This window comes from Helicobacter pylori, from assembly GCF_011140715.1.
Classification (GTDB): domain Bacteria; phylum Campylobacterota; class Campylobacteria; order Campylobacterales; family Helicobacteraceae; genus Helicobacter; species Helicobacter pylori_DA.
Genome location: NZ_SFZZ01000060.1, coordinates 1 through 57,671, shown reverse-complemented (window position 1 = coordinate 57,671; position 57,671 = coordinate 1). Strand labels below are relative to the sequence as shown.

Genomic DNA, 57,671 nt, shown 5'->3' with positions numbered 1-57,671 from the left:
TCTTTGCTAATGACGGGTATGGGGGGTATTATCTTTTGAATACGGCTAGTGATGTGGTGCTGTTTTTAGACACTGATGATGGCTCAAAACATGCGCTGTTGCACCTTAAAATGTTTTTAAAAAAATTAGAATCAAGGGGTTAAAATGTTTTCTCATAAAGTTTATTTGGAGGGTTGCACCCTTGAATTAAGAAAGATTTGCGATGATTTTATAGAAAATGCCATGCAAGATGATTTAGGGCAGAAAATCAGAGATGAGGTGTTAGAGGACATGCTAAAAATCGCGCATGATTTAGAAAATTTAGAGCAAGACACGCAATACCAAAGAAGAAGAATTGACGAGCAAATTGAAGAAGCCAAGAGCTTGATGAAGAAAATTGATAGGAATTTCCATTCACAGAGCGAAATTGATAAGCTTGTGCGTGAAGCTAAAGATCATGAAAAAGAAGCCAATAGACACTATGATGAATACTTGAAATCTAAGGATAAAGAATGATTGGAATCAATACCTTGTTGCAAAAACTGGATGATGCCCTAGATAAAGTTGTCCATCAAAAAGAGAGTTTTCTCAAGCCGATCGTTTCAGAAATAGAGGAATATCAAAAGAATATCAGGCAAATCCAAGCGCAATTCACAGACGCGCCGCAATTCAATGAAACGAAAGCTTACCCCCAATTTTTAAGCTGTGGTTTATTGGAAATTAAAGGCAAAAATGGCACTAATACAGATTTTTGCTTGCCTAAAGTTTATCCTTTCCCCCCTAAAAGCTTGTATATCGAGCATGAAAAAGACGGGCAGTTTTTAAGAGAAATGCTCATGCGCTTGCTATCTAGCGCGCCTTTAGTGCAATTAGAAGTGATCTTAGTTGATGCACTGAGCCTAGGGGGCATTTTCAATTTGGCGCGACGGCTTTTGGACAAGGGCAATGATTTTATTTACCAACAAAGGATTTTAACCGAAAGCAACGAAATAGAAGAAGCCCTAAAGCATTTGTATGAATATTTAAAGGTTAATTTGCAAGAAAAATTGGCCGGCTTTAGAGATTTTGCGCATTATAATGAAAACGCCAAAGACCGCTTGCCTTTAAAAGCACTTTTTTTAAGCGGGGTAGATGCTTTGAGTAAAGACGCGCTTTATTATTTGGAAAAAATCATGCGTTTTGGCTCTAAAAATGGGGTTTTGAGTTTTGTCAATTTGGAGAGCGAAAAAAACAATCAATCCGCAGAAGATTTGAAACGCTATGCGGAGTTTTTTAAAGATACGACAAGTTTTGAACGCTTTAAATACCTTAATGTAGAAATCATCAATGATCATGGTATCCAATCCCAACACATGAAAGACTTCGCTGATAAAATTAAAGCGTATTACGAGAAAAAGAAAGTAGTCAAAAGCGAGTTGAAAGCCTTACAAAAAGACGAAGAATTTTGGACTAAAAGTTCTCAGTCTAAAGTGTCTGTGCCGGTGGGGTGGGATATTAACCATAAGGAAGTGTGTTTTGAAATCGGTAACGAACAAAACCACACGCTCATTTGCGGGCGCAGCGGGAGCGGGAAATCCAATTTCTTGCATGTGTTGATCCAAAATCTAGCCTTCTACTACGCGCCCAATGAAGTCCAACTTTTTTTGTTAGACTATAAAGAGGGGGTGGAATTTAACGCGTATGTAGCAGATCCCGCTTTAGAGCATGCAAGGTTGGTGAGCGTGGCGAGTTCGGTCCCTTATGGCATCACTTTCTTGAAATGGCTTTGCGATGAAATGGAAAAAAGAGCCGATCGGTTCAAGCAGTTTAAGGTGAAAGATTTAAGCGATTACCGAAAGCATGAAAAAATGCCCAGACTGATTGTAGTGATTGATGAATTTCAGGTGCTTTTTAGCGATAATAAATCCACTAAAGCGGTGGAGGGGCATTTAAACACCCTGCTTAAAAAGGGCTGCAGCTATGGGGTGCATTTAGTTTTAGCCACTCAAACCATGCGCGGTTCTGACATTGATTCAAGCTTTAAGGCTCAAATCGCTAACCGCATCGCTTTGCCTATGGATGCAGAAGACAGCAGTAGTGTTTTGGGCGATGATGCGGCTTGTGATCTTGTCAGGCCAGAAGGCATTTTCAACAACAACGGAGGGCATAGAAAATACCACACCAAGATGAGTATCCCTAAAGCCCCCGATGATTTCAAATCTTTTCTCACAAAAATACACGCTGAATTTAACCAAAGAAACCTAGCACCCATAGATCGTAAAATCTATAATGGCGAGACGGCTTTAAAAATGCCCAACATCCTTAAGGCTAATGAAATGCGTTTGCATCTGGGCAAAGAAGTGGATTATGAGCAAAAGGATCTGATAGTGGAGTTTGAAAACAACGAATCGCATTTGTTGGTGGTGAGCCAAGATTTAAACGCTCGCATCGCTTTAATGAAACTCTTGTTCCAAAACATTAAGAGCACGAACAAAGAATTGGTTTTTTGCAATAAAGAAAAACGCTTGATAAGGTCTTTTGATGCACAAAAAGAATACGGCATCACGCCTGTAGAAAATATTTTAAGCGTTTTAGACACCGCTATGAATCCTAATAGCGCACTTGTGATAGACAATCTCAACGAAGCGAAAGAATTGCACGACAAAGTAGGGGCGGAAAAGTTAAAATCGTTTTTAGAAAAAGCCACAGACAACGAGCAGTATTGCGTCATTTTTGTGCATGACTTTAGGCAAATTAAAACTAATTACCATTTTGACAAGTTAAAAGATTTGTTAAACCACCACTTCAAGCAATGCCTAGCCTTTAAGTGCAATGGGGAAAACTTAAACGCTCTCAAAATCGGTTTACCTTCACAAAGCGAACTCAACGCGCTCTTCAGAGAGCTTTCTAAAGACAGCGTTACTGAGTTCAGGCCCTTCAGCTTATAGGGTCAAAAAAGGGGGGGTTAAAAAAAGGGGGGTTAAAAAGACTAAAGGGATTTAATCTTTTTGAAGCGCTTTTAAACCTTTGGCGTAATCGTTTGCGTGATAAAGCGAGCGATTTTTTCTCTTAAATGCAACAAGGGTTCTGAGCCTTTCGCTAAAGCTTTCAAGCATAAATGAGAACTAGCAATCTCGCTCACGGCTCCATCCACTCCTTCGCTCTCTTCAATCAATGCTCGCGCGCCAGACAGCTCTATGGGGCAATTGACAAGCACCAGATTCAAATAATGCGTGTAGCCATCAAACATGCACATGTTTGTCATGTCGGCGGTTTTGGGATCTAAAATCGTATTATCATAATAGATCGGTTGGTTATCTTTTAAAATAGAGATTTTAGTGTGCAAGCGGTTGAATTGGAACAATTCGTTTCGTGCCACTCGCCCAGCGACAATGATTTCACTATAAAGCAATTGGGAGCCAGAGTGTAGAGAAATCGTGGTATTGCCCTTAAAGTGCGCGTTTTCAAAGGGGATTAACGGGAAGGGCGCGAAGTCCAAAAAGGCGTTTTCCCCCACAACGATATGCATGTCTCTGCTAGCAAACCCGTCTTCAGTGTTATGGATTTTTTCAAAGGATTGCGAAGTGATCCTTAGCTTGCAATTTTGACCGATGCTTAATTGCATGTCTTGTGCATCGCCTTTCATTAAGCCAGGGCTTACCGCTAAAAGCATGATTTCAGCTAAATCGTCTTTAGGGTAAAAGGGTGCCATGAGCTTAAAGGGGGGCGTGAAAAAATTGTCTTCAATCACGCACCGCCCGTCAGCCCCTATTTTGGTTTTTAACCTGAGCTTGGATTCTTGAGCGTAAGTGTTCATCAATCTTCCAATAAAGCGTTGCGCTTAATCCAAGCGATCACATCATCTAGGCCTTCTTTGGCGCGGATATTCGTAAAAATAAAGGGCTTTTCGCCGCGCATTTTTTTAGAATCCCTTTCCATGACTTTCAGGTCCGCTCCCACATAGGGGGCTAAGTCAATTTTATTGATGACAAGCAAGTCTGAGCGCGTGATTCCTGGGCCGCCTTTTCGGGGGATTTTATCGCCCTCAGCCACATCAATCACAAAAATCGTAAAGTCCGCTAGCTCTGGGTTGAAAGTCGCTGAAAGGTTGTCGCCTCCGCTTTCAATCAAAAGCAATTCCAAATTAGGGAAACGGCCATGCATTTCTTCTACGGCTTCTAAATTCATGGAAGCGTCTTCTCTAATAGCGGTATGAGGACAGCCTCCTGTTTCTACGCCAATAATCCTCTCTCGTGGCATCACCGAATTTTTACACATAAACTCTGCGTCTTCTTTCGTGTAAATATCATTAGTGATAACCGCCATGTCGTAATCCTTTGACATGTGGCGCGTTAAAGCTTCAATCAAGGCGGTTTTACCGCTTCCTACAGGACCACAAACTCCAATTTTTACCATAAAATTCCTTTCAATTTGAGATTAAAATTCAAGACATATAAAGGCGCGAGTATAAACTCTCATGCTGCATCGCCTTAATGTCGTTTTGAACGCTTGCCGCACACAGGTGGCTTTCGTCTAATTCTAGGGTTTTTTCTATGAGCTGGTTAAAAGGGCTTTGCAAGCTCAATAAGATTTTTTGCCCATCGTTTTGAGATAGTGGGACGCTTTTAACGCAGTTGATCACCATGTTAGAAGTTTGCGCATAAAGATAATGCCTTAAAGCCTTTTTCAATTCAATGTTCAAACTCGCCGCAAAAACGCCATAGCTAGTGGCATGGGTGGGATCTTTGGTTTGTTGAGCGTAAGCGTTAAAAAATGCACCCATGTCTAATTCGTTCATGGCTTGTAAGGTTTTAATGAAACGATTGCCTAGCTTTTGATTGGCTAATCGCAATTCCATGGGGCTTGTGGATAGCCTAATGACTTCTTCAACCCCTAAGATTTTTTTTAAATCCTGTTGGAGAGCGCTTTCATAGGTTAATTTCAAACTCAGCATTTCCGTATAAAGGAACTGGCTAGAGAGATTGGCTTTTAAATATTCTAAAGCGCTTTCTTTATTGGTAACCTTTTTTTGCTGGATGTAAGTTTCTAGCCCAAAAGAATGCGTGTAAGATCCAATAGGGAATACCGCATCATTGACTTGCAAGATCAGAAATTCATTATCCACATGAGCATTGTTGTCTGTCTTTGGAGTTTTTGGGGGCATACCCACGCTTTTTTTAGTGCTTTTCACGCTCTTTCCTTTATCCATTCTGTTATTTTTCTATTTCTTTTTTATTTCATGACCACTTTAAAATCGCTCGCTAGTGAGACCTTAAAATTAGGCTCACTATGGGGCATGCTCACGGTTAAGCGTTCTTTGGAATCCAATTTTGAACTTAAAACACGATTTTGAACCCCTAGCTTTTCTAATAACGCTAGCGTGGGCTTTTCAAATGGTGTTTTAAATTCAAATTGAGACTCGCCATAGTATAAAGCCGCATGGCGGTTTCCTATTTCGTAGCATATTTTTGCTACTTCTGCCACGCTCTTAGCTTGGATGTGAATGACTTCAGAATCCAAGATATTAACGGCGATAATTTCCTTCTCTTCTTTAAATAAAATATCCCCTTGAGAGAGACCCAACTTGGGAGCGTCTTTAAGGCGTATGGCTATGTCTTTGCCTTGCCTGGTTTTAAAACGAGCGATTTTTTTCCTCGTTTCAAACCATTCCAAATCCACATAATCCACGCTGAAATCCAAGGGGTTTAAATCCCTTAGATTGCCCATTAAACGCTCTATGATCATCTCACACCCAGTGTTGGATAAAGAGTAACCAAGCAGGGATCCAAGCGGTTAAAATACCCTCAATGATAGCAAGCCATGGAGTGAATTTCCCTAAAGGGATTTTCAAGATGTTTTCAATGAAAGCGGTAAGCCACAAAACACCCCAAGCCAACCAAATGATCGCCCACCAATCGCCTTCAGTGATGCCTAACACTTTGTGGTCATCAAGCATATCGCTATAGTGGGATAAAATCGCAGCAGGAACAGTGTTGATCGCTACGAATAAGCTATACCAAGAATACGGCCTCCAATCCAAACCAAAAGTGTGGTTGATGGCCGCATACAAGTAAGTAAAACCAAACAATAACCCAGTCGCTGGCCCATAGAAACTAGTCAAATGGTGCGATACTTGAGCAATATCTTCGGCACCTTCTACAGGGGCTGTAGGGTGGAGCGCGGAATAAGTGATGACAACCACATTACAAACAATGGAAAGTCCGCCCACAAAAAAGTTCATCACCGCAGTGCTTTTAGGATCGACTTTGGTTAATCCGCAAATCCCGTTGCTGATTAAAACAATCCCAACATATAACAATACAAGTCCTAGCATTGCCTTTTCCTTCCAAACAAAAATTTTTACAACAAACGCACCTTACGAATAACTTTTGTTGCTTGAGCTAATCATAAAGAAAAATAGTAAATTGACAAAAAATAAAACAAAAAAATAAGCCCCTAACTTTTAATAAATAATAAAAGTCAGAGAGCTTAAAAACTAAGATTTAAGGAGAAACGCTCCTTAAAATCCTAGAAAATTAAAAATCCTAGAAAAATCCTAGAAAATGCTAAAGAGTTGCGCCAAGCTCACTTTATTGGCTGGTTTAGAAGTTACTTCTTTGCCATCCACGAACACATGGTAAGTTTCAGGATTGACTTCAATGTGAGCGGTAGTGTCGTTGAATTGCATGTCTTTTTTAGTGATATTTCTGCAATTTTTAACCGGCAACACTTGTCTTTCAAGCCCTAATTCTTCTTTAATGCCTTTGTCATAAGCCGCTTGAGACACAAAAGTGATGTTTGCATCGTATTTAGCTTTACCATGATGAGCGAACATTTCTCTGTAATAAACCGGTTGTGGGGTAGGGATAGAAGCGTTCGCATCACCCATTTGACTCAATGCAATGAATCCGCCTTTGATGATCATGTTGGGTTTCACACCAAAGAATGCTGGACTCCACAATACCAAGTCAGCCACTTTACCCACTTCTACAGAACCCACATACTCGCTAATCCCATGAGCGATCGCTGGGTTAATGGTGTATTTAGACAAGTAGCGTTTGATTCTGAAGTTGTCGTTATCGCCTTTTTCTTCTTTCAAGCGGCCAAATTCTTTTTTGTTTTTGTCAGCTGTTTGCCAAGTTCTGGTGATAACTTCACCCACACGACCCATAGCTTGAGAGTCAGAACTGGTGATTGAGAAAATCCCCATGTCATGCAAAGTGTCTTCAGCCGCAATGGTTTGAGGGCGGATCCTTGAATCAGCGAACTGGACATCTTCTTTAATGCTTTTATCCAAGTGGTGGCACACCATAAGCATGTCCATGTGTTCGGCTTCTGTATTCACAGTGAAAGGGATAGTGGGGTTAGTGGAAGCGGGAAGAATGTTGTGTTCACCGGCTACTTTAATAATATCAGGAGCGTGTCCGCCGCCAGCGCCTTCAGTGTGGAAAGTGTGCATAGTGCGCCCAGCAATAGCAGCCATAGTGTCTTCTACGCAACCAGCTTCATTCAAAGTGTCTGTGTGGATAGCGACTTGCACATCGTATTTGTCCGCAACATCTAACGCATGATTGATTGCAGAAGGAGTGGTGCCCCAGTCTTCGTGGATTTTAAAGCCAATCGCACCGGCTTCAATTTGATCAGCTAAGCTTGCATCGTTAGAAGCGTTACCTTTAGCCAAGAAACCCAAGTTCATAGAATATTCTTCAGCCGCTCTGAGCATCCATTTTAAATTTCTTCTACCTGGAGTGATAGTGGTTGCGTTAGTGCCATCAGCAGGGCCAGTTCCGCCACCAATCATGGTTGTTACACCGCTTGCAAAAGCTGTAGGGATTTGTTGGGGTGAAATGAAGTGGATGTGTGTGTCAATACCACCAGCCGTTACGATCAAGCCTTCACCAGCTAGCGCTTCAGTAGCAGGACCTACGCTAAGATTGTTTTTAACGCCATCTTGCATGTCTTTGTTACCGCCTTTACCAATGCCAGCGATTTTGCCGTCTTTAATACCAATATCCGCTTTATAAATACCGGTGTAATCCACGATTAAAGCGTTAGTGATGATTAAATCCAATTCTTCTTTGCTAGGGTTGTTAGATTGGCTCATGCCTTCTCTTAGGGTTTTACCGCCACCGAATTTAAGCTCTTCGCCATAAATGGTGTAGTCATGTTCTACTTCAGCGATCAAGTCTGTATCGCCCAATCTCACTTTATCGCCTGTGGTAGGGCCATACATAGAAACATATTCTTTTCTGCTAATCTTTTTCATTTCTTACTCCTTAATTGTTTTTACATAGTTGTCATCGCTTTTAGCGCCATGAAAACCACGCTCTTTAGCTCTGTGTAAAGCAATTTTTTTGCTTTCGTTATCGGCTTGCCTATCAACCAACGCATTAAATCCAAAGATTCTTCTGTTACCGCCAATGTCAATCAACTCTACGGATTTTTCTTCGCCAGGTTCAAACCTTACCGCTGTCCCGCTCGCAATGTCTAAGCGTTTGCCGAAAGTTTTTTCTCTGTCAAAGTCTAGGCATCTATTCACTTCAAAGAAATGGAAGTGTGAACCGATTTGAACGGGTCTGTCGCCCACATTTTTAACTTTCACGCTAACGGCTTTTTTGCCTTCGTTGATAGTGATGTCTTCATTTTTTAAGAACAACTCACCAGGAACCAATTTACCATTGGCCTCAATAGGGGTATGCACGGTTACGAGTTTGGTCCCATCAGGAAACATCGCTTCAATACCCACTTCATGGATCATGCTTGCCACGCCATCCATCACATCATCCGGTTTTAAAAGAGTGCGCCCTTCTTGCATCAATTCAGCCGCAGTCTTTTTACCAGCTCTCGCTTCTTCCATAATATGGGCACTAATCAAAGCTACTGCTTCTACATAGTTAAGCTTAATGCCTTTTTCTTTGCGTTTTTTAGCCAATTCTCCAGCGTAGTGGAGCATCAACTTATCTAACTCTTTTGGGGTGAGTTTCATCTCATTCTCCTATTCTTAAAGTGTTTTTTCCTTGAAGACATAACGCAATCAAGGTTGGATGTAATTGTAGCAATGTTTTGATTTACTAAGATTAACAGAAGCGTTCATTAACTAATTATTATTTAAAATAAATTAGTGTTATAGTTCTGAAGCGCTATAAAAGCGTTATTGGGAGCGCATTTAATACCCCTTTAGAATTTATAAAGATCAAAAACTCGCAAAAAAATGAGAATTAAAATTGGAGTGATAATGGTGGCCACGACTGGACTTGAACCAGCGGCCACTACCATGTCAAGGTAGTGCTCTACCAACTGAGCTACGCGACCTTTTATTAAAAAGGGTAATTATGCCTTAATTTTGTTTTGTTTTTGCTTAAAAAAGAATTGTCTTAACAATAAAACGCCCACACCCACATCTATCATGACATCAGCGAAGTTAAAAATAGCAAAATCAAAGCCATAATGATAATACACATAATCCACCACGCCCCCATGCACAAACCGATCCAAAACATTAGAAACCCCAGCGCCAAACACCATGCCAAACTCTATGGCATGGCTTTTAAAAAGCTCCTTTTGGCGCATTAAAAAGATAAAAAGCCCCAAAATCAAAAGGATTTGCAAGTATTTCAAACCCCCCTCTAAAAAACTGAGTAAGGAAAACGCCACGCCTTTATTGAATACTAAAACAATATCTATAACCAAGCTCTCATAGCGAAACCCCTCTAAAATAGCGTATTTAATCGCTTGATCCACGCCAAAAATAAGAAAAAAAACCCCTATAAAAACCAATAGGCTTTTTTTAGTGGTTTTTAGCACAAATGCCCTTCAAAAAACTCTTTTAATTTTTGCATTTTCAATTCGAGCAATTTTTCGTCTTTAGCTTCTAAAAGGATTCGTAATTTGTTTTCAGTGCCGCTATAACGGATCAAATGGCGGATCTCTAGCTGGTCTAATTCTTTTAAAAGAGCGCTATAACCTTTCAGGCTTTCTAAAGGAGGCTTTTTTTGGACATTCAAATTCACTAGGCTTTGGGGGTATAATTCAAAGGGGTTTAACGCAACAGAGCTCACAAGCTTACTTTCTAGCACTAACGCGCTCACTTGCAAAGCGCACACCAAACCATCGCCCGTTTTAGCGTAATCGCTAAAAATGATATGCCCGCTTTGTTCGCCTCCAAAATTGGCTTTGTTCAATCGCATGCATTCGCTCACAAACTTATCCCCAATCGCGCAATGCTTCAATTCTAAATCTTGGGATTTTAAGTATTCTTTAAGGGCTAAATTGCTCATGCTCGTGGCGACAATTGCTTGAGAAGAAAGGGCGTTTTTAGATTTTTGATAAACCCCTAACACCCCTAAAAGCTTATCCCCATGCACGATATTCCCTAAATTATCCACCACCACTAGCCTGTCAGCATCGCCATCAAAAGCAAAGCCTAGATCCGCGCGGTATTTTTTCACTTCCTGGCTCAATTGGTTAGGGTGTAAAGCCCCGCATTGCTCATTAATATTACACCCGTTAGGCTCATCATTAATCACTAAAACATCAGCCCCAAGCTCGCTAAAAACGACCGGAGCCACCTTATAAGCCGCGCCATTAGCGGTATCTAGAACGATCCTTAAATTTTGTAAATTCAAATGTTTGGGGAAAGAGTGCTTTAAATGCACGATATAGCGCCCTATCACATCATCTATCCTTTTAGCGCTACCGACGCTCTCGCCCACTTTATAACTGGAATGCAGTAATCCTTCATCATGAAAGATTTCTTCAATCGCTCTTTCTTCTTCTTCTTTGAGTTTATAACCATAAGAATTGAAAAACTTAATGCCATTGTCTTCAAAAGGGTTGTGGCTCGCGCTTATCATAATGCCCGCATCGCAGCGCATGTCTTCGGTTAAAAAAGCGATCGCAGGGGTAGGCATAGGCCCTATTTGAATCACATTATAGCCTATGGAAGTGAGAGCGCTCACTAAAGCGTTTTCTACCATATAGCCGCTTTTTCTGGTGTCTTTACCGATTAGAATTTTATTCGTTTGAGAATGTTTTTTAAAATACAACCCGGCAGCAATGCCTAAACGCATCACAAACATGGGGGTGAGTTTCACCCCTGCTTTACCCCTCACGCCATCAGTCCCAAAAATTTTCATCGTTATAAAATACCTTTTAAACTATTTTTAATCAATTTTTAGATAGAATTATGCCAAATTTTACATTACAAAGGGATTAAAACAAGGCTATGGCAAATCATAAGTCCGCAGAAAAGCGAATCAGACAGACCATTAAAAGAACCGAACGAAACAAGTTCTATAAAACTAAAATTAAAAATATCATTAAGGCCGTGCGTGAAGCCGTCGCTGTCAATGATGTAGCAAGAGCTCAAGAGCGTTTGAATATCGCTAACAAAGAATTGCATAAATTTGTCAGCAAAGGGATTTTAAAGAAAAACACCGCTTCTAGGAAAGTCTCAAGGCTTAACGCTTCAGTGAAAAAAATCGCTCTCGCTTAGTTTTGGGGCGTTTTTAACTTCTTTAAGCTCAGTAGTGGGTTTTTATTATTGGGCTTCTTTTTAAGTTTTGCGTTTTTTAGATTGTTGTATTTTTTATTCACATCTTTTTATAGGTAGTCTCGCATGTCCATTCTAGCCGAAAAGCTTTCTTCCATTCTCAAACGATACGACGAACTCACAGCCTTGCTTTCCAGCGTTGAAGTGGTTAGCGACATTAAAAAACTCACCGAATTGAGCAAAGAGCAAAGCTCCATTGAAGAAATCTCCATAGCGAGCAAAGAGTATTTGAGCGTTTTAGAGGGCATTAAAGAAAATAAAGAGCTTTTAGAAGACAAGGAATTGAGCGAATTGGCTAAAGAAGAGCTAAAAATTTTAGAAATCCAAAAAAGCGAGCTAGAAACTGCCATTAAACAACTCCTTATCCCCAAAGATCCTAATGACGATAAAAACATCTATTTAGAGTTAAGGGCCGGCACAGGGGGCGATGAAGCGGGCATTTTTGTAGGGGATTTGTTTAAGGCGTATTGCCGTTATGCGGATTTGAAAAAATGGAAAGTAGAAATAGTAAGCTCTAGCGAGAACAGCGTAGGGGGCTATAAAGAAATCATCGTTTTGATTAAGGGTAAGGGCGTGTATTCAAGGCTCAAATTTGAAGCAGGCACGCATCGAGTCCAAAGAGTCCCTGAGACAGAATCTCAAGGGCGCATCCACACTTCCGCTATCACGGTAGCGATCATGCCTGAAGTGGATGATGTGGAAGTTACCCTCAACCCTAGCGATTTAAAGATTGAAGTGTTTCGCGCTGGCGGGCATGGGGGACAATGCGTCAATACCACAGACTCCGCCGTCCGCATCACACACCTCCCCACCAATATCAGCGTGAGCATGCAAGATGAAAAATCCCAACATAAAAACAAGGATAAAGCCCTAAAAATCTTAAAAGCGCGTCTTTATGAAAAACAAATTGAAGAGCAACAACTCGCTAACGCCAAAGACCGAAAGGAGCAAGTGGGTAGTGGGGACAGGAGCGAAAGGATTCGCACCTACAATTACCCGCAAAACCGCTTGAGCGAACATAGAATCAATTTAACTCTGTATAGTTTAGAAGAAATCATGCTTTCAGGGAATTTAGATGAAGTGATCAACCCTTTAATCGCTCATGCTCAAAGCCAGTTTGAATAAGACCATTACTAAAACGATACGACAAAAGCGATAAAACACCCAAGTATTTTTTAAGATAGCCACCCGCTACTACCAAAAACCCTAAAAGCTCTAAATTTTCGCCCCACACAAAAATAGCGTAAAAGCTTCCATAAAATATAGTTAAATATAATTTTAAATTCTTTATATATATAAATACATTTTTAAAAAATAAAACGATTTATTTAACCCATTCTTAACGAAAAATTCACTTTTTTGTGATATAACTCAAAAGCTTAATATTTGTAAGAGCGAATTGTATTCTGTAGAAGCGAATGTATTCAAGGACAACTCTCAAATTTTGATGATCCCCTATATTTTTGCGCCATAGCATGAATGCAATAAAAAAAGAAATCCTTAGGATTTCTCACATTAAGGAGTTTTAAATGAAAAAAGTTTTTTTAGGTATGGCATTAGCCTTTAGTGTGTCTATGGCAGAAAAAAGCGGCGCGTTTTTAGGAGGGGGGTTTCAATATTCTAATTTAGAAAACCAAAACACCACCCGCACCTCAGGCGCTAACAATAACACCCCGATAAACACTTCAATGTTTAGCAGCAATCAAGTAGCTCTAACCCAAGAAACGCCAAGCGTGATCAACACCAATAATTACGGGCAAATGTATGGGGTAGATGCGATGGCAGGGTATAAGTGGTTCTTTGGTAAAAAGAAACGCTTTGGCTTTAGATCTTATGGATACTACAGCTATAACCATGCAAATTTAAGCTTTGTGGGGAGCCAGCTTGGAATCATGGAGGGCGCGTCTCAAGTGAATGACTTCACTTATGGCGTGGGCTTTGATGCGCTCTATAACTTCTATGAAAGTAAAGAGGGCTATAACACAGCAGGGTTGTTCGTGGGCTTTGGATTAGGAGGGGATTCGTTTATCGTTCAAGGAGAGAGCTACTTAAAATCTCAAATGCAAATTTGCAACAACACCGCCGGCTGTTCAGCGAGCATGAACACAAGCTACTTCCAAATGCCTGTTGAATTTGGTTTTAGGAGCAATTTTTCTAAACACAGCGGGATTGAAGTGGGCTTTAAATTGCCTTTATTCACTAACCAATTCTATAAGGAAAGGGGCGTAGATGGATCAGTAGATGTGTTCTATAAAAGGAACTTCTCTATCTATTTCAACTATATGATCAACTTCTAAGCCTTTTTCTTCTTTTCAATGGAGAGTTTTCTCTCTGTTGGTTTCTTTTTTCTTTTTTTTTGCGATATTTGTTTTGTTGGGGGTTAGGTTTTTGTTTAAGAAAGTTTTTTAAAAACTAAAGAAGCGTTTAAAACAGAACCTTTTGTTTTGGGATTTGATTTTTTACTTTGGCTTGTTTTCAAAAGTCATTTTGATTTCTAAAAATAGTCTATAATGCTCGCAAGAGATATTTTTTAAGGTTATCAATGAAAGCTATAAAAATACTTTTTATAATGACACTCAGTTTAAACGCTATCAGCGTGAATAGGGCGTTGTTTGATTTAAAAGATTCGCAATTAAAAGGGGAATTAACGCCAAAAATAGTGAATTTTGGAGGTTATAGAAGCAGCACCAAAGAGTGGGGAGCTACTGCTTTAAACTATATTAATGCGGCTAATGGCGATGCGAAAAAATTCAGCGCGTTAGTGGAAAAAATGCGTTTTAACTCTGGCATCTTGGGGAATTTTAGAGCGCATGTGCGTTTGAGGCAAGCCCTAAAATTGCAAAAGAATTTGAAATATTGCCTTAAAATCATCGCTAGGGATTCTTTTTATAGTTACCGCACCGGTATTTATATCCCCTTAGGCATTTCTTTAAAAGATCAAAAAACGGCCCAAAAAATGCTCGCTGATTTGAGCGTGGTAGGGGCGTATCTTAAAAAACAACAAGAGAATGAAAAGGCTCAAAGCCCTTATTACAGGAGCAACAACTATTACAACTCCTACTATAGCCCTTATTATGGTATGTATGGCATGTATGGAATGTATGGCATGGGCATGTATGATTTTTATGACTTTTATGATGGCATGTATGGCTTCTACCCTAACATGTTTTTCATGATGCAAGTTCAAGACTACTTGATGTTAGAAAATTACATGTATGCGATCGATCAAGAAGAGATTTTAGACCATGACGCTTCCATTAACCAACTTGATACGCCTACTGATGATGACAGAGACGATAAAGACGATAAATCCTCGCAACAAGCAAATCTCATGAGCTTTTATCGTGATCCTAAATTCAGCAAGGATATTCAAACCAACCGCTTGAATAGCGCTTTAGTCAATTTAGACAACAGCCGCATGCTCAAAGAAAATTCGCTTTTCCACACCAAAGCCATGCCCACTAAAAGCGTGGATGCGATAACTTCTCAAGCCAAAGAGCTTAACCATTTAGTGGGGCAAATCAAAGAAATGAAGCAAGATGGGGCGAGTCCTAATAAGATTGATTCGGTGGTCAATAAAGCTATGGAAGTGAGAGACAAATTAGACAACAATCTCAACCAACTAGACAATGACTTAAAAGATCAAAAAGGGCTTTCAAGCGAGCAACAAGCCCAAGTGGATAAAGCCCTAGACAGCGTGCAACAATTAAGCCATAGCAGCGATGTGGTGGGGAATTATTTAGACGGGAGTTTAAAAATTGATGGCGATGACAGAGACGATTTGAATGATGCGATGAATAACCCTATGCAACAACCTGCGCAACAAACGCCTACTAGCAACATGGACAACACCCATGCAAATGACAGCAAAGATCAAGGGGGTAACGCACTCATAAACCCTAACAGCGCCACTAACGATGATCACAACGATGATCACATGGACACTAACACCACTGACACCGGCAACGCAAACGACACCCCCTCTGATGATAAAGATGCTAGCGGCAACAATACCGGCGATATGAATAACACCGATACCGGCAACACCGACACTGGCAATACTGATACCGGTAACACTGATGATATGAGCAACATGAACAACGGCAACGATGATACGGGTAACGCTAATGACGACATGAGCAACGGCAACGACATGGGCGATGACATGAGCAACGCGAACGACATGAACGACGATATGGGTAACAGCAACGATGACATGGGCGATATGGGGGATATGAACGATGATATGGGTGGCGATATGGGAGACATGGGGGATATGGGCGATATGGGGAATTGAGATTAAACCCAATATCAAAAAGTGATAGCCAAAACTTTTAAGGAATATTTTTATCCCACTAGCACGAAAAAACTCCGTCTTTTAGGGTACAAGATGCAAGCACATAGCCGTTAGGCTATATTCAAGCTAAAAGATGACAAAATACCTCTAGTCTTTTTGGGGTAGGAAATATCCATGCAGACTTTAAAGAACAAAGCCTTTCGTGTTAGCATTCAATGGAATGTTTTAGTTAGAAAGCCCCTTGCTTTAGAAAGGGGCGGTTTCACAGTAAAAACGATTCTTTTAAGGTAATAGGGGGATATTTTGCGATGAATACCCCTTTTAAAGAGCCTTTTATATTAGCGTTCGTTAGGGCGAAAGCCCCTTACTTGAGAAAAAGGGGGCGGTTCCACCTTTCAGACGCTCAAAATTAAAGGCAGAAATTAAAATTTCTTCTTGCTCACGTCTTCTAAAATGTCTTGGGAGATCCCATCAATTTTAGCACTCACTTGTAAAGAATGATTAGCGATAGTCAAATTATCCTGCACATCTTGTTGCAAGGCGTTAATGGAACTGTGGATATTTTCTACGCCCTTGTTTTGCATTTTGATAGACTCAGCGTTATCGGCAATGCTTTGAACTAAAATATTGATATTGGCTTCAATCTCGCTGAGCGATTTTTGCGTCCTTTCAGCGAGCTTTCTCACCTCATCAGCCACCACCGCAAAGCCTCTGCCATGCTCGCCGGCTCTTGCGGCTTCAATAGCGGCGTTTAGGGCTAATAGATTCGTTTGATCGGCAATATCTCTAATCATATCCACCACGCTTTTAATGTCTTCGCCTTGAGAGATCATCTCTTGGCTTTTAGAATCAATTGTTGTGATAATATTAGTGATTTCTTCTAAGGATTGAGTGGTGTTTTTCAGGCTTCTTTCTTGTTTGTGAGCGGTTTTGGTTAAGTTATCCACGCAAGTTTTTAAATCCTTGGATTCATGATTGAGCGCGTTCGCAAACCCTAAAGAAGCTTTAAGCATGCTAGAAATTTCTTGCCCTAAAGTGTTGAGCGCTTTTTCCATGTTGGCTTTGGGGTTTTGGATGTGGTGGGTGAAATCCAGGTTTTTATAATGCTCTAGGGCGTTATTTAGGGCTTCAATATTGGCGCCAATTTGGTTACGAAAATACTGGATAATGCTATTAATCGTATTTCTTAAAGCTTGCAAATCTTTATTTTTAGGCACGCATGCGATTTCTTGCGTGAAATCCCCATTTTCCACATAATTTGTTACTTCAATGCTGTTTTGAATGGCTTTATTATCGGCTTGAATGTTTTCTTGGGTTTTAAGGATGTTCTCATTGATAGAAGCTTGCATTTGCCCGATTTCATCATAAGCGCTTGGGGGCGTTAGGCTTATGGCATGGTTATTTTTGGGGTTATTGAGCAAGTTGAAAAAATCATTTAGGGTGTTATTGACCCTACTGATGCGTTTGGTTATGAGATTGGAAACGATGATAAAGACTAAAAAGGCTAACACCAACACGCCTAAAATCAAAGTGGTGATAATAATGAATTTGGTGTTTGTGGCTTCTTTAAAGACTAAAGATTTATTGACATATTTCCCGATTGCCCAACGCCAATGATTGCCGTTATTCCCTTTTTCTTCAAAAAAATCAAAGGGCTGTATGGCTAAAAAGGTTTCTGTATTCCCGCTCAATGAATGGTAGCTCAAAGTGCCCGCTTCGTTTTTGTCATAATACTCCACAGCTTTAGCGACTCGCTTATCCGGATTGATAGCGCTTAAAATTTTATCTTGAATCTCACGATTAGGGTTGATTAAAAGCCTGCCGTCTTTCCCCATTAAAAAGGTGTTGCTCTTTTTCTTGCCTACCACATCGGTATAAAAAGCGTCAATGTTTAAAAAGAAATTCAGCGCGCCTATAATATTTTGATTCTTACCCATTAAGGGGAGGGTAATATCCATGCCATAGATTTTATCGCCATTAACCTCCTTATAATAGGGATCTGAACGGGTTATACTTTTGAGCGAACGGATTTGATTGATCATGTTTTCATTGAGCGTGGTATTAGGGTAGGCGATTTTTGAATCCATGCTCATGGCAGTGATAACTCGTTCGTTATTATTCGTATAAATCGCACTAACCAATAACACATGAGGGTTTGCCAGCAAAAACTCAGAGAGCATGCGCCTTTTTAGGGTGTCGTTGATAGCGCTATTTTCATCGCTTAAAAATTTTTCAAGGGTGTTAGCGCCAATAAAAATACGCTTCATAATACCTTGAATTTTAAAACTGACTAACTGAGCCTTTTTTTGCAACAATTCTGTGGCTTGGCTTTGCAACACGCTTTCAACCTTGTAGCTGATAATAACGCCCATAACAGCGCTAATGACAATAACAACCGCACACACCATCATGACGATTTTAGAACCAATTCTTGTAGATTTCATTCCCTTTGCCCTTTTAAAACGAATTGATAGAGAACGATTATTATACATTATTTTGAAACTTTAATAAAACAAGAGAGAAAAAAAGCAGAAAATGAAAGAGAGCCAAAGCTCCCCCAAAGGAGAGGCAAAAAGAAATAGAGATTACCTTTTGGAGAATTGCGGGCTTCTTCTGGCCTTTCTTTTACCATATTTTTTGCGTTCAACCACCCTTGAATCCCTAGTGAGCAAGCCCTTAGGTTTTAAAATGGCTCTAAAAGCAATATCATAAGCGTTCAAAGCCTTAGAAATGCCATGCCTTAAGGCTTCCGCTTGCGCTGAGTAGCCCCCACCAAAAACCACCGCTTTAATATCCACAGATTGTTCTTGTTTGGTTAAAAGCAAGGGTTGCATGACTTTCATTTTAATGGCTTCATGCCCGCCCAACCATTGATTCAGGCTTTGCTCATTGATACTCAATCCGCCTTTACCCGGAGTGAGCCACACTTTAGCGATAGCGGTTTTTCTTTTACCGGTAGCATAGATTTTTCTCATTTAGCGTCCTTTTTGCTAGTTTGTGCGGTGTGAGGGTGCTTATCATCACGATAAACTTTGAGTTTTTTAATCATCGCTTTCCCTAATTTCGTTTTAGGGAGCATGCCCCTAACGGCTAAGTGGTAGAGCTTTTCAGGGGCTTTTTCTAGCATTTCTTGGAGAGTCTTGCTCTTGGTGCTGCCAAAATAACCTGAATGGGTAAAATACTCTTTATCCTCTAATTTCATGCCTGAAAATTTAACCTTATTGGCGTTGATAACCACCACAAAATCCCCACAATCCATATTGGGGGTGTAAAAAGGGCGGTGTTTCCCTCTTAAAAGCACAGCGATTTCAGTGATCAAGCGGCCAAAAACTTTGTCCTTAGCATCTAAAACGACCCAATCACGAACGATGTCATTGACTTTAGCGGTCTTTGTCATAAGAATCCTTTGATAAAATTAAAGCACTCATTATAAGGAAATAAGCTTAAATATTGCTGAATTTAAGGAAAGTTTAAAGTTTAAAAATAGGGTTTTTTAAAAAATTTGTTTGATTGCTTTTGATTTTATAGTCAAACTCATTTCTTAAGTAAAACGCATTTCTTTAAAGGAATAGGGGGTATTTTACAATAGCCCTCTCCCACAGCCCCCAACTAAAACCCCCTAACCCCAAAAGACCGCTTTTTAAAGAGGCTATCACTTGCTTGTGCAAGCTCTTTTATTGTATTTATTTTAAAAAATGCCTTTAAGCTTTTTTAATTTTGTTACTCATGCTTAATAAGCCAAAGCCTTTATTTTTGCTTTTGGTTAAGCCTTTCTTCTATCTTTTTGATTTGTTGGCTCATTTTAGCGCTCGCGTTGATTTGATTGATGAGCATGTAAAGGTTTATCATCATCAAAAGCACCACCACAATCCCTAAAAAAAACACGATTTGAACGGCTTTTTTAGCGATTTCTCGGGCTTCTTGTTCGTTTTGCATGCGTTTTAATTTTCCAATTCTTCTGGGGATAAATCTTTATAAAAGCGTTCCAGTTCAAAGCTCTCGCCCAAATACGCAGCGATTTCTTGGGAATCCACAAGGGCGTTTTGCAAGCAACTCGTCGCGCCTGGAGAGGGGGTCATGTTGAAAGTGATGCCTTTATGGGTGCAAATCTTTTTTTCGCCTAATTCTAGCTTTCGCTTGGTTCTGTCTAAAACTTGCGGGCGCACTTCGCCAAAACCATGAGCGTATTCTAAATCTTCTAGGCTAAGAGAGGGGATGATTTTTTGAGCGTCTTTTAAAAATTTCCTTTTACCGATAATGGGCAATTCAAAAACCATGTTTTTAAACACATAATTACGGATTTCTTTATCGCTCATCAAATCAAACGCGATCTTAAACACATCTTTATTCAAATCCATTTTCAACAATTCCAAACTAATGCCCTTAAGCCAACATTTGTTGCGCTCTAATTTAGGCATCGTTAAAGCCGTAGGCCCGATTCGTGTTTTTCCTTTAATGACAGCATCAGGGTCGCCATGCACGGCTGCAAAAGGGAGTTTGGGGTTTTGAACGGTATAAACCTTACCCCTTAATAAATCCGGCACAAAATAAAAGCTACCCGCCACAGGCAAGCACCCTAAATCCAAGCCATAACCCATGCTCTGAGCCAAAGGCAAAGCGTAAGAGCCGGCATTGACTAGCACGAATTTAGCATACACTTCTTCAGCGTCTTCAGAAATGAGCGCGTAAGTGTCGTTGCGTTTTTCAATCTTTTTCACTTTGAAATTCAAAAACACCTGGTTGTTAGGCTTTAATTTCAGGGCTTCTTCAACGAAGTTTTCACTCAACTTCGCAAAATTCATGGTGCTCCAATCTTTTTGATAACCATGCCCAACAATGTTTTCATGCCTGTCTATGCCATTAGCCCCTAAAATCACATTAGGCTCTAATTCTTTAATCTTTTGCTTGTCAAATTCTTCTAACCCCACAAAGATTTCTTTAAAGGATTCGTAGCGTTTTTTCATGAACTCGCATTCTTCATCGCCCACGCCTATAGCCATTTTCTGGGTTTCAAAAATCACTTCATTTTGCAAGCCTTTATTGAGCGCGTATTGTCTGGTTTTATAAGCGCTCAAACGCACTTTTTTAGCTTTTTCAGGAGTGTAATTCGTTTCAATAGAGCCATCATGAATGGTTTGCGAATTAGCTTTAGCGCTGGAGCTGATTTGAGCCAATTTAGAGCATTTTTCCACGATAGCCATGCGCTTTAAGGAGCTGTATTCGCTCAAAGTATAAAAGGTCGCGCACCCTGAAACCCCACCTCCAATAATCACGGCATCAAATTCCATACTCATTGTCTTTCTCCAAATGTTTTAAATTGATAAATCGTAATCATAGTATAAGAAAATCAATTCGCATTCAAGGGGCTTGAAGTTTTATGGACAAAATCTTTCAAATCGCTCATTCCAAGCACCCTATCAATCAATAATTTCTTTTTAGAAAACGCCCCATTATGTTCTTCGGCTAGCCATAATGAAGTGATCACTACGCCTCCTATTTTATGGCTCAAGGTTTTAAAATGCTTTTGGGTTTGCACCGACCAAATGCTGTGAGCGACTATCGCTTGATGGTTGTATGCGCCCAAATAGAGCATGATATGCCCTTTGAGATAGATGAGCGTGCCAAAAGGCGTGGCGTTTTTAATAATGTAGTCTTCTTTTTCTTTGGCTTTCATGGAGCTTAAATCCACATAATTGTTCGCATAGCGGCTTTGCGCGTAGGAATTTCTGGGGAGCAAAATACCAAAATTAGCGAAACTATCCCTAGTGAAAGCCGAGCAATCCCTATTGCCCAATAGCCCACCCCAGCCGTATTTTTGCCCTAGCATGGTGTCTATAAAATACGCCATGTTCTCGCTAGTAAAAGCCTTAGGGAAAACAAAAAAATCTTTTTCATTCAAGATCACGCTTTGTAAAGCTGCATAACCCTTAGCGTCCTTCAAAAAACCATAGGCTTTCAATTCCTTTTTTGGGGGGTTTTGAGATGCGTTTTGACTTTGGGGGATGAGAGCGAACAATTCGCCCACCCTAGCATCGGTGTAAAAATCCCCATAGTCCGTATAAAGGGGGATCTTGTCTTTTATGGGCATGACATAATTTTTAAGCTTGGTTAAAAGCTCTATGTCTTTATCATGCATGTAAGCTAGATCGCTAACTTTGATCCAGCCATAAACAAAACTGCTTTGAATGTGGGCGTAAGTTTTATCTGTATTAAAATGCGTGATCAAAACCGGCGTGCCTTGAAAAATCAGCGAATTTTGATACCTATCAAAAGGATAGCCTTTTTGAGAAAGGTAATAAGGCTTGTTAGTAGGCACAGCCCTCACATCGCTATCTCGCACCACCACAGCCTTAATCTTAGCACTCGGGTAACGCTCAATATCCATGCTCTTAATCAGTCCATCATTGAAAGCTTTTGCGTTGGGCTTTAGATCTTCGCCATAACCGGTGGATTTATTCATTTCCTTAAGGATCCAAAACACTTCTTTTTTATTGCTTTTGACTTTCGCATCTAGCCATGGGGAATACCACGCTTTGAGGTAGCTCTCTTTTAATATTTCTTTTAACGCTTGGGGGTCAATGCTTTGGTTATTGTTACTGCCATTTTGAGAGCTTGCAAGATAGCTTGAAGCCTCTTGGGGTAAGGATAAATCTTTGAGCGTGAAATCCTTTTTCATGCAACCCACAAACAAAAACAAGAAAACTACAAGAAAATAACGCATGTTTTAGAGAAACCTCAACATCAAATGCGCAAATAGTTTCTTAAAATGCGCCCGTATTGCGGGCTTCTCAATTTTTTAATCGCAGAGCTTTCAATCTGGCGCACTCTTTCTCTAGTAACATTCAATTCTTTGCCGATTTCTTCTAAAGTCCGATCGCTTTCATCGTCTAAAAGCCCAAAACGCATGCGGATCACCGCTTTTTCTCGCTCATTCAACTGATCCAAAACGCTTTCAATCTGGGCTTTTAAATCTTCTCGCATGATGTGATCAATGGAGTTAACGATATTCTTATCTTCCACGAAATCCCCAAATTTGCCGTCATCATCATTGCCGACTGGGGTTTCTAAGCTGATAGGCTCTTTAGTAACCTTAATCACATTCTTCACTTTATCTAACGAAAGCCCCACTTCTTCAGCCACCACTTCTAAATCAGGCTCTTTGCCGGTTTCTTGAATGTGTTTGCGCATGACTTTATTGATGCGATTAATCGTGTCAATCATGTGAATGGGGATGCGGATAGTGCGGGCTTGATCGGCTATGGCTCTGCTGATGGCTTGCTTGATCCACCAGGTCGCATAGGTAGAAAACTTGAAGCCCTTTTCATGCTCAAACTTATCCACCGCTTTCATCAAGCCGATATTACCCTCTTGAATCAAATCCAAGAACGGTAAGCCTCTGCTCGTGAATCGTTTAGCGATGCTCACTACCAACCTTAAATTGGATTTAGCCATTTTGTTTTTAGCGCGATCGGAAATCAATTTCCCTCTTTTGATTTGCTCTAAAATCTCTTTTAGTTTGTTAGGGTCTAAATCAAAGCCTTCTTCGCTCGCCTCTTTAGTCAAAAAGAGTTTTTTGAGATCCATATACACGCTAACCATAGTCGCTTCTGGCACTTGAGCGATAATGTCTTCTTTAGTCATGTTAGTGATATTAGCAAGGATTTTTTTATGGTTAGCGATCAGAGTGTCATTGAATAAGGGCAGTTTGTATTCCAAGCGTTTCAACTCTTTTTCAAACCCATCACCGCTCTTTAAAGTGGTCTCCATCGTTTTGACTAATTCATTAATCAGTTTGCTGGTAGGCTCTAAATCATAGAGTCTGTCTTTAAGCGTTTGGCGTTTGTAAGCTAGGGTCAATGAACGCACTAACTCGTCTTCTTTTTCATCTATGGGGGCTTCAAGGGCTTTAAGCCATTCTTTTTTAGCCTTGTCTAGGGCTTTAAAACTCTCTTGGACTTTTTCAACGCGCTTCTTGTCTTTTTCGGAAACGACCTTTTTCCTTTCTTCGTTTTCTTCGTCTTCTTCGCCGTCATCATCTTTTTTAGGATCGCTCACGCTATTTTCATCGTCATCATCAAAGCTCCTAAAAAGCTCTTTAACCCTTCTTTCACGATTGATTAAAGCGTCTTTATACGCATAGATAAAATCAATCAAATACGGCACTGAGCAGATCGCGTCTAAAATAATGTCTTCGCCCAAGCGGATCTGCTTGCTTAATTCGATCTCTTCATCTTTGCTTAAAAGTTTTATATCCCCCATTTCACGCAAATACATGCGCACCGGGCTATCGCTTCTGCTCCACTCTAAAAAATCCTTTTCTTTCAAAAAGTCATAGCCATCTTCTAATTCTTCATCTAAAACTTTTTGCTTTTCTTCGGTGTTTTTAATCTTGTCAATCGCATTGAGTTTTTTAGCGTATTCTGAAGAGCTGACTAATTTCTTTTGGTATTTTTGGCACAATTCTTTGATTTTTTTGATTTGGGTTAGAGTGGGGACTTTCGTGCTGATTTGAATGATGGACTCATAAGAAACGCAATTGCCTAAGGAATTAGCGAATAATTCTTCTAATTCTTCATTGAAACTGAGCTTTTTAATAGGGATAGGTTCTTTCGCTTTAGCTTCTTTAATTTTGCTTTCTTTGGCTTTATTGTTTTTGTTTTCCTTATTATTTTCTTTAGCTTTATTTTCCTGTGTGGCTTCTGTTTTGGCTTCCTGTTTGGCTCTTTTGGGGGCTTTTTCTTCGTTAGCTTTCTTTTTCATTGGACACTCCATAAAATAAGAACCCATGCTTTCAATCAAAAGCTAGGTTCATAAGATAAGATACACCTATTCCTTTGTTATTTTACTAAAAGATAGCTTAAATTCTAATTATATTATTGGAATTTGGTTTTATTTCACCGAATATTGATCGCAAAACCATCAAAAAGCGTAACGCTAATTAAGCGATAGCCTTTAAAAAATGAGTTTAAATTAAAATTTAAACCCCCCTATTTTTAAAAAAGGGTTTTAATTGTCTGCGTTTAATAAAAACAAGCCCTAAAGCTCATCTACCATGCTTTTTAAAAATTTCGCTGAAGTGTGAGCGCTTTTTTCTAAAAATTCATCAAAACTCATACCGGCTTCTTCATCGGCGTTATCGCTAATGCTCCTTAGCACGCAGCATGGCACGCCAAATTTTTGGCACACAAACGCCACGCTCGCCCCCTCCATTTCCACCGCGCTCGCCTTAAACTCGCTAACTAAAAATTCTTTCCTTTCTTTGCTATGCACAAACTGATCGCCTGATGCGATGACGCCTTCTTTGAGCGCGATATGCTGCTCATTGGCGATCTTTTTAGCTAGGGCGTTTAAACTTCCGCTCGTTTCAATAAAAATCGTGCTTTCGGGGATAAACCCTAAAGGGTGATCAAACGCGCTCAAATCCACATCATGCTGGACTAATTTTTGAGCCACTAACAAATCATTGATTTTTAAATCTTTGACCAAACTTCCAGCCACCCCGCTAAAAAGCACCTTTTGAACGCCAAACGCTAAAATCATGCTCGTCGTGGTTAAAGTGGAATGCACCTTGCCAATCTTGCTATAAGCGACAACGATTTCCTTATTATGATAAACGCCTTTATGGAAAACATTCCCCCCTAAAGGGATTTCTTCAAAACCCACGCCAAACAATTCTAAAATAGGGGTTATTTCTTCTCTCATCGCCCCCAAAATGCCAATTTTTTGCACCGTTTTCTCCTAATTCACACGTATTCTTCTAAAAATTCAATGGCTTCATCAAGCCCTTTATTATCCCCCACGCTTATGGTGGGCTTGTTGCTCAAGCGCTTGTTAAGCCCCTTTAACACGCTCCCACAGCCTAATTCAAAAAAGACATCCACTCGGTCATTGTTGGATTTCACGCAGTCTTGATAACGCACCGGCTGAGTGAGTTGCAAGCTCAATAATTCAACGGCTTTGGCTTTATTGTGATACGCTTCATTAGTCGCATTGGAGATGATTTCAAAATGGAATTTATCTTTCAGGCTTTTTTCTAGCAATTCCTGGAATTTAAAAATCATAGGCTCTAAAAAAGGGCAATGGCTCGCCACGCTCATTTCTAAAAAAACCACTCTTTTAGCCCCCATTTCCTTTAAAGTCGGCTCTAGGGCTTTCAAATCGTCTTTAACCCCGGCTAAAACCACTTGCATGCCACCATTGAAATTCGCGCACCACACGTTTTTAGTTCTTTGGCACAAGCTTAAAAGGCTTTCTTCAGAAACACCCAAAACGACCATCATGGAAGCGTCTTTATTCGCACACGCTTCTTGCATCATTTTGCCTCTTTGGTGCGTGAGTTTAAGGGCTTTTTCAAAATCTAACGCCCCGCTCAAAGACACCGCGCTCACTTCACCGAGCGAATGCCCTAAAGCGAAAACGGGTTTTAACCCCCCATTTGCTTGCTTGTTGAGTAACTGATAAGCGATATAGCTCACTAAATAAATGGCAGGCTGGGTGTAAGCGCTCTCTTTTAAAAGCTCATTTTCTTCAAAAAGCGTTTTTTTCATATCCACTTTAAGCGTGTTAGAAGCCCTTTCAAACAATTCTTTGGCTAGGGTGTGGCTCTCATAGAACGATTTTCCCATTCCTATACATTGCGAGCCTTGCCCTGGAAATAATAGCGCGTATTGCATGGTGTTATCCTTTAAATTTTATTAATCCATAATTTAAAATTGTAATATAAAAGCCCTTAGTTTTGTTTAGAAACCATTAAAGTTTAAGGTTTATTTTAACTTATTTTTACTATAATTCTACTTTGTGAATGAGGACAGGTGGGTGAGTTGGCTGAAACCACATCCCTGCTAAGGATGCGTAGCCGTCAAGGTTACCGAGGGTTCGAATCCCTCCCTGTCCGCCAGCCTTTTTGCCTTTAAAAACTTTTTGTTTAGAATGTATTAACGAGAGACATATAGTTTCTAAGCATTCCTTTTACGACACTCCTTTTACAGATTTTACAAATACAAAATTTAGGTTGGGTGAAGAGAGACACCCAGCCTAAACCCTATCAATCCGCTATGGTATTTTCAAACATTTTGAGTATAATCGTTTCTGCTCATAATCGCAAAAAAGAAAGAACATGACTTACAGAGAATTAGGTAAAAAAGTTTTAGAACAAGCAGAGGAGCCTTTGAGCGCTGAAGAAATTTGGAAAAGAGCTTGTGAAATGGGATTGGATAAAGAACGCCCAAGTATAGGAAAAACACCTTGGTCCACAATTGGAAGTGATCTTGGTAAAGACAAGAAGCAATTTTATGTTGCACACAAAAAAGGAAAAACCTTTTTCTATTGGCTCAAATCTCGTGAAAGAGAATTTCCTCCACAAGAAACCCCAGATTCCAAAGAAGAAGATGATGAACAGAGCGAGTGTTCAGACACAGCCGAAAAACAAAAAATCTCTTCTTATGAAGAGAAAGAAAAGAATTTGCACGAACTGCTTGTGAAATTCCTTAATGAAGATCCAAATTTCAAGCTTCTATGCAAAACCATCCGCCATGAAAAATGTAAAAAAGGCAAAGGGGGCGAATGCAAATGGAATTATCCTGACATCGTTGGCGTGTATTTTCCCTATAATAAATATTTTCCCTACAGCAGATATAAAGAAGAAACTTTGGAATTTTTACAGCATACCGGTCAAAAAAGACACAAGCTTTTTTCCTTTGAGCTTAAAGTTAAGATTACTTCTTCCAATCTGAAAAAAAGCTATTTCCAAGCGGTGAGCAATTCTACTTGGGCTAATGAGGGGTATTTGGTGGTTTTTAATATTGATAATGAGGTTTTAAATGAATTAAGGCGGCTCAACCAAAGCTTTGGTATAGGGGTTATCAAGCTAGAATCTGAGATTTCAAACTCCAAAATCTTGTTGCCAGCTAAAGAAAGAGAGGTTGATATACCCACACTCAACATGCTTGTAGAACGAAGTCTGGAGGATTTTAAGCCTTTTATGGAAAAGATTAACAAGCAAATTGAAAAAGGACTTGATACGGCAGTGGATATGGAGAATTTTTTTGATAAAGTGCTTGATGATGAAGCAATGCAAAAACACATTGAAGATAAAGGCATTAAAGCAGAATAAAAAATGAAAGCGCCCTGTCTTTCTCGCCCCATTTTTAAAAGCACAGACGAGCTTTTCACCCTTTATCAAGGGGATTGTAATGAGGTGTTGCCCCAATTTGAAAATCGGTTTGATTTGATTTTTGCCGATCCGCCTTATTTCCTTTCTAATGACGGCCTAAGCATACAGAGCGGTAAGATTGTGAGCGTCAATAAAGGCGATTGGGATAAAGAAAATGGGATTAACGATATTGATGAGTTCAATTACCAGTGGATCAACAACGCCAAAAAGGCTTTAAAAAATACAGGGAGTCTTTTAATCAGCGGGACTTACCACAACCTTTTTTCTTTGGGGCGTGTTTTATAAAAACTGGATTTTAAGATTTTAAACCTCATCACTTGGCAAAAAACCAACCCTCCCCCCAATTTCAGCTGCCGTTATTTGACGCATTCCGCTGAGCAAATCATTTGGGCGAGGAAAAGCTACAAGCATAAGCATGTTTTTAACTATGAGGTTTTAAAAAAGATCAATAACGATAAACAAATGCGTGATGTGTGGAGCTTCCCAGCGATCGCTCCTTGGGAAAAAGCAAATGGCAAGCACCCCACTCAAAAACCTCTCGCACTGTTGGTGTGCTTGCTTTTAATGGCGAGCGATGAAAATTCCCTCATTGGCGATCCTTTTAGCGGGAGCTCTACCACAGGCATTGCGGCTAATCTTTTGAAGAGGGAATTTATCGGCATAGAACAAGAAAGCGAGTTTGTCAAAATATCAATGGATAGGAAATCAGAATTAGACGCTCGCTATAAAGAAATCCGATCTAAAATCAAAGATTTAAATCTTATAAGCCCCTTTTTTAAGCCGCTTTAAGCGTTATACTTTTGGGATTTCACCTCAAAATGGGATTCTATTTTCACCCATTCCTTACAAAGGATATTCTCATGCCCAAAAAGCCAGTGTTTGGGGCCAATAATGATTTTTTCTGGATTGTTTATCAAATAAGCCGCCCACCAACTATAAGTGCTGTTAGCGATAATGCCATGCTTGCAAGATTGCATGAGCAGCATATCCCAATACGCCTCTTCTTCTTTATCCCTAGTGGTCATGTCCATAAAAGGGTAGCCAAGATCAAGGTTTTGCGTGAATGTTAAGTCTTCGCAAAACACAAAAAGCTCCATGCTTGGCACGCGCTTTGCCATATATTCAAGCGCCTTTTTTTGATAGTCAATACCAAGCTGACAGCCAATCCCCACATAATCCCCTCTTCTTATATGCACAAACACGCTGTTTTTAGCGGCTAAAATCAAAGAAAGCTTGCGGTGGTATTCTTCCTCTTTTTTTTTATTATTTTTATTATTTTCGGGGGGGGGTAGGGTGAAGGTTTGTTTGATTAAAGGGGATATAGCATCAAAATATCGTGGATCTTGAAAATAGCCATAAAAATAAGTCAAGCGGCTTGGCTTTAATAATTTAGGCTCGTATTCAAACACGATTTCTTGACTCACCCTATCAAACCCCATGCATTTGAGCGCCTCTCTTACTAGCTTGGGGAGGTGTTGCATTTTAGCTATAGCGATTTCTTTAGCGCTCGCATAGGGCAAATCAATAGGGAAAAGCTCTAATTGCATTTTCCTATCGCTCCAATCAAAAGAAGTAATATCTAACAGCACAGGCACATTAAGGTGTTTTTGCAAACTTTTAGCGAAAGCGTATTGAAACATTTGATTCCCAAGCCCCCCACAAATTTGCACCACCTTAAAAGCCATTCAATCCCTTTGTTTTTCAAATAAAACGCTCATTTTAGCTCATTTTAAAGCCCTTTTTCAATAAAAACCTAAAAAGTGGGGTAAGTAACGCTTTCAAATCATTTGAATTTTTTATTTGAAAAAGACGCGTATGAGGGTTCTAGCAAGCGTTCTTGGTATTCTAAAAGAATCCTGTCTTCGCTATTGAGCGAGTAGGCTTCATCGTATTTGCGCTTGATGATGCCCTTTAAAATGGTGTGCTGGACTTGGTATTTATCTTCTTTAAGCATTTCATCCACTAAAGCGTAAAGCTGAATGTCTTGAATGAGTAAATCTGAAATTTTAACGCTCTCTTTATCAAACAATTCTTCATTAGCGCAATATTCATTCACTAAAATAAGCACCCGGTTATACACATCCGATGCGATTTTAGCGTTTAGGGTTCTATAAATGTAATCTTTGATTTTTTTGAGCTGCTCTTCTAAATCTTCACTGGCCTTGCTCGCTAAAGCCAGAATGCTTAAGATTTGAACTAGAGTCATCATTCTATGGCTTAAAGAGCGGGTGCGCCATTTAATGAGAAGACGCATGAAATAAGACATTTTGACAGAAAGGCTACAAGGGAGGGTGTTTTTCTTGGGTTTTGGCATGTTTAGTTTCTTTTAAAAAAGGATTTTGTGGTTTAATTATATAACTTTAAAATTAAATCTAGGAGTATAGAGATGAAAACATTCAAAAAAGGCGTGGTCTTAGACGCTAAAAGCGTGGGGTTAAAAGCGCTAGAAGTTTTAAAAGAAGTGGCGGATTTTGATTTTTATGAGGTTACTTCGCCTAATCAAATCGTTGAACGCTGCAAAGACGCTGAAATAATGGTATTGAATAAAGTCGTTATCACCCAAGAGGTTTTAAGCCAATTGCCCAAACTCAAACTCATTTGCATCACCGCTACAGGCACGGATAATGTGGATATAAAAAGCGCGAAAGCTTTAGGTATAGAAGTCAAAAATGTGAGCGCTTATTCTACGGAATCTGTAGCCCAGCACACTTTAGCATGCGCGTTGTCTTTGTTGGGGAGAATCAATGACTACGATCGTTATTGCAAAAGCGGGGAATATAGCCAAAGCGATATTTTTACGCACATTAGCGGTATGAAAATGGGGCTTATTAAAGGGGGTCAATGGGGGGTTATTGGTTTAGGAACAATCGGTAAAAGAGTCGCCAAACTCGCTCAAGCTTTTGGGGCAAAGGTGGTGTATTATTCCCCTAACGATAAAAAAGAAGAGTATGAGCGCTTGAGTTTAGAGGAATTGCTTAAAACAAGCGGCATTATCAGCATTCATGCCCCCTTAAATGAAAGCACGCGCGATTTAATCGCTCTCAAAGAATTGCAAAGCCTAAAAGATGGGGCGATTTTAATCAATGTGGGGCGTGGGGGCATTGTGAATGAAAAGGATTTGGCTTTAACTTTAGAAACCAAAGATTTGTATTACGCGAGCGATGTGTTTGTGAAAGAGCCTTTTGAAAAAGATCATGCGTTTTTGAACCCAAAGATCCAAAACAAATTGCTTTTAACCCCCCATATCGCATGGGCGTATAGCGACAGCTTGAAAACCTTGGTAGAAAAAACCAAAGAAAATATCCAGGATTTTTTAGCTTCCCAAAAATAAACGCAAAAAAAAGGGGGTTTGATTGTTTTTAATGGTTATCAGACAATCTTGCTGGATTTAACCCATTAAGAAAAAAGCCTTTAAGGTGGATTGACCCCCAAAGGCTTTTATTAAAGGGGGCGATTACATCTTAGAAATATCAATTTTAAAGGTGTGGATTTCATCTTCTAAAAAGACTTTAACCACTACCACGCCTGGGGTTTTAAGGTTTTTGGTATCCACCACGACAAACCCTCCCTTAGCCTTGTTTTCAACGTTAAGGGTGTTTTTCTTAAGGTAATTGATCGCTAGGATTTTTAAAGCTTGGCGGCTTTCTTGCATGACTTCTTGCTCTTCTACATCATCCATCATCATCATGCCAAAGCCTGGCCCATACATGCCCATTCCCCCATACATCATGCCGTTATAAGCTAAAAAACTCCCTTGCCCGTAATAAAACATGGGCGGGGTGATCATATTGATATTATCAATAGGGGCGGTTGGCACGCTGATATTAAAGCTTTGTAAAATGCCCTCAAAATCAAAACTAGACTTCATCACTTGTCTCAGGCTTAAGACCGGTAAACTCGTTTGATTGATAGACACCGAAATGGCTTTACGGCTAAACACTACAGGTTTTCCCTCTAAAACTTGTGCCGCTACATACAGCACTAAGGGGGATTCATTCAAGCCTTTTAATTTGCTTTGGGCGATTTCTAACTGGACTTTAGATCTCGCTTGCGTGGAAGTCATCACTTGAATCCCATTATTATAGGAAGTAACATGCTCAGGCGTGATCTTATAGCTTGCGCAACCACTTATCAGTAAGGCTATCGCTACTAAAACGATTTTTTTCATCCAAACTCCTTTCATTCAGTTTAACTTTCGTTTAGAGTTTATTTATTATAGTGTGTTTTAACTTAAAATGTAACTTTTATTAAGGTTAAAAGCGTAAAAAAAGCTCTAATGCGTGTTTTCTAGCCACAAAAGAATAGAAGTTTTGATCTCATTGAGTTTTAAAACTTCTTGATGCTTGATCCCTCTTTCAAATAAATCATCAAGGCGCTGGCTATCCGGGGTATTGTAGCTGTTTTTAAGCGTTTCTAGGGCGGCTTTATCGTTATCGTTTTTCGTTTGCTCATTCAGGGCTAAAAGGGTGGTTTTAGGGAATTTTTCATAAGAGGCTGTGGCAGAAACAAGGGTTTTTTCGTTGGTTTTCAAGCTAGCGTTTAAAGCGGTGGCGGTGTGGGGGTCAATCAGGTATTGGTGCTCTGCATAAACTTCTTGGATCGTTTTCAAACAGGCTTCATCTGAGCAGCTCGCGCAAGAAAAATGCTCCTGTAAAAGGGCCAATTCTTTAGGCTTTAAGGCGTAAAATTTCTCTTCTTCTAAAGCTTGCATCAATTCTAGCGTGCGTTCAAACCCAAAAAGGCTAAAAAGCACCCTTTCCACATTAGAGCTTTTTAAAATATCCATAGCCGGCGAGTAAGTTTGCTTTAAAGAGCGATGAGTTAAATCGTAACGCCCTGTCTCTATAAACTCCCTTAAAACATCGTTACTGTTGGTTACGACCTTGATTTTAGCGATATTCAAGCCCATTTTTTGAGCGTAAAACGCCCCCAAAGCGTTCCCAAAATTACCGCTAGGTATGGCTAGGGTGATTTTTTCTTTAGAATTGATCGCGCCTTTTTTATACAATTCCAAAAAGCCCCAAATATGATAGACGATTTGAAAAGCGATGCGCCCAAAATTCACGGAATTAGCCACGCTTAATTTCAATTGGTGCGTTTTTAGGGATTCGTTAAAATCATCGTCTTTTAAAAGGTTTTTGAGCGCGTTTTGCGCATCATCAAAATCCCCACTCACCCCAAAAACCTTTAAATTGTTGGCGTTTTGGGTTACCATTTGGAGTTTTTGCACTAAGCTTGTGCCGTCTTTGGGGTATAAACACACCACAAAAACATTAGGCATGCCCGCTAAACTTTCTAAAGTCGCAGGACCGGTATCGCCACTCGTGGATACTAACACCAAATACTTTTCGTTTTTCCCCACCGCTAGATTAGAAAACAAGCTCGCTAAAGGCTGTAACGCCATGTCTTTAAACGCCAAACTAGGCCCATGGTAGAGTTCTTGGACAAAAAGCCTTTCATTGAGCGCAAAAATAGGGGCTGGGTTTTTAGGGTTATCAAAATTTTCATAGCGTTTTAAAGCGCTCGCCAGTAAATTTTTAGGGATTTCTAAATTTAAAAGCTCAAACACATGCTCTACTAATTCGCTATAGCTCAGATTCAAACAATCTTGCCATTCTAGCGTTTCAAAACGCTCTAAAGTGTAAAGCCCGCCTTTGGGGGCGTTGGGGTTTAATATTGCTTCAATAAAATCAATCTTTTTTTCTTTCAAAGAGCGCGTGGGGACAAAAGGCATGATTTTTCCTTTTTAATACTTTGGATAATTTTTAGTCGTAGCATACCCTAAAAGAGCGAATGCAACCTTAAAATGATTTTTTAATGAGAATGATCGATCGCTTTTTTTTAATTCAGTTTAATTTTGGATTTATGCTTATAATACTATAATGCGGTTTAAAATTTTGCCGCAAATGGGCAAAAAATTCATCATAGTAAGGTTGTGTTTTGTCTAAAGGTTTGAGTATCGGTAATAAAATCATATTGTGGGTGGCGTTGATTGTGATCGTGTGCGTGAGCATTTTAGGGGTGTCCTTGAACAGCAGGGTGAAAGAGATTTTAAAAGAAAACACCTTGCGTTCTATGCAAGATAGTTTGCATTTTAAGGTTAAGGAAGTGCAAGGGGTTTTGGAAAACACTTATACGAGCATGGGCATTGTCAAAGAAATGCTCACTAAAGACACCAAAAGAGAAATCAAAATCCAATTGTTAAAAACCTTCATTTTAGTCAATTCGCATGTCGCTGGGGTGAGCATGTTTTTTAAAAACAGAGAGGATTTGAGATTGACGCTTTTAAGGGATAACGATACGATTAAGCTGGTGGAAAATCCGTCATTAGGGAATGACCCTTTAGTGCAAAAAGCGATAAAAAATAAAGAAATTTCTAAAAGCTTGCCTTATTATAGGAAAATGCCTAATGGGGCGGAAGTTTATGGGGTTAATATTCTTTTACCTTTATTGAATGAAAACACTCAAGAGGTTGTAGGGGCTTTGATGATTTTCTTTTCCATTGACAGCTTCAGTAATGAAATCACTAAAAACAGGAGCGATCTCTTTTTAATTGGTGTTAAAGGTAAAGTGCTTTTGAGCGCGAATAAGAGTTTGCAAGACAAATCCATTACCGAAATTTATAAAAGCGTGCCTAAAGCCACTAATGAAGTGATGGCTATTTTAGAAAACGGCTCTAAAGCGACTTTAGAATACTTAGATCCCTTTAGCCATAAGGAGAATTTTTTAGCCGTTGAAACCTTTAAAATGCTAGACAAAACAGAAAGTAAAGACAATCTTAATTGGATGATCGCTTTAATCATTGAAAAAGACAAGGTCTATGAGCAAGTAGGCTCGGTGCGTTTTGTGGTGATCATAGCGAGCGCTATCATGGTGTTAGCCTTGATCATAGCGATCACTCTCTTAATGCGAGCGATCGTGAGCAGTCGTTTGGAAGTCGTTTCTAGCACCTTGTCTCATTTCTTCAAATTATTGAACAATCAAGCCAATTCCAGCGGTATTAAATTGGTTGAAGCGAAATCTAATGACGAATTAGGTCGCATGCAAACAGCGATCAATAAAAATATCTTGCAAACCCAAAAAACCATGCAAGAAGACAAGCAAGCCGTCCAAGACACCATTAAAGTGGTTTCAGACGTGAAAGCAGGGAATTTTGCGGTGCGCATCACGGCTGATCCCGCAAGCCCTGATTTGAAAGAGTTGAGGGACGCGCTAAATGGGATCATGGATTATTTGCAAGAAAGCGTAGGGACTCACATGCCAAGCATTTTCAAAATCTTTGAAAGCTATTCTGGTTTGGATTTTAGAGGCCGAATCCAAAACGCTTCGGGTAGGGTGGAACTGGTTACTAACGCTTTAGGGCAAGAAATCCAAAAAATGCTAGAAACTTCGTCTAATTTTGCCAAAGATTTAGCGAACGATAGCGCGAATTTAAAAGAATGCGTGCAAAATTTAGAAAAGGCTTCCAATTCCCAACACAAAAGCTTGATGGAAACTTCCAAAACGATAGAAAATATCACCACTTCCATTCAAGGCGTGAGCTCTCAAAGTGAAGCGATGATTGAGCAAGGGCAAGACATTAAAAGCATTGTAGAAATCATTAGAGATATTGCCGATCAAACGAATCTATTGGCCCTAAACGCCGCTATTGAAGCCGCAAGAGCCGGTGAGCATGGCAGAGGCTTTGCGGTGGTGGCTGATGAGGTGAGGAAGCTCGCTGAAAGGACGCAAAAATCCCTCAGCGAGATTGAAGCCAATATCAATATTTTAGTTCAAAGCATTTCAGACACGAGCGAGAGCATTAAAAACCAGGTTAAAGAAGTAGAAGAGATCAACGCTTCTATTGAAGCTTTAAGATCGGTTACTGAGGGCAATCTAAAAATCGCTAGCGATTCGTTAGAAATCAGTCAAGAAATTGACAAAGTCTCTAACGATATTTTAGAAGACGTGAATAAAAAGCAGTTTTAATGCTCATTCATATTTGTTGCTCGGTGGATAACCTTTATTTTTTAAAAAAGGCTAAAGAGGCTTTTGCGGGTGAAAAAATTGTAGGGTTTTTCTATAACCCCAATATCCACCCTTATAGCGAATACTTGTTGCGTTTAGAAGATGTGAAACGCACTTGCGAGATGCTAGAAATTGAACTCATTGAAGGCGATTATGAATTAGAAAAATTTTTAGACAAAGCTAAGGGTAAGGAATTGTTGGGGGAAAAAAGCGAACGCTGTTTTGAATGCTTTGACTTGCGATTAGAAACGAGCGCTTTGAAAGCCTTTGAATTAGGGGAAGAAAGATTCACCACCACCTTACTCACAAGCCCTAAAAAAGACCCTAACCAGCTCATCGCTAAGGGGCAACACATCGCGCAAAGGCACAATTTGGAATTTGTTGTGTTTAGAAACGATAATTTTGAACATTTTAAGAGCGAGTTGGATTTGAATTTGCAAGCTTTGGCGAGAGAAAACGAGCTTTACAGGCAAAATTATTGCGGTTGCCAATTCGCTTTAAAAATCCAAAAAGAATCCCAAAACAGAAGCCCCTTTGAGCTTTACTCGCCTTTAAAACGCCAGGTTTTACCCGCAAGTATTGAAGAAAGAACGCAAGTTTTTAGAGGATTAGAAGCGGCTAAAAAGAATGGCAATAAACCTTTTTTAGCCCAAAAAACGATCGCAACTTACCGCTTATTGAATGGAGGCGTGTGGCTTTCTAAAAATTCAAACCCCTTGAATTGTTATATTCTAGCACGCTCTAAAAGTAAGGCTAAAGTTAGGATCAACGATTTAAGGTGGGTTTTTTCCCAGCGTTTAAACGCGCTAGTAGGTTATAGCCAAAGAGATGAAACCTTGTTTTTAACTTTAGAAGGCCTTAACACTCTTATGGCAAAAAACTACGATAATTTAAAAGAGTTAAACCTTAACCCCTTAAGCTATGAAGAAGAGTTATCCTTAAGGGCGTTAGTGAGCGGGAGCGAGAGCGTTAATCCTATTATCGTGCTAGAAGAACGCACAGAAAAAACCCTTTTTGTAGAAATTAAAAGCATTTTTCAAGAAGAAAAGGTGTTTTATTTGCTCTAAGCTAAACTTTAATGGAGCGATAAATTCTCGTAATGAAAAATCATTAAAGTTGGTTTTAGTTATCCATGCTTGATGGGAACAAAACCTAAAACAATATATCGTTTAAAATATAAGCGTTGCGTGTAAGTAGGGGTTGTATTCAGTCAAAACATGCAAGTAATTTAAAGTTAATTTAAGATAATTAGGCACAATAGCCGTAAAAAATTTAAGGCTGTATTTGAAAACTCTATTTAGTGTTTATCTCTTTTTATCGTTGAACCCACTCTTTTTAGAAGCTAAAGAGATCACTTGGTCTCAATTCTTGGAAAATTTTAAAAACAAGAATGAAGACGACAAACCCAAACCCCTAACTATTGATAAAAACAATGAAAAACAGCAAATCCTAGACAAAAACCAGCAAATCTTAAAAAGGGCTTTAGAAAAAAGCCTTAAATTCTTTTTCATTTTTGGATACAACTATTCGCAAGCCACTTTTTCAACTTCTAATCAAACCTTGACTCTTGTAGCTAATAGCATAGGGTTTAACACCGCTACAGGCTTGGAGCATTTTTTAAGAAACCACCCTAAAGTCGGTTTTAGAATCTTTAGCGTCTATAACTATTTCCATTCTGTTTCGCTCTCTCAGCCTCAAATCCTAATGGTGCAAAATTACGGGGGCGCATTAGATTTTTCTTGGATTTTTGTGGATAAAAAAACCTATCGCTTTAGGAGTTATTTAGGAATCGCTTTAGAGCAAGGGGTGCTATTAGTGGATACGATTAAAACCGGTGCGATCACAACCATCATTCCCAGAACCAAAAAAACCTTTTTCCAAGCCCCCTTTCGCTTTGGTTTTATCGTGGATTTTATCGGTTATTTGTCTTTGCAATTAGGGATTGAAATGCCTTTAGTGAGGAATGTTTCCTACATTTACAACAACCATCAAGAAAGATTCAAGCCACGATTTAACGCTAATCTTTCTTTAATCGTCTCGTTTTAGTCTCCCCTTTCCCCCTTTTAAACAAGCCCATCACTTTCCTAGGGTATTTCAAAAGCATGGAAAAAACATTCGCTTGAATGCCGTTTTCTTGGCATGCTCTTATGTTTTCTTTATTCCTTAATAAAAGGCTTTTAAACCCACTTGCGCTAACCCCCCCAGTGCGCATCACCACTAACACTTCCTTCAAGTAAGAAAAGCTTATTTTTTGCACCACAAACAAGCGGATGATCATCTCAAAATCCGCTGAAATCTTATAATCGGTTTTGTATAGCCCATAGCGTTCATGAATGGCTTTTTTGACAAAAAGCGTGGGGTGCGCTGGCACCACGCCATAAAGCAAGGTTTTAGGGTTAAACTCCCCGCTTTCATAATAACGGACCACTTTTTCTAAACGATTGGGTTTGACAAACACCAGATCCGCATACACGCTATCGCAATGCTTTTTTTCAAACTCATGCACCACTTTTTCTACCACAAACTCATCAGCATAAAAATCATCGCTATTCAATAAAGCGATAATATCCCCACTAGAACGCCTTATGCCCTTATTCATGGCGTCATAAATGCCCTTATCTTTTTCACTCATCACGCAAGCGATTTTGTCTCTATATTTTTGAATGATTTCTAAAGTGCTATCCGTGCTAGATCCGTCTATAATGATGTATTCAATGTTTTTATAAGTTTGATGAAGCACGGAAAGAATGGTGTCTTCAATGGTTTTTTCGCTATTAAAACACGCCGTGATCACAGAAACTTTTAACAATCCAACCCTTTTTTGATAAACTGCCCCTGATTAAGTTTTAAACAAATTCACTTGTTTGTCTAAATTCATAGTCGTTCCACTCACATGCGTAGCGATGTTTAAAATATCTGAAGAATCAGCCAAAGTTTTAGAAGCCACTTTTTCCACTTCTACAAAATCGCTTACCATAGCTTCAATTTGGTGTCCGGATTTAGCGTAATCGTCCATGCTTTGATTGCTGTCTGACACGACTGAGCTTAAATTAGAACTCATTTTTTCGTAAGTTTCTTGCACGCTTTTACTCATATCGCTCAAGCGTTCCATTTTTTGCGAATTGAGATTCATTTGCGAACTCACGGCGTTGATTTCTTGGACAATCACCATGATAGTGGAATTGATTTCGGCTAAGGACTTTTGAGTGCGCCCGGCTAAATTCCTAACTTCATCAGCCACCACCGCAAAGCCTCTGCCATGCTCGCCCGCTCTTGCGGCTTCAATAGCGGCGTTTAGGGCTAAAAGATTGGTTTGATCGGCAATATCATTGATAATATCCAAAATGGATTTGACATCATCAGCGTTACGGCTTAGTTGCTCCACTTGGCTAGAGAGCTTCTCTTCAGTGTGCGCGCTCTCTATGATTTGAGAAAATAAATCCCCGGTCGCATCCTTACTCTCTTTGACAAGCCCTTGCGTTTCAATCAAACGCTTCCTTAACCCTTGAGACTGCTCTATGGAAATATTCATCATGTTCGCTACATCCGTGGCTTTATTTTTTACGGAATTTAGGGTGGTTGAGGAATCTTTCATGCTCTTTTGGGTTTCTTGCGCGATTTGGACTAATTTATCCATTGAAGTTTTATTGGAAGTGGAAATGCCTTTAATTTCTTCCATAATCAAGCGGGCGTTTTCCACAAACAAATTGATCCCACGGCCCACTTGCGAGATTTCATCGTTGCGATCACCCACATCAATTTTGGCTCTCAAATCCTTATCCCCATGGCTAAAAGCGTTGATTTTAAGGACCAGTTCATCAATGCGTTTCACGATCCTTAATTTAGCGTATATGAGCGTCAAAACCACTAACGCTATCGTCGCTGTCAGTATCCAAAGGAATAGTTTTGTGGTGTTTTCATTAAAAACCTTATTTACGCCTTCTTTGATCGCTTTATTTTCGGTGTTAATGTCAGTGTAATAAGAAGTCGTTGCGATCACCATTTGAGACATCTCATCATAATGCGAGTAGGCGAATTTTTTCTCCGGCACGCCCCCATCGTATTTAGGCATTTTATAATAAGTGTAGCCTCCCCCTTTTTTAGCCGCTTCCAAATACCCCCTAACATAATACACCCCATCAACGCTCTGAGCGTCAAGCCCTGATTGGCCTACGGTTTTAGGATTGACCGGATCAAACAGCACTACCCCGTTTTTATCCACCACCACCATATAAATCATGCCCTTATCGTCGTTAATGCGTTTGAAATAATCTAGTGCCATTTTTCTTGCAGTAGCATTGTCAAAATCTTTGTAATACTCATGAATGCCCTGTTCAATAATTTTTGTCATGTAAGCGAGCGTTTTTTCACGCTTTTTGTATTGCCCGGTTTCTAAATGCTCCATGAGTTGCACTAACACATCTTTTTGTATAACCTTTACAAAACCAATAAAAAGCCCCCCTAAACCTAAAAGAGCGGCTAGCACGACAAACATAATACGAGTCCCTAGCGAAGCAAATACTGAAGCAAACATCATTTATCTCCTAATAAATCATTTTTAAGTCAAACCCTAATTTGAGAGTTCANCCCCCCGAAAAATGAGTGGCGCAAAACAAAATTAAAATCCGGTTATTTGAAAACCGCCCAAAAAGTGAAAAGCCAACAATCTAGGATTATAGAACACCCTTTTTTAAGTTAGGCTTAAAAACAAAATAATAAAAATAAAAAATCTTATTCAACTTCACTTTCCTTAATGGATTTGACATTCAAAGTCCTCCCGTCTTTTGAAGTGGGGATTTTGACGCTCCCCTCTTTTAATTTTTCTGCCAATCTTTCCAACAACGGGTTTTTGAAATCGTAGTTGATGATTTCCCAGTTATGCTCCAATTCAGGCGTTACTTTCTTGCCTTTTTCTTCAGTGATGTATTTAATAATCAAATCCCGTATTTGCCCGTTATCTTGCAATGCATCGTAAGAATCATAATACCTATCAGCGTCTGTAACCAATTTTAATGTCGTGGATAATGTCCCGAATCGGTAATTGTTGATCGCTAATTTATACACCGCTTTAGGGTCAATTGGCTTTCCGTTAATTGTCGGATTAACGATTCTTTGCCCGGCAGGTTTGGTAACATCAACTTGGTATTTCACGCCAGAAAACATATCAAAATTATAGCCGCGAATGTTTTCATTGAAACTGATCGTCAAATCCCCTGGTTGCAACTGGTTGTAAAATCGGTATGACCATTCCATATATTTTAACAGATTTTCACCTGTTATATGCACTCCAATGAGCGTATTAGCGAACTTGTAAATATAGGCGACATCTTTTCTTTTGAAAGGCCCTTTTTTCAAATTCGCCCCAAAATTGAATAAGGCTGCCGCTGAAACATCGGCGTTTGCATAATATTTTTGCACTTTATTGATCAATTCTATCACCGGTGTTTCTTGCAATGCAGCGGTTGGCATCGTAGTGATTTTTTCTTCTCCTGTGATAAAATCAGGCCTATCAATAAAGGTTTTTGTCACTTCGCCGACCACTTCATTAGCGTATTCTTTTGATTTTTTATCCACATATTCATATTTTTTCGCCAATTCTTCATCTTCTGGTGCATCTTTTGTGGGTAAATTTTCAGTCGATATGGTTTTTTTCTTCGTTTGGGTGTCAAACACCACCACGCCCTTTGCCAGATAAGCCCCATACGCTCCAGGCTCAATGGTATGCACTTTCCCTACTTTGGTGTTATAAACCGCATGCTCATGCCCAGCAAAAATGATGTCAAATTGCGGGAATTTTTTCGCCAGATCCGGTATCCCATCGCCACCTTTCTCATCTTCTCGCCCCAAATGAAAAGCGCCAATCAAAATATCATACTTCCCTTTCAGCTCTTTCAAAGTCTTTTTTAACGCTTCTTCAGCGTCCAAAAACTTCAACCCTGCAAAATGTTCAGGCGTAGCGGCCTCCCAAGTGGGAATGTGCGGCACCACATACCCCACAACCGCCACCCTCACGCCATCAATTTTTTTAATAATATAAGGCTTCACAAACGGCTTATTGTCCGCAATTTTGATAATATTCGCGTTCACGACATCACCATTAAATCCCTTAATATTTTTCTCTAAAAAATCTTTACTGAAGTTAAACTCGTGATTCCCAAGCACACGAATATCAAATTTCAAATCGTTTTCAGCTCTAACTAGCGGGTGAATAGGCTCATCATTAAACAACTCCGCACTATTGCCTTGCAACAAATCCCCGCTGTCAATCAAAACCACATTTTTATTCTCAGCCCTTTGCTTTTTGATTAAAGTCGCAATCCTTGTCAAGCCGTTATTGGGTTTTTGTTCGCCAATCGCATAATCATACGAAAAAAGCCGCCCGTGAATGTCTGAAGTTTCCAAAAACACTATTTTGACTTCTTTTGCAGATATTGAAAGCGTTAGCGTTAAAAAGATGACCAAAATCAATTTTTTCATTGAAATCCTTCCATAAAAAAATCTTCATAGCATTATTTTTACATGAAACTAACGCTGATGCAATGATTTTGATTGGCATGTAACGCCTAAATGGGTAAAACGGATAAGGGGATAGGGGAGTAAAATCATTCCCCCCATTCATCAAACCCCCACTTCAGACCATTCAGCGCGTTTGTCTAAAAAAGTGCGCGCTAAATCCTGTGCGCCCTCTAAAGTGTGGTTAGCCGCCCAACCGCATTGCTTTTCATTGCTGGCAGGCACTTCTTTAGCCTTTAACACATCTTGCATCGTCTTTTCTAAAACCTCTAAAATCTCTGTGTAATTGTCATGGTTTAACACCGTGAGATAAAATCCCGTTTGGCAACCCATAGGCGACCAATCCACGACATAACTGGCATGGTTACGGATGATTTCAGCGACTAAATGCTCTAAAGAGTGCAGGCTTGGCATGTCCATGTGATCTTGGTTGGGCTGCTTGAAGCGCACATCGTATTTGACAATCACATCCCCATTAGCGCCCTTTTTGCGATCAGCGATACGCACATAAGGGGCTTTGACTTTGGTGTGATCCAAATTGAAACTCTCTACATTCATTTTCATGTTTTTAACTCCTTCATTCATAAATTGTAATGAAACTTTAGCCTATTTTAGCGAACGCTTGCTCTAAATCTTCTAACAAATCCTGTTCATGCTCAATCCCCACAGACAAGCGCACCAAACCATCTCTAATCCCGGCAGCTTCTCGTTGCACTTTAGGGATACACGCATGGGTCATTAGCGCTGGAACCCCCACCAAACTTTCCACCCCGCCCAAACTCTCGCCTAAAATGAATAATTTAAGGCTTTCTACAAAGGGAGTTGCCTCGCTGTCGTTTTTGAGGGTGAAAGAGAGCATCCCGCTAAAGCCACGCATTTGGGCTTTGGCTAGTTCGTAATTAGGGTGGGTGGGCAGGCCCGGGTAATAAACCTTTTCTACTTTAGGGTGTTTTTCTAAAAATTCAGCCACGCAAAGAGCGTTTTTTTGATGGGCCTCCATGCGTAATGCTAGCGTTTTAATCCCTCTTTGCAACAGCCAGCTGTCTTGAGGGCCTAAAACCCCACCGATAGCGTTTTGGAAAAAAGCGATCTCTTGGGCTAGCGCTTCATCATTAGTGGTTACAAGCCCGGCGACCACATCGCTATGCCCGCCTAAGTATTTTGTGCCGCTATGCACCACAATGTCCGCCCCTAAAAGAAGCGGGTTTTGGCAATAGGGGGTGGCAAAGGTGTTATCCACGATAGTGAGCAAACCATGATCTTTAGCGACACTAGCACATTGCGCTAAATCCGTGATTTTAAGCAAGGGGTTACTAGGGGTTTCTAAATAAAGGGCTTTGGTGTTGGGTTTGATAGCCTTTTTGATTTGGGATATATCGCTAGTGTCTATAATGGTGCAAGAAAGCCCGTTTTTGACAAGCACTTTATTAAACAAGCGGAAAGTCCCCCCATAAACATCATCGCCCAATAACACATGATCGCCTGATTGCAAGAGGGAAAAAACGGCGTGGATTCCGGCTAAACCAGAAGCAAAAGCAAACCCCTTAACCCCCCCTTCTAAATCGGCGATGAGCTCTTCTAAAGCAAAGCGCGTGGGGTTGCCTGAGCGAGAGTATTCATAGCCCTTATGGTGGCCTATGGCGTCTTGGCGGTAGGTGGAAGTTTGATAAATAGGCACGCTCACCGCCCCCGTTGTCGTATCCTCACTAATACCCCCATGGATTAGTTTTGTTTGCATGCGCATGGTTTTTCCTTTTTATGAATTTATAAATAAATACCTTTAGAAAGATAACGATCGGCAACATCTGGGAAAATGGTTAAAACCTGGCTGCCTTCAGGAAGGCGTTGCACTTCTTTCAAGGCAGCCGCAAAAGCGGCCCCGCTAGAGCTCCCCACTAATAAGCCGTTTTTCTTGGCTAACTTCCTAGTGTAGCTAAAACCCTCTTCATCTGAAATCGTTTCAAAGCTATCAATATCCAAATTTGCGAAAAAAGGAGGGATGAACTCCACGCCAATGCCCTCAATCTCATGAGGCCCAGGCTCTCCCCCATTCAAAATAGAACCCTCCGGCTCCACCCCAATCAAGCGAATGTTAGGGATGCGTTCTTTCAAATACCTAGCCATGCCTGCAAAAGTGCCACCACTCCCTATCCCAGCTACAAAGCTCGTAAAATTTGTGCCTAATTCTTGGACAATCTCAGGGGCTAGGGTGTGGTAGTAGGCTGCGGGATTATCAGGGTTTTCAAATTGCAAGGGCACATAGCTATTAGGGATACTTTCGGCTAATTCTTTACTTTTTTTAATGGCGCCAGAAATCCCCTCGCTAGTAGGCGTGTTGATCACTTTAGCCCCCAAAGCTCTCATGATTTGTTGTTTTTCTGTGCTGAATTTTTCCGGGACAACAAAGATGGTTTTGAGATGGTGCTTGAGCGCCACTAGGGCTAGAGCGATGCCGGTATTGCCTGCGGTAGGCTCAATAATGGTTGTTTTAGAAGTGATTTTGCCTGTTTTAAACCCTTCTTCTATAAGATATTGGCCTAAGCGGTCTTTAACGCTCCCTCCTGGGTTTAGATGCTCTAGTTTAGCGTAAATGGCGGACTTTAACGGAATGGGGTAATCCTTGTTAGTGAATTTAAAAATGGGGGTGCGGCCTATGGCGTCTTGCATTGTGGTGATAATCATCATTCCTCCTATAACAAACAATAAAATTCAATTTTGCGATTATGCCTAAACTCGTTAAATGGAATAAGTTTAGGATAAAATGTTGGTTTATTGAGATGGATTAAGGAGCTTTCAATGAAAACGATAGAATGGAATGAAGAGCAAAGAAAAGCGTTTCAAGACTTGTTAAGAGAATTTGTAGCGTCAATTGACGCCAAAGCGCAAGAGGAAAAGCAAACAGGCAAAACCCCAAAGATACCAAAGTGGGCTTCATACCAAAGAGAGTTGAACAAGTTTTTAACGCCATGGGGTTATGCGTGTAAAATCAGTCCTGGCTCTGGACTTTTATCCCATGGGCCATCCATCGCCTTTTGCCGTCAGGATATTTTAGGGGAAGAGTTTGTCAATGGTAAAAAACCAACCCCCAAAAAAGGTTTTTACCTTTGACTTGGTTACTATTGGCACAACGATTTTGAAAAGTTTTATCTTTGCATAGGTCGATCCACAGAGCAAGATGGGGAAAAAGAGTGTCAAAAATGCCCAGCGTATGATAAGATCATTATTGAAAACGCATGCTATCAAAAGCTCTATGACGATTTAGAAGCCGATCTTGAAAACATTACCAACGATTTTTTACGCTTTGCTAACGAATTTAATCAAATCCCCACTGCGTGTTTTGAATTAGAGCCATCTAGCACAAGCCATTAAGAAACAACTTGATGAAATAACCCCATACCAAAAAGGAACTCTCCCTTAAGGGATTTTCCTAAAATCCCACCAACGCTTTTAAGCTAAACCTTAAAAAAGCTATCGTTTGGTTACAATCAAGCTTTGATATTTGGATTAAAAACGCTATTTTTAGATTTTGCAATCAGTATCCCATTGATGAAAATGAGGAAAGCAAGCGGGTTTTGATTAAAACCGCTCGCTTGAAAGAAGTTTTAAAAGCGTTTTTACTCCACTTCCGCATCAATCACATCATCGTCTTTTTTCTTGGGCTGCTCAGCGTTGTTTTTATTCGCCATGGCTTCGCCTAATTTTTGAGCCGCTTGCGCTAATAATTTGGTTTTGTCTTCAAGCTCCGCTTTAGTAGCGTTATCGTTTTTGACGCAATCTTTAAGAGCGTTAATGGCGTTTTGGATCTCGTTAGCGTCGTTTTCATTCAAACTTGTTTTATGCTCATCAAGGCTCTTTTGGGTTTGGTGCGCCAAACTATCGGCATGGTTTCTCGCTTCAATCACTTCTTTTTTCCTAGCGTCTTCTTCTTTGTGCAATTCAGCGTCTTTCACCATTTTTTCAATTTCGCTATCAGACAACCCGCTAGAACCAGAAATTTTAATCTCTTGGCTTTTGCCGGTATTTTTATCTTGCGCTGAAACGGTTAAAATCCCGTTAGCGTCAATATCAAAGGTTACTTCAATTTGCGGCACGCCTCTTGGAGCTGGAGCGATGCCTTGCAAATCAAATTTACCCAAAGATTTATTATCCCTTGCCAATTCCCTTTCGCCTTGTAAAACCATAATGGACACAGCGGGCTGGTTGTCTTCAGCGGTTGAGAACACTTGAGATTTTTTCGCAGGAATAGTCGTGCCTCTATCAATCACTTTAGTCATCACGCCCCCTAAAGTTTCAATCCCAAGGCTTAAAGGCGTAACATCTAATAAAAGCACATCTTTCACATCGCCTTTTAACACGCCCCCTTGAATGCTCGCTCCCACCGCTACGACTTCATCAGGATTGACGCTTTTATTCAAATCTTTATTAATAAACGCTTTCACCCTTTCTTGGACTTTAGGGATACGAGTGGAGCCTCCCACCATCACCACTTCTGAAATCTCATTTTTGGTCAGCCCCGCGTCTTTGATCACGCTTTCAATTTTAGAAATCGTTTCTTCCATGAGATCTTCTGTCAAGCTTTCAAATTTAGCCCTAGTGAGTTTTTTAACCAAGTGTTTAGGCCCAGTAGCGTCTGCTGTGATAAAGGGCAAATTGATTTCAGTCTCCATCGCAGAGCTCAGTTCTTTTTTAGCGTTTTCAGCCGCTTCTTTCAGGCGTTGCAACGCCATCACATCGTTTTTAATTTCAATGCCCGTTTCGCTTTTAAACTCAGCCGCTAAGAAATCAATCACACGATTGTCAAAATCATCGCCCCCCAAAAACGCATCGCCCCCTGTGGCTAAAACTTCCACGACATTATCGCCTGTTTCTAAAACGGTAACATCAAAAGTCCCCCCACCCAAATCATAAACCATGATTTTTTCGCTCTCTTTTTTATCCAAGCCATAGGCTAACGCCGCGCTGGTAGGCTCATTGATGATCCTTAAAACGTTAAGCCCTGCAATCGTGCCGGCTTCTTTAGTCGCTTTCCTTTGGCTGTCGTTAAAATAAGCCGGAACCGTGATAACCGCTTCCGTAACGCTCTCGCCTAAATAACTTTCAGCGTCTTCTTTGAGCTTCATTAAAATTTTGGCTGAAATTTCTTGAGGGGTATAAATTTTACCTGAAATTTCAATCGCACAAGCCCCATTCCTATCCACAATCTTATAAGGCAAGCGTTTTTCAGCTTCTTTAGCCTTATCTTCATTAAACATTAAGCCCATGATTCTTTTAATAGAATAAATGGTCTTTTCTGGGTTGGTTACCGCTTGTCTTTTGGCGCTCTCGCCCACTAAAATCTCGCCCTTATCCGTAAAAGCCACAATAGAAGGAGTGGTGTTTTTACCCTCTTTATTCGCAATAATCTTTGCTTCATTGCCTTCATAAACCGCCATTGCGGAGTTGGTTGTCCCTAAATCAATTCCAATAACTTTTCCCATGCGTTATCCTTTCTTTTAAAATAAATGTTTTAATCGTTTTTAGCAATGCTCACCATTGCCGGCCTCAAAACCCTACCCTTATACTTGTAACCCTGTTGCAAAACCTGCACGATTTTCCCGTTTTCTTTTTCTTCGCTTTTGACTTGCATGATGGCATTGTGGAAATTAGGATCAAATTCTTCTAAGCATTCAATCCCTTCAATGCCATGCCTTGCCAAAACTTCATGCAGCTTTTCTATCGTAAGCTCCAAGCCTTTGGTTAAAGCGCTCTCTTTATTTTCTTCTGCAGCACTCTTATGAGCCCCAAGAAGCGCATCAATCACTGGCAATAGATCTAATGCGATTTTTTCATACGCATACTCTAACGCCATGCTCTTGTCTCTTTCTAAGCGCTTTTTCACGTTTTCAAAATCCGCATGCACTCTTAAATATTTTTCGTGCATTTCCTGGTATTTAAGCTCAAAATCTTCCTTGATCTCGCCTTCTTTTTCGCCCGCTTCTTGCTTTTCTCCACCTTGTTGTTCTTTGCAAGTGCAAGCCTTTTGATAAAATTCTGGCTCTTTTGGGCTTAAATGATCGTGTTCTTGATTGTGTTCATCTTTCATTATTCCTCCTTAGAAATCGTTTGAAAAAACCCTTCATAATCGCATTCCAATTTCCCCACGCAAAGCAGTTGCATCCGCTCGTTTTGAAATTCTATAGGGCGCGTTACTAGCATGCAATCAGGTTCTATAAAATGCAACCCTTTTTTGAAACGCTCCAAAACCTTACCCTCTAAAATGTCAAAAAATAAAGGGCTGTTTAAAAGCGTTTTTAACCCCATTAGATTAAAGCGCGTAATTTGCGTGTTGGAATACTCCAAACGCTCTAATTGTCTGGCCAAACTCAACGCATTGACAGAAGCAGCGATGGAGCGCACTTCTTTAACGCTCCTGCCCACAAGCTCCAATAAAAACTTCTCCATTTTAACGCTGTAACCCAGCGTGCAAGAAAACGCCAAAAAGTCCAAAATCAAAAAGCGTTTTTCGCACTCAATGACTCTTTCTAAACGCTCCAAACTGGGTTTTTTTAACAGCGTGAAAAGCCCGAAATTTTCACTCGCGCTTTTTAAGCGTTTTTCATTCACCTTTAAAACTTCAAAGCGCAACGACTTGTGCCAATAGTTTTCAAACGCCTTAAAAGTGGGCAATCTAGCGCCGCTAGAATGGGCTTGATAAAGCATGCCTTCTTTAGAAAGGATTTGAAAATAATTCCTGATTGTCGCGCAAGATATTTTCAAGTTTGCCAACTCTTTCAAGCGTTTAGAGCTAATGGGTTCTAAAATCTGCAGATAGGTTTTAACAAACGCATCTAACAAACTCTCTTTTTTATTCAAATCAGAACCTACTTTAATTCTTCTTAACATCATTATTTGAAAAATCTCGTCAATCACCATTCTTGATGAAAGAACCCTCGCATTATAGCATAAAAAGTTAATAATCTATCACTTGTTTTGAAAAAGTGATAAAAATTACCTGATTTTTCTTTAAAGTTTAGTCTGTATCACTAAATTTATTTACTAGAATTAAATTAGGATTTTTTATAGAGTTGATTTAATTTAGATCTGTTGGGCAACTAATACCTTTTATTAAAAAAACTTGTTATCATGTTAAACATGAACACACACACAAGAGGCATTGACAGCAATCTGATTTATTCGCTCCAAAGCATTTCATTATCCATGTTTAGAAAGGGTTTTTTTGGGCTTTATCAAGGCTCCATTTCGGCGCGCATTGGCGCTAATCAATTTGTGATCAATAAAAGAAACGCTGTTTTTGATCAATTGAATGAAAACACCTTACTGGTCTTGCATGACAAGATAGATTATCGCTGGAAAGAAGCGAGCCAGGATTCGCCCATTCATGCGAGCGTGTATAGGGAGTTTTTGGACGCTAAATTCATCGCTTACGCGCGCCCTCCTTATAGCCTAGCGTATTCCTTGCGCCACAACCGATTGCTCCCTAGAGATTATTTAGGGTATCGTTCTTTGGGCGAAGAAATCGCCATTTTTAACCCCAAAGACTATGACAGCTGGCAAGAAAGAGCGGATACAGAAATTTTACGCCAACTGCAAGAGAGCAAAAAATATTTTGTTTTCATTAAGGGGTGTGGGATTTTTGCCTACCACAGAGAGCTTCCTAAACTCATGGAAGTTTTTGATTTGATTGAAAACTCATGCAAGGTTTTACGATTGGGCGATTTAATGGATTATTGCTATAATGATGATCCACGATTGAGCGTGTAAAAAGCTAAAAAGGATAAAACATGACCATCAACACCCATTACACCCCTAATTTCACACAGCTCCAAACCTTGAACAATATCAATAATGACGCAACCATAAAGGATAGGAATCAAGTAGAGCAGGATTTACAACAAAGCAGTATTCAAGATGGTTTCAGCCAAGATAATGCGCCAAACGCCCCTGATTTTGACAGGTTACAAGCTTTAAACGCTATCAATAACGACGGCGAGATTAAAGATAGATCCCAAGTTGAGAAAAATCTTGTTGATGGCGAAAATATCCCTGAAATTTATTCCAGCCTAGACACATACGCTTAAAAGGGGTTTTACCACTCTTTCAAAGCCATTTTGATCGCTTCTATCACGCAATCCATCCCACCCGCTAAACTAAAAAGCCAGTATTTGTGCGCGTAAATGTATTCTAATTGCTTAGCCCTTAATCCGTCTTCATTACTCGTTTTTTTACACACGATTTCAGCGATATGCAATTCCTGGTGGAAAATGTAAGATTGTATCGCATCCATGAAATACGAATTGAATTGTTTGTCGTCAAAAAGTTCTTTAATGTTGTCAATTTCAGCGCTCAAATTTTCTAATTCCTTAAAATCCAACTCTTCTAATTTTTTTTCTTCATGAAGCTTTTCCACTTTTTCTAAAAACTCTGCCACCTTTAAAAACGCTCCTTCAACTTGCATTTTTTTCTCATTGGCGTATTTGATGATCTCTTCGCATTTTTGCTTGGCAATCTTTAAATTTTTAGCCTGTTCTGATTGGGTGGGATAAATAAGATTGATAGGAGGCTTTGGCTTGGATTTGTCTATTTTTTCGCACACTTCTTTAAAGGGCATTTCTTTAGTCCCTTTAATCCTAGCCCCCCCTTCAGTAGCGTTAATGACTTCTAGTTTATAGGGCGTATTAAAAATATCTTTTTCAAAAAATTCTAAGAAAAGTTTCCACACCAAAGTGGTTTCTACTTCCCCATTACCCCCGTATTTTTCTATAAAAATCTTATCTTTATCTTTTTTAGGCTTGATCTCTTTATCGCCATAAATCGCCCCACTAGCATGGCTGTTACCGCTTTGTGAAAAGCTCAAATCTTGCCCGATAAACACGCACCTTTTGAAACGAGAATGCACCACTAATTCATACGCCATGTTCGCTGCGCTCAAGCCTATGCCCACATAACCATACTGGTGCAAATCAAAAAGGTTGGTATAACCAAAGGGGCGGAAACTAAATTGCTTAACCCCCTTTTTAACCGCTTTAATCAATCGTTTATGCACAATGGAAGTCAGAGCAAAAATAACGCCTTCTTGAAAATCTAAGGGGGTTTCTTCATAGAATTTCGCCGTCAAATCCACCCTTTCTAAAGACAGCACAATATCAGGCTTGATACCGGCTCTGGCTAAAATAGGGAAAGAAGCGTCTATGCAAAAAAGCGTCGCATAAGGGGCGATTTCTTTTAAAAGGGGGAGTTGCTTGTTCAAACTGGGCCCGGTTGAGACAATAATCGCGGTGTCTCTGTTTTTCAAAGCATTCACAAAATCCACTAAACTAGGGCTTTTGATGACTTCAGGCAGATTAGCGGCATGCTGTTTGATGCCTATAAGCGCGTCTTTAGCGTCATTGCCTACGCTAATAGCACCATGCTCTAAAGCGCGCGTGAAATGCTGGTTGATTTCTATCATTTGACTAGAGTATCGTTCATAATAAGCGTTAAAAAGTTTTAAATCATACATTCTTGCGTATAAACGAGATTTTTTATCCATATCAAACAATGAAGCGATCATGTTGTAATTGCAAAAACTCGCATGCAATAAAATCAAACGATTTTCTAAAATCTCAGTGGAAAAATCCAAAAGATTCAACACAATGAAAATAATTTCTATTTCAGGCTCAATGACCACCAAGCGTTTTAAATTGCCATTACCTAAAAGCAAGCGGTAAAACACCCCATTACCCAAGCCAAAATAATACAAATAAGGATAAAGCATGTAAATTTCGCTATTTTTGTATAGCTCTAAGCTTGAATCTAGCGGGCTTTTTTCAAATAAGGGCGTGTTTGTTTCTTTATCTAAGAGATTGAAATTCGCGCTATCATTCCCTAAAAACACTTCGTATTTTTTGTTTTCTTTAATGGCTTTGAGTTGTGCGAACAAAAGAGGGTCTTTTTTGAAAAGAGCTTGTAAGTTTTTTTGATAAATATCCATTATTTTAACTTATAAAAATAACTTATAAAAAAGGCTAACGCCCCTTTGAATCAAGGGCTGTTATTGTAAAAGCCTCAAGACATTCTGTTGCACCGCATTCGCTTGCGCCATAGCAAAACTCCCGCTTTGCGCCAAAATATTGTATTTAGAAAAGTTCGCGCTCTCTTCAGCAAAATCCACATCTCTGATTTGAGATTCAGCCGCTTTAACATTCACTTGGGTTACAGAAATATTATTAATGGTGGTAACCAATTCCATTTGCACCGAACCCATATCAGATCGGATCTTGTCTAATTGCGTGCGTGCAGAATCCGCCATATCCATTACAATCATCGCCCCTTTAAGGCTTGTTACCCCAGCCCCTATACCTTGAGAATTGGTTTCCGCTTGCGCGCCATTAGCGTTCGCTCCAGCTGCTGAAGCCACATTCGCATCAAAAATACCCCTAACCGCTCTCAAATTCACGGTGTATTCTGCCACCCCTTGAGCGGAATGAAAGCCCACATGGCTAAAATTCACGCCGCTCACAATAATATCTCTAGCGTCGGTCCTGGTCAAGGTTAAGCGCCCAATAACCGCATGCTGTGTCCCAGAAATCCCTGCAAAATTCCCTCCCCCAAAAACCTGACCGCTTGCACTCGCTGCATGCACAGAAATCGCACGCCCATCAATGGAGTGCAAATTAATGCGCCCTTGAATATCCAAGCTCGCTTCCACGCCCGTCCTGTCTTTGACGGAGTTGATCGCATTAGTCAATCTCCCGTCAGCGTCGTTTTTATGCACATCATTCACGGTCCCAATTTCTACGCCATTAATGGTGAGTTCTCTCACGGTTCCTGATTGCACGGGAGTGCCACCGGTAGCCATGACATTATAAGAAGCCCTAACGCCTAGAGTGTTAGAAAAGCGGTTGATGATCTCGCTTAACGCCCCAATCCCTGTGCCAGCGCTTGTAGAAATGCGCACGGTTTCAATCTTATAATCATTCACGCCATTGACTTGTTTGAAATTCAATCCCACTTCAGTCAAGTTTTGCGCCGCTGCACTAGCGAGCATGCCTGCACCGCTAAAAGAAGAGGTTTCCATGCGCACATGCCCAATCTTATCTGAGCTTGTTGAGCCAATAGACGCTTTAACCGTGGTGTTAGAATACGCGCCAATTTGAAATTCTTTGTTAGAAAAACTTCCTGAAAGCATTTGTTGGCCGTTAAAGCTTGTGGTGTTAGCGATATTGTCCAGTTCTTCTAACAACCTTTGAATATCGCTCTGGAGCGCTCTTCGGCTTTCTAAAGTTTGCCCGTCTTGAGCGGCTTGAACGGCTTTGGTTTTAATGGTGTCTAAGATTTTGATTTGCTCATCCATCGCTTTATCTGCGGTTTGAACCATACCAATAGCGTCATTAGCGTTGCGGATCGCTTGACCCAAATTCGCGCTTTGACTCCTTAAGCTATCAGCGATCGCCATCCCACTAGAATCGTCAGCGGCTTTATTGATCCTAAGCCCTGAGCTTAACTTTTCAAGCGAGCTTGAAAGGTCTCTGTTGTTTTGAACCCCTACCGCATGAGAAGTTAAAGCGGCGATATTGGTATTTATCCTAAAACTCATGTTTGCATCCTTTGCATAGATATTTGCTGTTAGTCAAGCAAAGGGTGTTCCAACTCTTTGATTTTTAGCGCCGTTATAGAATTTTATGGTTTGATGAATCGTTTAGTCAAAATTCTATGCTACAATCATTCATTAATAGGTATAAACATTCCATTAAAGGCGTTCAATGAAGCACCTTATTATCGTAGAATCCCCAGCAAAAGCCAAAACCATTAAAAATTTTTTGGATAAAAATTATGAAGTTGTTGCCTCTAAAGGGCATGTCAGGGATTTATCCAAATTCGCTTTAGGCATCAAGATTGATGAAACCGGCTTCACTCCTAATTATGTCGTGGATAAAGACCATAAAGAGCTTGTCAAACAGATCATAGAGCTTTCTAAAAAAGCGTCTATTACTTATATCGCTACCGATGAAGACAGAGAAGGGGAAGCGATAGGCTATCATGTGGCATGTTTGATTGGGGGGAAATTGGAGAGCTATCCTAGGATTGTTTTTCATGAGATCACGCAAAATGCGATTTTAAACGCTCTAAAAACCCCACGACAAATTGACATGTCTAAGGTCAATGCCCAACAAGCCAGGCGTTTTTTAGATCGGATCGTGGGTTTCAAGCTCAGCTCGTTGATTTCATCTAAAATCACTAAAGGTTTGAGTGCTGGGCGGGTGCAAAGTGCGGCTTTAAAGCTTGTGATTGATAGAGAAAGAGAAATCAAAGCCTTTAAGCCTTTAACCTACTTCACGCTAGACGCTTTGTTTGAGCCGCATTTAGAAGCGCAACTCATCAGTTATAAGGGTAACAAACTCAAAGCCCAAGAGCTGATTGATGAAAAAAAAGCTCAAGAGATTAAAAACGAATTGGAAAAAGAAAGCTATATTATCTCTAGTATCGTTAAAAAATCTAAAAAATCCCCCACACCGCCCCCTTTCATGACTTCCACTTTACAGCAAAGCGCTTCCAGTCTTTTAGGCTTTTCGCCCACAAAAACCATGAGCATCGCTCAAAAATTATATGAAGGCGTAGCCACCCCACAAGGCGTTATGGGCGTGATCACTTACATGAGAACGGATAGCTTGAATATCGCTAAAGAGGCTTTAGAAGAAGCGAGGAATAAGATTTTAAAAGATTATGGCAAAGACTACTTGCCCCCTAAAGCCAAAGTTTATTCCAGCAAGAATAAAAACGCCCAAGAAGCCCATGAAGCGATCAGACCCACTTCTATTATTTTAGAGCCAAACGCTTTAAAAGACTACCTTAAGCCTGAAGAATTAAAGCTCTATACCTTAATTTACAAACGCTTTTTAGCTTCTCAAATGCAAGACGCTCTTTTTGAAAGCCAAAGCGTGGTTGTGGCTTGCGAAAAAGGCGAGTTTAAAGCGAGTGGCAGAAAACTCCTTTTTGATGGTTATTATAAAATTTTAGGCAATGACGATAAGGACAAATTGCTCCCCAATTTGAAAGAAAATGACCCCATTAAATTAGAAAAATTAGAGAGCAACGCCCATGTTACAGAACCTCCAGCACGCTATTCAGAAGCAAGCTTGATTAAAGTTTTAGAAAGTTTAGGCATAGGCAGGCCCAGCACCTACGCCCCAACGATTTCTCTTTTACAAAACAGAGACTACATCAAGGTAGAAAAAAAGCAGATCAGCGCTTTAGAGAGTGCTTTTAAAGTGATAGAAATTTTAGAAAAGCATTTTGAAGAGATTGTGGATTCTAAATTCAGCGCTTCTTTAGAAGAAGAGCTTGATAATATCGCTCAAAATAAAGCCGACTACCAGCAAGTCTTAAAGGACTTTTACTACCCTTTTATGGATAAAATTGAAGCCGGGAAAAAGAATATCATCTCTCAGAAAGTGCATGAAAAAACCGGCCAATCATGCCCTAAATGCGGGGGGGAATTAGTCAAAAAGAATAGCCGTTATGGGGAGTTTATCGCTTGCAATAATTACCCTAAATGCAAATACATCAAACAAACTGAAAACGCTCACGATGGAGCCAATCAAGAATTGTGCGAAAAATGCGGAGGGGAAATGGTGCAAAAATTCAGCAGAAACGGGGCGTTTTTAGCTTGCAACAACTACCCTGAATGCAAAAACACCAAATCGCTAAAAAACACCCCTAACGCCAAAGAAACAATAGAAGGCGTGAAATGCCCAGAATGCGGAGGGGATATTGCCTTAAAAAGGAGTAAGAAAGGCTCGTTTTATGGCTGCAACAATTACCCTAAATGCAATTTTTTATCCAACCATAAGCCCATCAATAAGCGTTGCGAGAAATGCCATTATTTGATGAGTGAAAGAATCTATCGCAAAAAAAAGGCGCATGAATGTATTAAATGCAAAGAGTGCGTGTTTTTAGAGGAAGAGAATGGCTAAAGAAAATCCGCCTATCGTTTTTGGGCCTGTTTTATCCAGGCGTTTTGGGAAGTCTTTGGGCGTGGATCTATCGCCCTCTAAAAAACAATGCAATTACAATTGCATTTATTGCGAGTTGGGTAAAGCCAAGCCCATTGAACGCATGGAAGAAGTGATCAAAGTAAAAACTTTGATTAACGCCATTCAAAACGCCCTAAACAACCTCACCACCCCCATTGATGTTTTAACCATTACCGCTAATGGCGAACCCACGCTATACCCTCATTTATTAGAGCTTATCCAAAGCATCAAGCCTTTTTTAAAGGGTATTAAAACTTTGATTTTAAGCAACGGCTCACTCTTTTATGAGCCAAAAGTCCAACAAGCCTTAAAGGAATTTGACATCGTTAAATTTTCTTTAGACGCTATTGATTTGAAAGCCTTTGAAAGAGTGGATAAGCCTTATTCCAAAGACATTAACAAGATTTTAGAGGGGATTTTGCGCTTTTCTCAAATCTATCAGGGGCAACTGGTGGCTGAAGTGCTGTTAATTAAGGGCGTGAATGATAGCACGAACAACTTAAAACTCATCGCTGCCTTTTTAAAACAAATCAATATAGCCAGAGTGGATTTAAGCACCATAGACAGACCCTCAAGCTTTAAAGCCCCAAAATTGAGCGAAGATGAATTGTTAAAATGCTCTTTGTTTTTTGAAGGGCTTTGCGTGAGTTTGCCTAAACGATCCATTACTCAAGCTAAAAAATTGATTTCTTGCGATGCGGACGAATTGCTCGCTTTAATTTCCAGGCGCCCTTTAAGCGCAGAAGAAGCCCCCCTAATACTGGATCCTAACACCTTTAAGCATTTAGAAACTTTATTAAACCATAAGCAAATTACGATTAAAAAAGTCGGCTCTTTGGAGTTTTATTGCGCGTTTTAACCTCCATTTGTTAGTTTTACCTTACTTTAGGGAGCTTAAGCTTTTAAAAAGGTTCTCTTTTATTACCAAATAACGCTACCATAAAAAATCAAAAGCCGACAGATCATTAAAAACTTGGTGTAATATTTTAATCGCTACATCCTTTTACTATAACCATAACCCGCTTTTTCTACTTTTTTCTCGGTATTAGCAGCTGCTTCTATTTCTTTACTAACATCAGCAAATATTTTTTGAACGAACAAAAGGCTTTGAGAGGTTGAAAGGTGGGCTTGTGGGTCTGGTTTTAAACTCCTCATTTCAAG

50 protein-coding genes, 2 tRNA genes and 2 pseudogenes (1 of these 54 running past the window's edge) are annotated in these 57,671 nt (G+C 40.0%); 19 read left to right on the top strand and 35 right to left on the bottom strand.

Annotation, left to right across the window (positions count from 1 at the left end; all coding sequences use genetic code 11):
- The 3 genes in view from EWZ81_RS06100 to EWZ81_RS06090 are tightly spaced (at most 1 nt apart) and all read left to right on the top strand, a layout consistent with a single transcriptional unit that may run on beyond the window.
- Positions 1–143: the 3' portion of an SMI1/KNR4 family protein gene (locus EWZ81_RS06100; protein WP_165549362.1), read on the top strand. It extends 277 nt beyond the left edge of the window; the window shows 143 of its 420 coding nt (coding positions 278–420); its start codon lies beyond the left edge, outside the window; the stop codon is at positions 141–143.
- A 1-nt stretch (position 144) separates the two neighbouring features.
- On the top strand, positions 145–495 hold the full coding sequence (locus EWZ81_RS06095; RefSeq protein WP_165549361.1) for a hypothetical protein: 351 nt from the start codon (positions 145–147) through the stop codon (positions 493–495).
- Positions 492–2,906 (top strand): FtsK/SpoIIIE domain-containing protein, encoded by a 2,415-nt coding sequence (locus tag EWZ81_RS06090; protein WP_165549360.1) that lies wholly within the window; start codon positions 492–494, stop codon positions 2,904–2,906. The genes EWZ81_RS06095 and EWZ81_RS06090 overlap by 4 nt, the downstream gene beginning before the upstream one ends.
- A 71-nt stretch (positions 2,907–2,977) precedes the next feature.
- Here EWZ81_RS06090 and EWZ81_RS06085 read toward each other — a convergent pair whose 3' ends face one another.
- The 10 genes from EWZ81_RS06085 to glmM all read right to left on the bottom strand — a co-directional run bounded on the left by EWZ81_RS06085 (position 2,978) and on the right by glmM (position 11,093).
- On the bottom strand, positions 2,978–3,775 hold the full coding sequence (locus EWZ81_RS06085; protein ID WP_165549359.1) for an urease accessory protein UreD: 798 nt from the start codon (positions 3,773–3,775) through the stop codon (positions 2,978–2,980).
- Positions 3,775–4,374, bottom strand: coding sequence for an urease accessory protein UreG (gene ureG, locus EWZ81_RS06080; RefSeq protein ID WP_000238762.1), 600 nt, complete (start codon positions 4,372–4,374; stop codon positions 3,775–3,777). Before ureG ends, EWZ81_RS06085 begins: the two co-directional genes overlap by 1 nt.
- 28 nt (positions 4,375–4,402) lie before the next feature.
- Complete coding sequence (locus EWZ81_RS06075; RefSeq protein WP_165549358.1) at positions 4,403–5,167, bottom strand: urease accessory protein UreF; 765 nt, start codon at positions 5,165–5,167, stop codon at positions 4,403–4,405.
- A 23-nt stretch (positions 5,168–5,190) separates the two neighbouring features.
- Positions 5,191–5,703 (bottom strand): urease accessory protein UreE, encoded by a 513-nt coding sequence (gene ureE / locus EWZ81_RS06070; RefSeq protein WP_000583069.1) that lies wholly within the window; start codon positions 5,701–5,703, stop codon positions 5,191–5,193.
- 1 nt (position 5,704) lies between these two features.
- A complete protein-coding gene (gene ureI / locus EWZ81_RS06065; protein ID WP_000901267.1) occupies positions 5,705–6,292 on the bottom strand; it encodes an acid-activated urea channel protein UreI in 588 nt (195 codons plus the stop codon).
- Between the two features lie 222 nt (positions 6,293–6,514).
- Positions 6,515–8,224 (bottom strand): urease subunit beta, encoded by a 1,710-nt coding sequence (ureB, locus tag EWZ81_RS06060; RefSeq protein ID WP_000724295.1) that lies wholly within the window; start codon positions 8,222–8,224, stop codon positions 6,515–6,517.
- Positions 8,225–8,227: 3 nt separating this feature from the next.
- Positions 8,228–8,944: an urease subunit alpha gene (gene ureA / locus EWZ81_RS06055; protein ID WP_000779223.1), complete on the bottom strand. Its 717-nt coding sequence runs from the start codon at positions 8,942–8,944 to the stop codon at positions 8,228–8,230.
- A gap of 250 nt (positions 8,945–9,194) precedes the next feature.
- Positions 9,195–9,270 (bottom strand) — tRNA-Val (locus EWZ81_RS06050).
- Positions 9,271–9,288: 18 nt separating this feature from the next.
- Positions 9,289–9,762: a signal peptidase II gene (gene lspA / locus EWZ81_RS06045; protein WP_078263331.1), complete on the bottom strand. Its 474-nt coding sequence runs from the start codon at positions 9,760–9,762 to the stop codon at positions 9,289–9,291.
- Positions 9,756–11,093, bottom strand: a complete 1,338-nt coding sequence (gene glmM / locus EWZ81_RS06040) for a phosphoglucosamine mutase (RefSeq protein WP_165549357.1) — start codon at positions 11,091–11,093, stop codon at positions 9,756–9,758. Before glmM ends, lspA begins: the two co-directional genes overlap by 7 nt.
- A gap of 89 nt (positions 11,094–11,182) precedes the next feature.
- Between glmM and rpsT the strand changes: the two genes are divergently transcribed.
- The 4 genes from rpsT to EWZ81_RS06020 all read left to right on the top strand — a co-directional run bounded on the left by rpsT (position 11,183) and on the right by EWZ81_RS06020 (position 15,806).
- Positions 11,183–11,452 carry a 30S ribosomal protein S20 gene (gene rpsT / locus EWZ81_RS06035; protein ID WP_165549356.1) on the top strand — a complete coding sequence of 90 codons (270 nt, stop codon included), beginning with the start codon at positions 11,183–11,185 and terminating at the stop codon, positions 11,450–11,452.
- Positions 11,453–11,575: 123 nt separating this feature from the next.
- Complete coding sequence (prfA, locus tag EWZ81_RS06030) at positions 11,576–12,634, top strand: peptide chain release factor 1 (RefSeq protein ID WP_000025163.1); 1,059 nt, start codon at positions 11,576–11,578, stop codon at positions 12,632–12,634.
- Between the two features lie 404 nt (positions 12,635–13,038).
- Positions 13,039–13,806 carry an outer membrane protein gene (locus EWZ81_RS06025; protein WP_165549355.1) on the top strand — a complete coding sequence of 256 codons (768 nt, stop codon included), beginning with the start codon at positions 13,039–13,041 and terminating at the stop codon, positions 13,804–13,806.
- A 245-nt stretch (positions 13,807–14,051) separates the two neighbouring features.
- Positions 14,052–15,806 carry a dentin sialophosphopreproprotein gene (locus tag EWZ81_RS06020; protein ID WP_165549354.1) on the top strand — a complete coding sequence of 585 codons (1,755 nt, stop codon included), beginning with the start codon at positions 14,052–14,054 and terminating at the stop codon, positions 15,804–15,806.
- A gap of 422 nt (positions 15,807–16,228) precedes the next feature.
- On the opposite strand, the gene tlpC is transcribed toward EWZ81_RS06020, so the two are convergent.
- The 9 genes from tlpC to fabD form a co-directional block, all read right to left on the bottom strand.
- On the bottom strand, positions 16,229–18,250 hold the full coding sequence (tlpC, locus tag EWZ81_RS06015; RefSeq protein WP_165549353.1) for a methyl-accepting chemotaxis protein TlpC: 2,022 nt from the start codon (positions 18,248–18,250) through the stop codon (positions 16,229–16,231).
- A gap of 141 nt (positions 18,251–18,391) precedes the next feature.
- A complete protein-coding gene (gene rpsI / locus EWZ81_RS06010; protein ID WP_001227274.1) occupies positions 18,392–18,781 on the bottom strand; it encodes a 30S ribosomal protein S9 in 390 nt (129 codons plus the stop codon).
- Positions 18,778–19,203 carry a 50S ribosomal protein L13 gene (gene rplM, locus EWZ81_RS06005; protein ID WP_165549352.1) on the bottom strand — a complete coding sequence of 142 codons (426 nt, stop codon included), beginning with the start codon at positions 19,201–19,203 and terminating at the stop codon, positions 18,778–18,780. The genes rpsI and rplM overlap by 4 nt, the downstream gene beginning before the upstream one ends.
- 350 nt (positions 19,204–19,553) lie before the next feature.
- Positions 19,554–19,742, bottom strand: a complete 189-nt coding sequence (locus tag EWZ81_RS06000; protein WP_001178799.1) for a DUF5408 family protein — start codon at positions 19,740–19,742, stop codon at positions 19,554–19,556.
- A 5-nt stretch (positions 19,743–19,747) separates the two neighbouring features.
- On the bottom strand, positions 19,748–21,100 hold the full coding sequence (locus tag EWZ81_RS05995) for an FAD-dependent oxidoreductase (protein ID WP_165549351.1): 1,353 nt from the start codon (positions 21,098–21,100) through the stop codon (positions 19,748–19,750).
- 53 nt (positions 21,101–21,153) lie between these two features.
- The gene (locus EWZ81_RS05990; RefSeq protein ID WP_165549350.1) at positions 21,154–22,527 is read right to left on the bottom strand and encodes an SH3 domain-containing C40 family peptidase; all 1,374 of its coding nucleotides are present in this window, start codon (positions 22,525–22,527) and stop codon (positions 21,154–21,156) included.
- 20 nt (positions 22,528–22,547) lie between these two features.
- On the bottom strand, positions 22,548–24,593 hold the full coding sequence (gene rpoD, locus EWZ81_RS05985; RefSeq protein ID WP_165549349.1) for an RNA polymerase sigma factor RpoD: 2,046 nt from the start codon (positions 24,591–24,593) through the stop codon (positions 22,548–22,550).
- A gap of 249 nt (positions 24,594–24,842) precedes the next feature.
- Positions 24,843–25,535, bottom strand: a complete 693-nt coding sequence (locus EWZ81_RS05980; RefSeq protein WP_079358336.1) for a 5'-methylthioadenosine/adenosylhomocysteine nucleosidase — start codon at positions 25,533–25,535, stop codon at positions 24,843–24,845.
- 14 nt (positions 25,536–25,549) lie between these two features.
- Positions 25,550–26,479 (bottom strand): ACP S-malonyltransferase, encoded by a 930-nt coding sequence (fabD, locus tag EWZ81_RS05975; protein ID WP_001931061.1) that lies wholly within the window; start codon positions 26,477–26,479, stop codon positions 25,550–25,552.
- A 132-nt stretch (positions 26,480–26,611) separates the two neighbouring features.
- Here fabD and EWZ81_RS05970 point away from each other — a divergent pair.
- From EWZ81_RS05970 to EWZ81_RS05960, 3 genes and pseudogenes are all read left to right on the top strand, one after another.
- A tRNA-Ser gene (locus tag EWZ81_RS05970) sits at positions 26,612–26,703 on the top strand.
- Positions 26,704–26,922: 219 nt separating this feature from the next.
- Positions 26,923–27,918: an HTH domain-containing protein gene (locus EWZ81_RS05965; protein WP_079295252.1), complete on the top strand. Its 996-nt coding sequence runs from the start codon at positions 26,923–26,925 to the stop codon at positions 27,916–27,918.
- Between the two features lie 3 nt (positions 27,919–27,921).
- Positions 27,922–28,767: pseudogene (locus EWZ81_RS05960) on the top strand (DNA-methyltransferase).
- Here EWZ81_RS05960 and EWZ81_RS05955 read toward each other — a convergent pair.
- Both EWZ81_RS05955 and EWZ81_RS05950 read right to left on the bottom strand, forming a co-directional pair.
- Positions 28,764–29,663, bottom strand: a complete 900-nt coding sequence (locus EWZ81_RS05955; protein ID WP_165549348.1) for an alpha-1,2-fucosyltransferase — start codon at positions 29,661–29,663, stop codon at positions 28,764–28,766. The pseudogene EWZ81_RS05960 and the gene EWZ81_RS05955 sit on opposite strands and share 4 nt — an antisense overlap.
- A gap of 98 nt (positions 29,664–29,761) precedes the next feature.
- A complete protein-coding gene (locus EWZ81_RS05950) occupies positions 29,762–30,292 on the bottom strand; it encodes a hypothetical protein (protein ID WP_120997438.1) in 531 nt (176 codons plus the stop codon).
- 72 nt (positions 30,293–30,364) lie between these two features.
- On the opposite strand from EWZ81_RS05950, the gene EWZ81_RS05945 reads away from it, so the two are divergent.
- Positions 30,365–31,309 (top strand): D-2-hydroxyacid dehydrogenase, encoded by a 945-nt coding sequence (locus EWZ81_RS05945; protein WP_165549347.1) that lies wholly within the window; start codon positions 30,365–30,367, stop codon positions 31,307–31,309.
- A gap of 123 nt (positions 31,310–31,432) precedes the next feature.
- On the opposite strand, the gene EWZ81_RS05940 is transcribed toward EWZ81_RS05945, so the two are convergent.
- Positions 31,433–32,146 (bottom strand): hypothetical protein, encoded by a 714-nt coding sequence (locus EWZ81_RS05940; protein WP_000725091.1) that lies wholly within the window; start codon positions 32,144–32,146, stop codon positions 31,433–31,435.
- A gap of 105 nt (positions 32,147–32,251) precedes the next feature.
- A complete protein-coding gene (gene thrC / locus EWZ81_RS05935) occupies positions 32,252–33,712 on the bottom strand; it encodes a threonine synthase (protein WP_165549346.1) in 1,461 nt (486 codons plus the stop codon).
- A gap of 206 nt (positions 33,713–33,918) precedes the next feature.
- Between thrC and tlpA the strand changes: the two genes are divergently transcribed.
- The 3 genes from tlpA (at position 33,919) to EWZ81_RS05920 (ending at position 38,031) form a co-directional block, all read left to right on the top strand.
- Positions 33,919–35,946 (top strand): methyl-accepting chemotaxis protein TlpA, encoded by a 2,028-nt coding sequence (tlpA, locus tag EWZ81_RS05930; protein WP_165549345.1) that lies wholly within the window; start codon positions 33,919–33,921, stop codon positions 35,944–35,946.
- Positions 35,946–37,052: an epoxyqueuosine reductase QueH gene (locus tag EWZ81_RS05925; protein WP_165549344.1), complete on the top strand. Its 1,107-nt coding sequence runs from the start codon at positions 35,946–35,948 to the stop codon at positions 37,050–37,052. The genes tlpA and EWZ81_RS05925 overlap by 1 nt, the downstream gene beginning before the upstream one ends.
- A gap of 217 nt (positions 37,053–37,269) precedes the next feature.
- Positions 37,270–38,031, top strand: coding sequence for an outer membrane beta-barrel protein (locus EWZ81_RS05920; RefSeq protein WP_000853713.1), 762 nt, complete (start codon positions 37,270–37,272; stop codon positions 38,029–38,031).
- On the opposite strand, the gene EWZ81_RS05915 is transcribed toward EWZ81_RS05920, so the two are convergent.
- The 6 genes from EWZ81_RS05915 to EWZ81_RS05890 form a co-directional block, all read right to left on the bottom strand.
- Complete coding sequence (locus EWZ81_RS05915; protein ID WP_165549343.1) at positions 38,003–38,794, bottom strand: glycosyltransferase family 2 protein; 792 nt, start codon at positions 38,792–38,794, stop codon at positions 38,003–38,005. The two genes, EWZ81_RS05920 and EWZ81_RS05915, sit on opposite strands and share 29 nt — an antisense overlap.
- A gap of 30 nt (positions 38,795–38,824) precedes the next feature.
- The gene (gene tlpB, locus EWZ81_RS05910; protein WP_165549342.1) at positions 38,825–40,522 is read right to left on the bottom strand and encodes a methyl-accepting chemotaxis protein TlpB; all 1,698 of its coding nucleotides are present in this window, start codon (positions 40,520–40,522) and stop codon (positions 38,825–38,827) included.
- Positions 40,523–40,716: 194 nt separating this feature from the next.
- On the bottom strand, positions 40,717–42,417 hold the full coding sequence (locus EWZ81_RS05905; RefSeq protein WP_524537611.1) for a bifunctional metallophosphatase/5'-nucleotidase: 1,701 nt from the start codon (positions 42,415–42,417) through the stop codon (positions 40,717–40,719).
- 186 nt (positions 42,418–42,603) lie between these two features.
- Complete coding sequence (locus EWZ81_RS05900; protein WP_165549340.1) at positions 42,604–43,062, bottom strand: S-ribosylhomocysteine lyase; 459 nt, start codon at positions 43,060–43,062, stop codon at positions 42,604–42,606.
- A gap of 37 nt (positions 43,063–43,099) precedes the next feature.
- Complete coding sequence (locus EWZ81_RS05895) at positions 43,100–44,242, bottom strand: cystathionine gamma-synthase (protein WP_165549339.1); 1,143 nt, start codon at positions 44,240–44,242, stop codon at positions 43,100–43,102.
- Between the two features lie 20 nt (positions 44,243–44,262).
- Positions 44,263–45,180, bottom strand: a complete 918-nt coding sequence (locus EWZ81_RS05890) for an O-acetylserine-dependent cystathionine beta-synthase (RefSeq protein WP_165549338.1) — start codon at positions 45,178–45,180, stop codon at positions 44,263–44,265.
- Between the two features lie 114 nt (positions 45,181–45,294).
- Here EWZ81_RS05890 and EWZ81_RS08500 point away from each other — a divergent pair.
- A pseudogene (locus EWZ81_RS08500) lies at positions 45,295–45,867 on the top strand (hypothetical protein).
- Between the two features lie 245 nt (positions 45,868–46,112).
- Here EWZ81_RS08500 and dnaK read toward each other — a convergent pair.
- From dnaK to EWZ81_RS05870, 3 genes are read right to left on the bottom strand one after another with little or no spacing between them, the layout of a single operon-like run.
- Positions 46,113–47,975 carry a molecular chaperone DnaK gene (gene dnaK / locus EWZ81_RS05880; protein ID WP_165549336.1) on the bottom strand — a complete coding sequence of 621 codons (1,863 nt, stop codon included), beginning with the start codon at positions 47,973–47,975 and terminating at the stop codon, positions 46,113–46,115.
- Between the two features lie 29 nt (positions 47,976–48,004).
- A complete protein-coding gene (gene grpE, locus EWZ81_RS05875) occupies positions 48,005–48,580 on the bottom strand; it encodes a nucleotide exchange factor GrpE (protein WP_165549335.1) in 576 nt (191 codons plus the stop codon).
- Positions 48,580–49,410: an HrcA family transcriptional regulator gene (locus EWZ81_RS05870; RefSeq protein ID WP_165549334.1), complete on the bottom strand. Its 831-nt coding sequence runs from the start codon at positions 49,408–49,410 to the stop codon at positions 48,580–48,582. Before EWZ81_RS05870 ends, grpE begins: the two co-directional genes overlap by 1 nt.
- Positions 49,411–49,620: 210 nt before the next feature.
- On the opposite strand from EWZ81_RS05870, the gene EWZ81_RS05865 reads away from it, so the two are divergent.
- Entirely contained in the window at positions 49,621–50,259 is a 639-nt protein-coding gene (locus tag EWZ81_RS05865; RefSeq protein ID WP_165549333.1) for a class II aldolase and adducin N-terminal domain-containing protein, read from the top strand.
- A gap of 20 nt (positions 50,260–50,279) precedes the next feature.
- Positions 50,280–50,576 carry a hypothetical protein gene (locus EWZ81_RS05860; protein WP_078242368.1) on the top strand — a complete coding sequence of 99 codons (297 nt, stop codon included), beginning with the start codon at positions 50,280–50,282 and terminating at the stop codon, positions 50,574–50,576.
- A gap of 8 nt (positions 50,577–50,584) precedes the next feature.
- On the opposite strand, the gene EWZ81_RS05855 is transcribed toward EWZ81_RS05860, so the two are convergent.
- Together EWZ81_RS05855 and EWZ81_RS05850 are read right to left on the bottom strand one after the other, a co-directional pair.
- Positions 50,585–52,468, bottom strand: coding sequence for a motility associated factor glycosyltransferase family protein (locus tag EWZ81_RS05855; RefSeq protein ID WP_165549332.1), 1,884 nt, complete (start codon positions 52,466–52,468; stop codon positions 50,585–50,587).
- A gap of 60 nt (positions 52,469–52,528) precedes the next feature.
- Positions 52,529–54,073 carry a flagellin B gene (locus EWZ81_RS05850; RefSeq protein ID WP_000010011.1) on the bottom strand — a complete coding sequence of 515 codons (1,545 nt, stop codon included), beginning with the start codon at positions 54,071–54,073 and terminating at the stop codon, positions 52,529–52,531.
- Positions 54,074–54,239: 166 nt separating this feature from the next.
- On the opposite strand from EWZ81_RS05850, the gene topA reads away from it, so the two are divergent.
- Positions 54,240–56,450, top strand: coding sequence for a type I DNA topoisomerase (gene topA / locus EWZ81_RS05845; protein WP_165549331.1), 2,211 nt, complete (start codon positions 54,240–54,242; stop codon positions 56,448–56,450).
- Entirely contained in the window at positions 56,443–57,369 is a 927-nt protein-coding gene (locus EWZ81_RS05840) for a radical SAM protein (protein WP_165549330.1), read from the top strand. Before topA ends, EWZ81_RS05840 begins: the two co-directional genes overlap by 8 nt.
- Positions 57,370–57,503: 134 nt before the next feature.
- Here the strand turns inward: EWZ81_RS05840 and EWZ81_RS05835 are convergent.
- The coding region (locus EWZ81_RS05835) for a DUF874 family protein (protein ID WP_165549329.1) at positions 57,504–57,671 on the bottom strand (168 nt) is incomplete at its 5' end.

Coding starts and splice junctions, on each gene's coding strand:
- EWZ81_RS05955 (WP_165549348.1), bottom strand. CDS start 29,663: ATGGCTTTTAAGGTGGTGCAAATTTGTGGGGGGCTTGGGAATCAAATG.
- prfA (WP_000025163.1), top strand. CDS start 11,576: ATGTCCATTCTAGCCGAAAAGCTTTCTTCCATTCTCAAACGATACGAC.
- rpoD (WP_165549349.1), bottom strand. CDS start 24,593: ATGGGTTCTTATTTTATGGAGTGTCCAATGAAAAAGAAAGCTAACGAA.
- ureE (WP_000583069.1), bottom strand. CDS start 5,703: ATGATCATAGAGCGTTTAATGGGCAATCTAAGGGATTTAAACCCCTTG.
- rpsI (WP_001227274.1), bottom strand. CDS start 18,781: ATGAGAAAAATCTATGCTACCGGTAAAAGAAAAACCGCTATCGCTAAA.
- tlpB (WP_165549342.1), bottom strand. CDS start 40,522: ATGATGTTTGCTTCAGTATTTGCTTCGCTAGGGACTCGTATTATGTTT.
- rpsT (WP_165549356.1), top strand. CDS start 11,183: ATGGCAAATCATAAGTCCGCAGAAAAGCGAATCAGACAGACCATTAAA.
- ureA (WP_000779223.1), bottom strand. CDS start 8,944: ATGAAACTCACCCCAAAAGAGTTAGATAAGTTGATGCTCCACTACGCT.
- EWZ81_RS05950 (WP_120997438.1), bottom strand. CDS start 30,292: ATGCCAAAACCCAAGAAAAACACCCTCCCTTGTAGCCTTTCTGTCAAA.
- EWZ81_RS05890 (WP_165549338.1), bottom strand. CDS start 45,180: ATGATTATCACCACAATGCAAGACGCCATAGGCCGCACCCCCATTTTT.
- ureG (WP_000238762.1), bottom strand. CDS start 4,374: ATGGTAAAAATTGGAGTTTGTGGTCCTGTAGGAAGCGGTAAAACCGCC.
- EWZ81_RS05925 (WP_165549344.1), top strand. CDS start 35,946: ATGCTCATTCATATTTGTTGCTCGGTGGATAACCTTTATTTTTTAAAA.
- EWZ81_RS06075 (WP_165549358.1), bottom strand. CDS start 5,167: ATGGATAAAGGAAAGAGCGTGAAAAGCACTAAAAAAAGCGTGGGTATG.
- EWZ81_RS05855 (WP_165549332.1), bottom strand. CDS start 52,468: ATGGATATTTATCAAAAAAACTTACAAGCTCTTTTCAAAAAAGACCCT.
- EWZ81_RS06090 (WP_165549360.1), top strand. CDS start 492: ATGATTGGAATCAATACCTTGTTGCAAAAACTGGATGATGCCCTAGAT.
- topA (WP_165549331.1), top strand. CDS start 54,240: ATGAAGCACCTTATTATCGTAGAATCCCCAGCAAAAGCCAAAACCATT.
- EWZ81_RS06085 (WP_165549359.1), bottom strand. CDS start 3,775: ATGAACACTTACGCTCAAGAATCCAAGCTCAGGTTAAAAACCAAAATA.
- thrC (WP_165549346.1), bottom strand. CDS start 33,712: ATGCCTTTTGTCCCCACGCGCTCTTTGAAAGAAAAAAAGATTGATTTT.
- EWZ81_RS05860 (WP_078242368.1), top strand. CDS start 50,280: ATGACCATCAACACCCATTACACCCCTAATTTCACACAGCTCCAAACC.
- EWZ81_RS05870 (WP_165549334.1), bottom strand. CDS start 49,410: ATGGTGATTGACGAGATTTTTCAAATAATGATGTTAAGAAGAATTAAA.
- EWZ81_RS05895 (WP_165549339.1), bottom strand. CDS start 44,242: ATGCGCATGCAAACAAAACTAATCCATGGGGGTATTAGTGAGGATACG.
- EWZ81_RS06020 (WP_165549354.1), top strand. CDS start 14,052: ATGAAAGCTATAAAAATACTTTTTATAATGACACTCAGTTTAAACGCT.
- EWZ81_RS05990 (WP_165549350.1), bottom strand. CDS start 22,527: ATGCGTTATTTTCTTGTAGTTTTCTTGTTTTTGTTTGTGGGTTGCATG.
- tlpC (WP_165549353.1), bottom strand. CDS start 18,250: ATGAAATCTACAAGAATTGGTTCTAAAATCGTCATGATGGTGTGTGCG.
- EWZ81_RS05940 (WP_000725091.1), bottom strand. CDS start 32,146: ATGAAAAAAATCGTTTTAGTAGCGATAGCCTTACTGATAAGTGGTTGC.
- EWZ81_RS06000 (WP_001178799.1), bottom strand. CDS start 19,742: ATGCAAAACGAACAAGAAGCCCGAGAAATCGCTAAAAAAGCCGTTCAA.
- EWZ81_RS05900 (WP_165549340.1), bottom strand. CDS start 43,062: ATGAAAATGAATGTAGAGAGTTTCAATTTGGATCACACCAAAGTCAAA.
- fabD (WP_001931061.1), bottom strand. CDS start 26,479: ATGCAATACGCGCTATTATTTCCAGGGCAAGGCTCGCAATGTATAGGA.
- EWZ81_RS05865 (WP_165549333.1), top strand. CDS start 49,621: ATGTTAAACATGAACACACACACAAGAGGCATTGACAGCAATCTGATT.
- rplM (WP_165549352.1), bottom strand. CDS start 19,203: ATGACAAAGACCGCTAAAGTCAATGACATCGTTCGTGATTGGGTCGTT.
- EWZ81_RS06025 (WP_165549355.1), top strand. CDS start 13,039: ATGAAAAAAGTTTTTTTAGGTATGGCATTAGCCTTTAGTGTGTCTATG.
- EWZ81_RS05945 (WP_165549347.1), top strand. CDS start 30,365: ATGAAAACATTCAAAAAAGGCGTGGTCTTAGACGCTAAAAGCGTGGGG.
- ureI (WP_000901267.1), bottom strand. CDS start 6,292: ATGCTAGGACTTGTATTGTTATATGTTGGGATTGTTTTAATCAGCAAC.
- EWZ81_RS05995 (WP_165549351.1), bottom strand. CDS start 21,100: ATGAGTATGGAATTTGATGCCGTGATTATTGGAGGTGGGGTTTCAGGG.
- glmM (WP_165549357.1), bottom strand. CDS start 11,093: ATGAAAATTTTTGGGACTGATGGCGTGAGGGGTAAAGCAGGGGTGAAA.
- dnaK (WP_165549336.1), bottom strand. CDS start 47,975: ATGGGAAAAGTTATTGGAATTGATTTAGGGACAACCAACTCCGCAATG.
- EWZ81_RS05850 (WP_000010011.1), bottom strand. CDS start 54,073: ATGAGTTTTAGGATAAATACCAATATCGCCGCTTTAACTTCTCATGCG.
- EWZ81_RS05965 (WP_079295252.1), top strand. CDS start 26,923: ATGACTTACAGAGAATTAGGTAAAAAAGTTTTAGAACAAGCAGAGGAG.
- EWZ81_RS05840 (WP_165549330.1), top strand. CDS start 56,443: ATGGCTAAAGAAAATCCGCCTATCGTTTTTGGGCCTGTTTTATCCAGG.
- ureB (WP_000724295.1), bottom strand. CDS start 8,224: ATGAAAAAGATTAGCAGAAAAGAATATGTTTCTATGTATGGCCCTACC.
- grpE (WP_165549335.1), bottom strand. CDS start 48,580: ATGAAAGATGAACACAATCAAGAACACGATCATTTAAGCCCAAAAGAG.
- EWZ81_RS06095 (WP_165549361.1), top strand. CDS start 145: ATGTTTTCTCATAAAGTTTATTTGGAGGGTTGCACCCTTGAATTAAGA.